Source organism: Variovorax sp. OAS795 (genome assembly GCF_040546685.1).
In the GTDB taxonomy this organism is placed as follows: Bacteria; Pseudomonadota; Gammaproteobacteria; order Burkholderiales; family Burkholderiaceae_C; genus Variovorax.
In genome coordinates this window covers 4,467,835-4,523,458 of record NZ_JBEPOH010000001.1, presented here as the reverse complement: position 1 = coordinate 4,523,458, position 55,624 = coordinate 4,467,835, and the positions used below count along the sequence as shown (strand labels likewise).

At 64.9% G+C, this 55,624-nt stretch carries 52 protein-coding genes and 4 tRNA genes (1 of these 56 cut by a window edge); 32 read left to right on the top strand and 24 right to left on the bottom strand.

Annotation, left to right across the window (positions count from 1 at the left end; all coding sequences use genetic code 11):
- The 3 genes in view from ABID97_RS21855 to ABID97_RS21845 are tightly spaced (at most 37 nt apart) and all read left to right on the top strand, a layout consistent with a single transcriptional unit that may run on beyond the window.
- Positions 1-770 carry the 3' portion of a DUF1365 domain-containing protein gene (locus tag ABID97_RS21855; protein WP_354400703.1) on the top strand. The gene continues 25 nt to the left of window position 1, outside the view, so only the last 770 of its 795 coding nucleotides appear in the window; the start codon falls outside the window, past its left edge; it ends in the stop codon at positions 768-770.
- Positions 767-2,038 carry a class I SAM-dependent methyltransferase gene (locus ABID97_RS21850; RefSeq protein WP_354400702.1) on the top strand — a complete coding sequence of 424 codons (1,272 nt, stop codon included), beginning with the start codon at positions 767-769 and terminating at the stop codon, positions 2,036-2,038. Before ABID97_RS21855 ends, ABID97_RS21850 begins: the two co-directional genes overlap by 4 nt.
- A 37-nt stretch (positions 2,039-2,075) precedes the next feature.
- Positions 2,076-3,329, top strand: coding sequence for an acetate/propionate family kinase (locus ABID97_RS21845; RefSeq protein ID WP_354400700.1), 1,254 nt, complete (start codon positions 2,076-2,078; stop codon positions 3,327-3,329).
- Here the strand turns inward: ABID97_RS21845 and ABID97_RS21840 are convergent.
- The 4 genes from ABID97_RS21840 to ABID97_RS21825 form a co-directional block, all read right to left on the bottom strand.
- A complete protein-coding gene (locus ABID97_RS21840; protein ID WP_354401837.1) occupies positions 3,274-4,203 on the bottom strand; it encodes an SMP-30/gluconolactonase/LRE family protein in 930 nt (309 codons plus the stop codon). The genes ABID97_RS21845 and ABID97_RS21840 overlap by 56 nt on opposite strands.
- Positions 4,204-4,233: 30 nt before the next feature.
- Positions 4,234-7,236, bottom strand: coding sequence for a transglycosylase domain-containing protein (locus tag ABID97_RS21835; protein ID WP_354400698.1), 3,003 nt, complete (start codon positions 7,234-7,236; stop codon positions 4,234-4,236).
- 178 nt (positions 7,237-7,414) lie between these two features.
- Positions 7,415-8,380, bottom strand: a complete 966-nt coding sequence (locus ABID97_RS21830; protein ID WP_354400697.1) for a bifunctional enoyl-CoA hydratase/phosphate acetyltransferase — start codon at positions 8,378-8,380, stop codon at positions 7,415-7,417.
- 30 nt (positions 8,381-8,410) lie between these two features.
- Complete coding sequence (locus ABID97_RS21825) at positions 8,411-8,719, bottom strand: helix-turn-helix domain-containing protein (RefSeq protein ID WP_354400696.1); 309 nt, start codon at positions 8,717-8,719, stop codon at positions 8,411-8,413.
- A 468-nt stretch (positions 8,720-9,187) separates the two neighbouring features.
- Here ABID97_RS21825 and dcm point away from each other — a divergent pair, with 468 nt between their 5' ends.
- The 4 genes from dcm (at position 9,188) to ABID97_RS21805 (ending at position 14,643) form a co-directional block, all read left to right on the top strand.
- Entirely contained in the window at positions 9,188-10,435 is a 1,248-nt protein-coding gene (gene dcm / locus ABID97_RS21820) for a DNA (cytosine-5-)-methyltransferase (protein WP_354400694.1), read from the top strand.
- A gap of 1 nt (position 10,436) precedes the next feature.
- Positions 10,437-10,928: a very short patch repair endonuclease gene (locus ABID97_RS21815; protein WP_354400692.1), complete on the top strand. Its 492-nt coding sequence runs from the start codon at positions 10,437-10,439 to the stop codon at positions 10,926-10,928.
- 3 nt (positions 10,929-10,931) lie between these two features.
- A complete protein-coding gene (locus ABID97_RS21810; protein ID WP_354400690.1) occupies positions 10,932-12,320 on the top strand; it encodes a type II restriction endonuclease in 1,389 nt (462 codons plus the stop codon).
- Positions 12,321-12,528: 208 nt separating this feature from the next.
- The gene (locus tag ABID97_RS21805) at positions 12,529-14,643 is read left to right on the top strand and encodes an AIPR family protein (protein ID WP_354400689.1); all 2,115 of its coding nucleotides are present in this window, start codon (positions 12,529-12,531) and stop codon (positions 14,641-14,643) included.
- Between the two features lie 22 nt (positions 14,644-14,665).
- Here the strand turns inward: ABID97_RS21805 and ABID97_RS21800 are convergent, their stop codons facing one another.
- The 11 genes from ABID97_RS21800 to ABID97_RS21750 all read right to left on the bottom strand — a co-directional run bounded on the left by ABID97_RS21800 (position 14,666) and on the right by ABID97_RS21750 (position 27,659).
- A complete protein-coding gene (locus ABID97_RS21800; protein WP_354400688.1) occupies positions 14,666-15,106 on the bottom strand; it encodes an EcoRII N-terminal effector-binding domain-containing protein in 441 nt (146 codons plus the stop codon).
- Entirely contained in the window at positions 15,103-16,926 is a 1,824-nt protein-coding gene (locus ABID97_RS21795) for a DEAD/DEAH box helicase (protein WP_354400687.1), read from the bottom strand. Before ABID97_RS21795 ends, ABID97_RS21800 begins: the two co-directional genes overlap by 4 nt.
- On the bottom strand, positions 16,919-17,743 hold the full coding sequence (locus ABID97_RS21790) for an HNH endonuclease (protein WP_354400685.1): 825 nt from the start codon (positions 17,741-17,743) through the stop codon (positions 16,919-16,921). The genes ABID97_RS21795 and ABID97_RS21790 overlap by 8 nt, the downstream gene beginning before the upstream one ends.
- A 1-nt stretch (position 17,744) precedes the next feature.
- Positions 17,745-19,370 (bottom strand): ATP-binding protein, encoded by a 1,626-nt coding sequence (locus ABID97_RS21785; RefSeq protein ID WP_354400683.1) that lies wholly within the window; start codon positions 19,368-19,370, stop codon positions 17,745-17,747.
- A 393-nt stretch (positions 19,371-19,763) separates the two neighbouring features.
- Positions 19,764-19,839: transfer RNA gene (locus tag ABID97_RS21780), tRNA-Thr, on the bottom strand.
- 25 nt (positions 19,840-19,864) lie between these two features.
- Entirely contained in the window at positions 19,865-20,881 is a 1,017-nt protein-coding gene (locus ABID97_RS21775) for a class 1 fructose-bisphosphatase (RefSeq protein ID WP_354400680.1), read from the bottom strand.
- A 20-nt stretch (positions 20,882-20,901) separates the two neighbouring features.
- Complete coding sequence (gene pepN / locus ABID97_RS21770) at positions 20,902-23,610, bottom strand: aminopeptidase N (protein WP_354400679.1); 2,709 nt, start codon at positions 23,608-23,610, stop codon at positions 20,902-20,904.
- Entirely contained in the window at positions 23,594-24,283 is a 690-nt protein-coding gene (locus tag ABID97_RS21765) for an HAD family hydrolase (protein WP_354400677.1), read from the bottom strand. Before ABID97_RS21765 ends, pepN begins: the two co-directional genes overlap by 17 nt.
- A 3-nt stretch (positions 24,284-24,286) precedes the next feature.
- A protein-coding gene (gene prfB / locus ABID97_RS21760; protein ID WP_354400675.1) for a peptide chain release factor 2 occupies positions 24,287-25,391 on the bottom strand; the annotation gives its coding sequence in 2 pieces (ribosomal slippage) (positions 24,287-25,309 and positions 25,311-25,391; 1,104 coding nt in all).
- 135 nt (positions 25,392-25,526) lie between these two features.
- Positions 25,527-26,714 carry a Fic family protein gene (locus ABID97_RS21755; RefSeq protein ID WP_354400674.1) on the bottom strand — a complete coding sequence of 396 codons (1,188 nt, stop codon included), beginning with the start codon at positions 26,712-26,714 and terminating at the stop codon, positions 25,527-25,529.
- A 123-nt stretch (positions 26,715-26,837) separates the two neighbouring features.
- A complete protein-coding gene (locus ABID97_RS21750; RefSeq protein WP_354400672.1) occupies positions 26,838-27,659 on the bottom strand; it encodes a MetQ/NlpA family ABC transporter substrate-binding protein in 822 nt (273 codons plus the stop codon).
- Positions 27,660-27,899: 240 nt separating this feature from the next.
- Between ABID97_RS21750 and ABID97_RS21745 the strand changes: the two genes are divergently transcribed.
- From ABID97_RS21745 to ABID97_RS21735, 3 genes are read left to right on the top strand one after another with little or no spacing between them, the layout of a single operon-like run.
- Positions 27,900-28,775 (top strand): methionine ABC transporter ATP-binding protein, encoded by an 876-nt coding sequence (locus tag ABID97_RS21745; RefSeq protein ID WP_354400670.1) that lies wholly within the window; start codon positions 27,900-27,902, stop codon positions 28,773-28,775.
- Complete coding sequence (locus tag ABID97_RS21740) at positions 28,768-29,430, top strand: methionine ABC transporter permease (RefSeq protein ID WP_354400668.1); 663 nt, start codon at positions 28,768-28,770, stop codon at positions 29,428-29,430. The genes ABID97_RS21745 and ABID97_RS21740 overlap by 8 nt, the downstream gene beginning before the upstream one ends.
- 27 nt (positions 29,431-29,457) lie before the next feature.
- Positions 29,458-30,279 (top strand): MetQ/NlpA family ABC transporter substrate-binding protein, encoded by an 822-nt coding sequence (locus ABID97_RS21735; protein ID WP_354400666.1) that lies wholly within the window; start codon positions 29,458-29,460, stop codon positions 30,277-30,279.
- A 35-nt stretch (positions 30,280-30,314) separates the two neighbouring features.
- On the opposite strand, the gene ABID97_RS21730 is transcribed toward ABID97_RS21735, so the two are convergent.
- Positions 30,315-31,214, bottom strand: a complete 900-nt coding sequence (locus tag ABID97_RS21730; RefSeq protein ID WP_354400665.1) for a LysR substrate-binding domain-containing protein — start codon at positions 31,212-31,214, stop codon at positions 30,315-30,317.
- Positions 31,215-31,342: 128 nt separating this feature from the next.
- On the opposite strand from ABID97_RS21730, the gene ABID97_RS21725 reads away from it, so the two are divergent.
- Positions 31,343-32,356 (top strand): aldo/keto reductase, encoded by a 1,014-nt coding sequence (locus ABID97_RS21725; RefSeq protein ID WP_354400663.1) that lies wholly within the window; start codon positions 31,343-31,345, stop codon positions 32,354-32,356.
- 44 nt (positions 32,357-32,400) lie between these two features.
- Complete coding sequence (locus ABID97_RS21720) at positions 32,401-33,108, top strand: aspartate/glutamate racemase family protein (protein WP_354400661.1); 708 nt, start codon at positions 32,401-32,403, stop codon at positions 33,106-33,108.
- Positions 33,109-33,124: 16 nt separating this feature from the next.
- Here the strand turns inward: ABID97_RS21720 and ABID97_RS21715 are convergent, their stop codons facing one another.
- Positions 33,125-34,054 carry an alpha/beta fold hydrolase gene (locus ABID97_RS21715; protein WP_354400660.1) on the bottom strand — a complete coding sequence of 310 codons (930 nt, stop codon included), beginning with the start codon at positions 34,052-34,054 and terminating at the stop codon, positions 33,125-33,127.
- Positions 34,055-34,170: 116 nt separating this feature from the next.
- On the opposite strand from ABID97_RS21715, the gene ABID97_RS21710 reads away from it, so the two are divergent.
- From ABID97_RS21710 to ABID97_RS21695, 4 genes are read left to right on the top strand one after another with little or no spacing between them, the layout of a single operon-like run.
- Complete coding sequence (locus ABID97_RS21710) at positions 34,171-35,232, top strand: aldo/keto reductase (RefSeq protein ID WP_354400658.1); 1,062 nt, start codon at positions 34,171-34,173, stop codon at positions 35,230-35,232.
- On the top strand, positions 35,229-35,720 hold the full coding sequence (locus tag ABID97_RS21705; RefSeq protein WP_354400656.1) for an aminoacyl-tRNA deacylase: 492 nt from the start codon (positions 35,229-35,231) through the stop codon (positions 35,718-35,720). The genes ABID97_RS21710 and ABID97_RS21705 overlap by 4 nt, the downstream gene beginning before the upstream one ends.
- Before the next feature lie 55 nt (positions 35,721-35,775).
- A complete protein-coding gene (gene plsY / locus ABID97_RS21700) occupies positions 35,776-36,411 on the top strand; it encodes a glycerol-3-phosphate 1-O-acyltransferase PlsY (protein WP_354400654.1) in 636 nt (211 codons plus the stop codon).
- A gap of 5 nt (positions 36,412-36,416) precedes the next feature.
- A complete protein-coding gene (locus ABID97_RS21695) occupies positions 36,417-36,770 on the top strand; it encodes a RidA family protein (RefSeq protein ID WP_354400652.1) in 354 nt (117 codons plus the stop codon).
- 9 nt (positions 36,771-36,779) lie between these two features.
- Here the strand turns inward: ABID97_RS21695 and ABID97_RS21690 are convergent, their stop codons facing one another.
- Both ABID97_RS21690 and ABID97_RS21685 read right to left on the bottom strand, forming a co-directional pair.
- Positions 36,780-37,421: a retropepsin-like aspartic protease family protein gene (locus tag ABID97_RS21690; protein WP_354400650.1), complete on the bottom strand. Its 642-nt coding sequence runs from the start codon at positions 37,419-37,421 to the stop codon at positions 36,780-36,782.
- A 7-nt stretch (positions 37,422-37,428) separates the two neighbouring features.
- Positions 37,429-37,914, bottom strand: coding sequence for a YajQ family cyclic di-GMP-binding protein (locus ABID97_RS21685; RefSeq protein WP_028259207.1), 486 nt, complete (start codon positions 37,912-37,914; stop codon positions 37,429-37,431).
- Between the two features lie 44 nt (positions 37,915-37,958).
- Between ABID97_RS21685 and murB the strand changes: the two genes are divergently transcribed.
- Positions 37,959-39,011, top strand: a complete 1,053-nt coding sequence (gene murB, locus ABID97_RS21680; protein ID WP_354400648.1) for a UDP-N-acetylmuramate dehydrogenase — start codon at positions 37,959-37,961, stop codon at positions 39,009-39,011.
- Complete coding sequence (locus ABID97_RS21675) at positions 39,011-39,850, top strand: glycine-rich domain-containing protein (protein ID WP_354400647.1); 840 nt, start codon at positions 39,011-39,013, stop codon at positions 39,848-39,850. Before murB ends, ABID97_RS21675 begins: the two co-directional genes overlap by 1 nt.
- 74 nt (positions 39,851-39,924) lie before the next feature.
- Here the strand turns inward: ABID97_RS21675 and argG are convergent, their stop codons facing one another.
- From argG to ABID97_RS21655, 4 genes are all read right to left on the bottom strand, one after another.
- Positions 39,925-41,265, bottom strand: a complete 1,341-nt coding sequence (gene argG, locus ABID97_RS21670) for an argininosuccinate synthase (protein WP_354400645.1) — start codon at positions 41,263-41,265, stop codon at positions 39,925-39,927.
- Positions 41,266-41,285: 20 nt separating this feature from the next.
- On the bottom strand, positions 41,286-41,612 hold the full coding sequence (gene ppnP / locus ABID97_RS21665) for a pyrimidine/purine nucleoside phosphorylase (protein WP_354400643.1): 327 nt from the start codon (positions 41,610-41,612) through the stop codon (positions 41,286-41,288).
- A gap of 132 nt (positions 41,613-41,744) precedes the next feature.
- Positions 41,745-42,365, bottom strand: a complete 621-nt coding sequence (locus ABID97_RS21660; RefSeq protein ID WP_354400641.1) for a hypothetical protein — start codon at positions 42,363-42,365, stop codon at positions 41,745-41,747.
- A gap of 58 nt (positions 42,366-42,423) precedes the next feature.
- A complete protein-coding gene (locus ABID97_RS21655; RefSeq protein WP_354400640.1) occupies positions 42,424-42,783 on the bottom strand; it encodes an ArsC family reductase in 360 nt (119 codons plus the stop codon).
- Positions 42,784-42,840: 57 nt separating this feature from the next.
- Here ABID97_RS21655 and folC point away from each other — a divergent pair, with 57 nt between their 5' ends.
- From folC to ABID97_RS21595, 12 genes are all read left to right on the top strand, one after another.
- Entirely contained in the window at positions 42,841-44,148 is a 1,308-nt protein-coding gene (gene folC, locus ABID97_RS21650; RefSeq protein ID WP_354400638.1) for a bifunctional tetrahydrofolate synthase/dihydrofolate synthase, read from the top strand.
- Positions 44,149-44,209: 61 nt separating this feature from the next.
- Positions 44,210-45,085: an SPOR domain-containing protein gene (locus ABID97_RS21645; RefSeq protein WP_354400637.1), complete on the top strand. Its 876-nt coding sequence runs from the start codon at positions 44,210-44,212 to the stop codon at positions 45,083-45,085.
- An 18-nt stretch (positions 45,086-45,103) separates the two neighbouring features.
- Positions 45,104-45,589, top strand: a complete 486-nt coding sequence (locus ABID97_RS21640) for a CvpA family protein (protein ID WP_354400635.1) — start codon at positions 45,104-45,106, stop codon at positions 45,587-45,589.
- Positions 45,590-45,601: 12 nt separating this feature from the next.
- On the top strand, positions 45,602-47,104 hold the full coding sequence (gene purF / locus ABID97_RS21635; RefSeq protein WP_354400633.1) for an amidophosphoribosyltransferase: 1,503 nt from the start codon (positions 45,602-45,604) through the stop codon (positions 47,102-47,104).
- An 8-nt stretch (positions 47,105-47,112) separates the two neighbouring features.
- Positions 47,113-48,342, top strand: a complete 1,230-nt coding sequence (locus ABID97_RS21630; RefSeq protein ID WP_354400631.1) for an O-succinylhomoserine sulfhydrylase — start codon at positions 47,113-47,115, stop codon at positions 48,340-48,342.
- An 8-nt stretch (positions 48,343-48,350) separates the two neighbouring features.
- The gene (gene gltX, locus ABID97_RS21625; RefSeq protein ID WP_354400629.1) at positions 48,351-49,739 is read left to right on the top strand and encodes a glutamate--tRNA ligase; all 1,389 of its coding nucleotides are present in this window, start codon (positions 48,351-48,353) and stop codon (positions 49,737-49,739) included.
- A gap of 36 nt (positions 49,740-49,775) precedes the next feature.
- Positions 49,776-49,851 (top strand) — tRNA-Ala (locus ABID97_RS21620).
- Between the two features lie 51 nt (positions 49,852-49,902).
- A tRNA-Glu gene (locus ABID97_RS21615) sits at positions 49,903-49,978 on the top strand.
- Positions 49,979-50,047: 69 nt separating this feature from the next.
- Positions 50,048-50,124: transfer RNA gene (locus ABID97_RS21610), tRNA-Asp, on the top strand.
- A gap of 179 nt (positions 50,125-50,303) precedes the next feature.
- The gene (locus ABID97_RS21605) at positions 50,304-50,636 is read left to right on the top strand and encodes an ArsR/SmtB family transcription factor (protein WP_354400628.1); all 333 of its coding nucleotides are present in this window, start codon (positions 50,304-50,306) and stop codon (positions 50,634-50,636) included.
- Positions 50,633-51,097, top strand: a complete 465-nt coding sequence (locus ABID97_RS21600) for an SRPBCC family protein (RefSeq protein WP_354400626.1) — start codon at positions 50,633-50,635, stop codon at positions 51,095-51,097. The genes ABID97_RS21605 and ABID97_RS21600 overlap by 4 nt, the downstream gene beginning before the upstream one ends.
- A 43-nt stretch (positions 51,098-51,140) precedes the next feature.
- Positions 51,141-51,569 (top strand): GFA family protein, encoded by a 429-nt coding sequence (locus tag ABID97_RS21595; RefSeq protein ID WP_354400625.1) that lies wholly within the window; start codon positions 51,141-51,143, stop codon positions 51,567-51,569.
- 27 nt (positions 51,570-51,596) lie between these two features.
- Here the strand turns inward: ABID97_RS21595 and ABID97_RS21590 are convergent, their stop codons facing one another.
- Positions 51,597-53,009 (bottom strand): aminotransferase-like domain-containing protein, encoded by a 1,413-nt coding sequence (locus tag ABID97_RS21590; protein ID WP_354400623.1) that lies wholly within the window; start codon positions 53,007-53,009, stop codon positions 51,597-51,599.
- A 160-nt stretch (positions 53,010-53,169) separates the two neighbouring features.
- Between ABID97_RS21590 and gabT the strand changes: the two genes are divergently transcribed.
- Together gabT and ABID97_RS21580 are read left to right on the top strand one after the other, a co-directional pair.
- Positions 53,170-54,462 (top strand): 4-aminobutyrate--2-oxoglutarate transaminase, encoded by a 1,293-nt coding sequence (gabT, locus tag ABID97_RS21585; RefSeq protein ID WP_354400621.1) that lies wholly within the window; start codon positions 53,170-53,172, stop codon positions 54,460-54,462.
- A gap of 26 nt (positions 54,463-54,488) precedes the next feature.
- A complete protein-coding gene (locus tag ABID97_RS21580) occupies positions 54,489-55,583 on the top strand; it encodes an ABC transporter ATP-binding protein (protein ID WP_354400619.1) in 1,095 nt (364 codons plus the stop codon).
- The last annotated feature ends 41 nt before the right edge of the window (positions 55,584-55,624 follow it).

Below are 55,624 nucleotides of genomic sequence, written 5' to 3'. Positions count from 1 at the left end.
TCGGGCGCGTCATGCACCAGCGGCTGCGCCCGGCGCGCCACCGCCTGAGCTACCGCGTGTTCTCGATGCTGGTGGACGTCGACGAGCTGCCGGCGCTGTCGCAGAAGCTGCGGCTCTTCTCCTTCAACCGCTTCAACCTGTTCAGCCTGCACGAGAGCGACTATGGCGCCGGCGATGGGCTGGGCCTGCGCCCGCACGTGGAGCAACAGCTGCATGCGGCGGGCCTGCGCACCGGTGGCACCATCCGGCTGCTGAGCATGCCGCGCATCCTCGGCTACGCCTTCAATCCGCTGAGCGTCTATTTTTGCGACCGGCCCGAAGGCGGGCTCGAGGCCGTGCTCTACGAGGTCAGCAACACCTTCGGCCAGCGCCACAGCTACCTCATTGCAGTGGACGAGGCTGGGCGCCACGCCCAACGCATCGAGCAGCATTGCGCCAAGCACTTCCACGTCTCGCCCTTTCTCGACCTCGACATGCGCTATGCCTTCCGCGTCGAGCTGCCCGACGCGGACCGCCAGGGGCTCGGCATCGGCATCACCGCTTCGGATGCGCAGGGGCCGGTGCTCGCCGCGCGCTTCGATGCACGGCGCCGGCCGCTCGGCGATGCGGCGCTGGCGCTGGTCTTCTTTTCGCATCCGCTGCTGACCCTCAAGGTGGTGGCCGCCATTCACTGGGAAGCGCTGCGCCTGTGGGCCAAGGGCGCGCGCTTTCGCCCGTGTCCGCCCGCGCCCGCGCAACCGGTGAGCATCGTTGGAACCAAGGACTCATGAGCACTTCACCTTCTTCTCCGTCGAACGGCCTCGAGGCCGATGCCCTGTGTCCCTCCACGGCGTTCGCTCCCGCGGCCTGGACCCGCCGGCCGCTGCGGCGGCTGCTGGTGCGCCTTTTGCGCGGCGTGCGCTGCGGCACCATCGCGGTGGAACTGCCCAATGGCGAGCGGGTGGAAGGGCGCGGCGCGACGGAAGGCCCGCACGCGGCCATCAGCCTGCACCGCTGGCGGCCGCTCGCGCGCATGCTGCTGCGCGGCGACATCGGCCTGGCGGAGTCGTACCGCGACGGTGACTGGTCGAGCCCGGACCTGCCGGCCCTGCTCGAGTTCGGCATTCGCAACGAGTCCGGCTGGGGCCGCGTCTTCGAGGCCTCGCTGCCTGCCAGGTTGTTCGGCCGCGCGGTGCACCGCCTGCGCGCCAACACGCGCCGCGGCAGCCGGCAGAACATTTCGTTCCACTACGACATGGGCAACGCGTTCTATGCCCGGTGGCTGGATCCCGAGATGATCTATTCGAGCGCGCTGTACGCCACCGGGGACGAATCGCTCGAAGAGGCGCAGGCCGCCAAGATCGCACGCGTGGCCGAATTGCTCGCGCCCGCACCCGAGGCCAAGGTGCTCGAGATCGGATGCGGCTGGGGCGCACTCGCGCTGGCGCTGGCACGCCGGCACGGCGCGCATGTGACCGGCCTCACGCTCTCCACCGAGCAGCTCGGGCATGCGCGCCGGCGGGTCGAGGAAGAGGGAATGTCGGCCCGCGTCGACCTGCGCCTGCAGGACTACCGCGACGTCGAAGGGCGCTATGACCGCATCGTGTCGATCGAGATGCTCGAAGCCGTGGGCGAGCGCTACTGGCCGGTGTACTTCGACACGCTGCGCGAGCGCCTGGCGCCGGGCGGCATCGCCGTGGTGCAGGTGATCACCATCGCCGATGCGCATTTCGATCACTACCGCCGCAGCCCCGACTTCATCCAGCGCTTCATCTTCCCGGGCGGCATGCTGCCTTCGGTGGGGGCGCTCGAAGCGCAGGCCGCGCGCGCCGGCCTTACGCTGGAGCGCGCCGAATCGTTCGGCGCCAGCTACGCGGCCACGCTGGCCGAATGGCGGCACCGGTTCCTCGCAGCCTGGCCGGCCATCGAGCCACTGGGGTTCGACGCCGCGTTCAAGCGGCTGTGGGAGTATTACCTCAGCTACTGCGAGGCGGGCTTCCTGTCGGAGCGCGTCGATGTCGGGCTCTTCACGCTGAGGCACGCGCCGGCCGCCGCCTGAGCATGGCCGTGCGGGCGGCGGCGGATTAAAGTAGGCCATGGCCAGTTCACTGCTGCTCACACTCAACGCCGGGTCGTCGTCGATCAAGGTGGCGCTGTTCGAGGTGGACGCCAGCGCCGGTGCGCTGCCTGCCGCCAGATGGTCGGGCCAGGCCGACGGGTTGGGCACGGGCCTGGAAGGGCGGCTGCGCGTGCGCGATGCACAAGGGCGCATGCTGCACGACGCAGCGCTGCAAGGCGACGGCCGCTCGCACCAGGGCGCGCTCGCCGCGCTGCTCGGCTGGCATGCGAGGCAGGGCGGCGGCGGGCGCATCGATGCGGTCGGGCATCGCATCGTGCATGGCGGCGTGAACTTCGTGGCGCCGGTGCGCGCCGACGACGCGGTGCTGCACGAGCTGGCCGCGCTCGAGCCGCTCGCGCCCTTGCACCAGCCGCACAACCTGGCGGGGGTGCGCGCCGCCATGCAGGCCTTCGGCGGGGTGCCGCAGGTGCTGTGCTTCGACACCGCCTTTCATGCGGCGCAGCCCGATGTGAACCGGCGCTTCGCGTTGCCGCGCGCGCTGCACGATGCCGGCGTGCGGCGCTACGGCTTTCACGGCCTGTCCTACGAATCGATCGCGGCGCAGTTCGCGCAACTGGCGCCGCCGCCCGCGCAGCAGCGCGTGATCGTCGCGCACCTTGGCAACGGTGCTTCGATGTGCGCCATGGCCGGGGGGCGCTCGGTCGCGACGACCATGAGCTTCTCGCCGCTCGACGGGCTCACCATGGGCACGCGCTGCGGCCACCTGGACGCGGCCGTGGTGCTGTACCTGATGCGCTCGCAAGGCATGTCGGCCGACGAGGTGGAGACGCTGCTGTTCCGCGAGTCGGGCCTTCTGGGGCTTTCGGGCGTGTCGAGCGACATGCGCGCGCTCGAAGCCTCGCAGCTGCCCGCCGCGGCCGAGGCGATCACGCATTTCGTCGAGCAGGTGGTGCAGCACATGGGCAGCCTGGCCGCGGCGCTGCGCGGGGTCGATGCCATCGTGTTCACCGGAGGCATCGGCGAGAACGCCGCCGCGCTGCGCGCGCACATTCTCCGGGAGTGCAGCTGGCTGGGCATCGAAGCGGATGCAAACGCCGGCGGCGCCGCGCGGCTGACCACCGCCCAGAGCCGCGTCAGCGCCTGGGTGTTCAGGACCGACGAAGAAGCGGTGATCGCGCGGCACACCGCGCGCGTGCTCGCAGCCCACGGCCGGGTCAGGCCTGGAAGTTCAACCGCAGCCCCGGCGTCGGCCAATCGTCGATGGCAATGAGCCTTCCGCTGCCCGACAGCGTGACGTAGGCCGTGCGCATGTCGCGCCCGCCAAAGCAGATGTTGGTGGTGTAGCGGTCGGGCAGCGGCAGGTGCTCGCAGCTGCTGCCGTCGGGCGCGACGACGGTGATGCCGCCGTGCAGCAGCGTGGCCACGCACAGGTTGCCCAGCGCATCGGCCGCCATCGAGTCGAAGCGCTGGTAGTGCCCGCCCGGCGACGCGCAGAGCATGCGGCCGCCGTGCGGCGAGGGCCAGCCGTCCTTGCGCACGCGGCCCGGCGCCGTGATGTCGAAGGCCCAGAGCCGCGCGCCCTCGGTCTCGGCGTAGTAGAGCGTGCGGCCGTCGGGCGACAGCGCGATGCCGTTGGGCGTCATCACCGGCCGTGCGATGGCATGCGCGCCGCTGCCGCCGCCATGGCCGTAGAACACGCCGCCGCGGTCCATGTCGCACTCGCGCGTCTTGCCCAGGTCGGTGAAGTAGAAGCCACCCTGCGCGTCGAACACGATGTCGTTGGGCCCGCGCAGCGCGCCACCGTCGGCCGTGTCGTAGAGCCGCTCGGCGCGGCCTGTGGCCAGGTCCACGCGCTCGATGCGCCCGCCCGAATAGTCGTCGGCCTGGCCGATCGGGCGGTGACAGCCGTCGGCCTCGGTGTGCCAGCGAAAGCCGCCGTTGTTGCACACGTACACCGCGCCGTCGGGCCCGAGGGCCGCGCCATTCGGTCCGCCGCCCAGGTCGGCCACCACCTGCACGAGGCCGTCGTGCCGCACGCGCGTGAGCGTGCCGCGGGCAATCTCGACCAGCAGCACGGAGCCGTCGTCCATGGCGACGGGCCCTTCGGGAAACTGCAGGCCGGTGGCGAGTTCGCGGATCCGCATCGGTGGCATCGGTGGAATCGGTCGCATCGGTCAGTCGCCCCCGCAGCCGCTGCGCTCCAGCACCGGCAGCAGTTGCGGCCCGAGCGACTTCAGCAGCTGGGTCGGCAGCGCGCTGGTGAAGCGGTAGCGCGCGGCGTGGGGTTCGGGCACGTAGGCCATGATGGTGCCGAAGTAACGGTCGCCGATCATGAAGACGAACGTGGCCGATCGGCTGATGGTGCGCTCCGCATTCCGCCCGCCGCGGCCGTTGTGCCCGTAGCGGTGGTCGCCGGTGCCGGTCTTGCCGCCGATCTCGATCACGCGGCCGTTCGCATCCACGAGTGCGCCCTTGAGCCGCCGTGCGGTGCCGTCTTGCACGACCTCGAAGAGCGCGCGGCGCGCCGAGGCTGCCACCTCGGCGGGCAGCACCCGCTCGGCGCTGGCGTTGCGCTGCTCCAGCCGCGTTTCGTACGGCGTTTCGCGCGCGAAGTGCAGTGCGCCGACACGCTGTATCGGCCGCCGCACGCCGTCGCTGGCGATGATGCCCATCAGCTCCGCGAGGGCCGCGGGCCGGTCGCCCGATGCGCCGATGGCGCTCGCATACGACGGCGTCAGCGATTCGAACGGATAGCCCAGCCGCTGCCACGAGCGGTGGATCTGCGCGAAGGCGTCGATCTCCACCAGCTCGCGCAGGCGCTTGTCCTGCGCGCTCTTGTGGCGCGTCTTGAAGAGCCAGGCATAGACCTCCTGGCGCTCGCTGGCGCTGGCATTCAGCACGTCGGTCAGCGTGGCGCCGGGGTTGCGCTTGATGTAGCCGACCAGCCACAGCTCCAGCGGATGCACGCGCGACACGTAGCCGCGATCGGCCAGCGACAGGCCCGCGTAGGTGGTGCGCAGCGCCTGCAACGCGCGCGGGGAGGGCGCCTCCCGGCCCAGCCGCTGCGTGAGCAGTTCGTCGAGCCGGTCGTCGGTGGCCTGGGGCTCGATGGTGAACAGCACGCTCGCCAGCCGCGGCGCCGAGGGCCGGACGCCGCGCAGCAGCCGTGCCTCCGCCTTGTCGGCCGGCAGGCCCTGGTACTTGCGATAGAAGCGGATGAGGTAGGCCGAGCCTTCGCGGTCGGCAAAGCGCGCGAGCAGCTCGCGCCGGCGCGGGTCGGCGGGGTCTTGCAGCATGGCCTCGGCGTCGGATGCGCCGCCGAACATGCGGTGCCGCACCAGGTCGCGCATCAGGCGGATGAACACCAGGTTGACCGAGTGCTTGAAGCCTTCTCGCACGGTCATGAATTCGCTGTTGCGCGAGCGCTCGAAGTTCTCGAACTGGTGCAGCCCGCCGCCGGTGAAGAAGGCCTCGCCCGGGTTGGCCGAATACTTGCGCTCCATGGCCGCCTCGAGCATGGGCGCGAGCCGGCGATCCTTGGCGCGCAGCAGGTATTGCTGCGCCCACGCGCCCAGCGGGTCGCGCAGGCTCGGCTTCATCGCCTTGAGCTGGGCCGGGCCCAGCTCGCTCCAGCGGCCGTGCAGTTCGGCCACCAGTTCCAGGTAGCTCACCAGCGTGCGCAGCTTGGCGGTGGACCCAAGGTCCAGCCGCGCGCCCTGGTTCACGTCGAAAGGCTGGTCGATGTTGTCGGCCTGCACGCGCAGCAGGTTGGCCTGGGGGCCGCGCTCGAACAGCGTGAAGCTGTAGATCAGCGGGGCCGGGTTGGCGCCCGCATCGAGCAGGTGCGGGCCGTACAGCCCCGCCGCCTTGGCCGCGGCGGGCGCCCGCAGGCTGGTGAGCACCTGCGTCGCCACCGCCTGCGCATTCGCGTCCAGCGTGGTCTCGGCCTCCATGTCGATGCGCTCCAGGTCGTAGGCGCGCGGCACGTCCAGCAGCGTGGAGATGTGGGTGCGCAGCGCGGTCGCGGCCTTGCGCTGCACAAAGTCGGGCCGGGGCGTGGCCGGCAGCGCGGGCCGCAGGTTCAGGGGCACGGTCAGCGCCGCATCGCGCAGCATGGGCGGGATCAGGCCCGCCTCGGTCATCAGCCGCAGGTAGCTGTCGGTGAGCCGCGCCAGGCCCGCGCCGTCGCCCAGCAGGTGCTGCGACGGGCGGCGCTGCGCGATCATCAGCGACAGCGCCTGCTTGAAGGCCTCCGCCTGCCGCTGGAGCATCTCCGGCGTGGGCGCTGCCGCGCCCTCGGCGTTGTCGGCCAGGAGCCGGTTCACCTCGCGAAAGTCGCGGCCGTACCAGGTCCACAGCCCGTCGCCCAGGCCGTGCACCTCGCCCATGCCGGGGCGCGCGGCCAGCGGCACCGTGTCGAGGTAGTCGACCACGATCTGGCGGCGCCGCGCCAGCGTGTCGTCGCCGTCCTGGTAGGCGCGCACCGAGGCCGACGCCATCTGGCGCAGCTTTTCGCGCACCGACACCGTGCGGCCGTGCGGCGAATGGCGGTACTTCTCGATCTGCGTGGCCAGCGTGCTGCCACCCGTGGCCGACTGGCCCGGGCTGAACACCCGCAGCGCCTGTTCCACCGCCGCCTTGGCAAAGCGCTCCGGGTCCAGCGCCGGGTTGCGCTGTGCCGGCTGCGCATCGAGCAGGTGGCGGTCTTCGACGAACAGCAGGGCGCTGACCAGCAGCGGCGGCACGTCTTCGAAGCGCTCGTAAGCCCGCCGGGGCAGGCGCGTGTGCAGGAGCGCGTCGTTGCGGCAGTCGCGCACCGTCAGGCCGGCCTGGTTCTTCTCGCGGTAGGGAACGAAAAGCCCCTGCTCCTGCAGCTCGACCAGGCGCGGCGACATGCGCGCCTGCCGGGTGACCACGTAGCCTTCGGGCTGCAGGCGCTGGATGAAATCGGGCAGGTCGTGGTAGCCCATGCGCTGGTCGTAGGGCCCGGCCTGGGGAAAGCGGATCGCGTCGCTCGCACCCGCATCGACCGTGTAGCCGGCACCGCTGGCAAAGTCGCGCCACAGCGCCGATTGCCATCGGGAAGTCTTCAGCTCGTCGACCACCGCGTACGCCGCAAGCGCACCCAGCACGGCGAGTCCACCGCCGATCCAGAAGACCTTCTTGAACCTTGTCATGCTGCCTCGCACAGTCTTGAACCGGGGGTTCGTCCATCGCGATGATGCGCTTTCCGCGGCCGATTGGCGCGTGCGCTTCGCAATCTTCTGTGTCGGAGGAACTACCTATGGCGGACGTCCGCCGCCTTGGCATACAACCCGTTGTTCCCCGGGTTCGGGCGGTGCAAAGCGGAAACGCTCAGCCCACCGCCTTGATCAGCCGCTCGCGCCCCGCCTTGGCCAGCATCGAGGCCACCGCGCACGAGGCCAGCCGCGCCGGTTCCGAATCGGCCCGGCTCGTGAGGATCACCGGCACCCGGGTGCCCAGCACGATGCCCGCCGCATAGGCGCCGCCAAGAAAGGCCAGGCTCTTCGCCAGCATGTTGCCCGCGTCCAGGCTGGGCACGATCAGCACGTTGGCGCGGCCCGCCACCGGCGAGACGATGCCCTTGACGCGCGCCGCCTCGGGGTCGATGGCGTTGTCCATTGCCAACGGTCCGTCCAGCTCAGCGCCCGTGATCTGCCCGCGGTCCGCCATCTTGCACAGCACGGCCGCGTCCAGCGTCGAAGGCACCTTGCTGTTCACCGTTTCCGTGGCCGAGAGAATCGCCACCCGCACCGCCGGCATCTGCAGCGCATGCGCGAGGTCGATCGCGTTCTGCACGATGTCGACCTTCTCGTCGAGCGTCGGCGCGATGTTGATGGCCGCGTCCGAAATGATCAGCGGCTGCGAGTGCCCCGGAATGTCCATCACGAAGCAATGACTGATGCGCCGCGACGTGCGCAGCCCGCCCTCGCGCCGCACCACCGCGCCCATCAACTCATCCGTGTGCAGGCTGCCCTTCATCAACGCATCGACCTCGCCGCGCAGCGCCATGGCGACGGCCGCGTCGGCTGCGGCATGGCTGTGCGGCGCGTCGACGATGGGGATGTTGGAGAGGTCCACGCCGGCCTCGCGTGCCGCGGCTTCGATCTTTGCGCGCGGGCCGATGAGGGTGGGGGCGATGAGGCCGAGGGCGGCTGAGGCGAGGGCTGCTTCGAGGGAGACGGCGTTGGCGGGGTGGACGACCGCGACGCGCAGGGGAGGGAGGGCGCGGGCTGCGGTGATTAGGCGGTCGTAGTGGGGGTGGGTGGGGGCGGGGGATGAGGGCAATGAAGACGGCATGCAGGCTCCGGAGGACGGGCAGTTCTTAGGTCACGACATGGCCCGGACCGCCTCGAGCGCGCGGCCGCGCGCATCGGGCGCGAGCGCATAGAACGCGAGCAGCAGTTCTGCCGCATCGTCGTCCGTGGCGTAGAAGTAGGCGACCGGGACATCGAGCACGGCAGCCAGTCGTTCGACGGTCAGCCAATCCGGCGCATGTTTGCCCCGTTCATACTGGTTCATCCGGGCGCTCGAAGACATCTCGTCGATGCCCGCCATGATTCCCAACTTCTCCTGAGACAACCCGGCTCGAAGCCGAGCCGCTTTCAGGCGCTTTGCAAGTACCGACAAAAAAAGCACCCCTAACAAATTCGATCAGGGATGCTCAAAGTTTCTGGTGCTCGCTACACTAAGGAATACTTAGTAAAAGCGGGAGCCCACCTTGGACGCATCAGACATTCTTGAGAACAAGTTGTCCCAATTGCAATCGCTGTTGAGTTGCTGCTATGGGGATGGGAGTGAGTGGTTCGACGTGATCGGGGCTAGGCATCGGGACAACATCATGTGGATTGCGGCGGATCTGGCGGCCGAGGCTGCCAATTTGCTACAGATCGAAATGAAGACCGCTTGGCCCCCAGACTTGCCATACGCGTGACGTCAAGTGCATGCAGTCGCTTGTCGGTTTGAAAAAGCTTGTCTGGCTCTTCATCGTTAGTGTGGAGCAGAGCTCCTGGATAGTTCCTGCGGCCCGAAATACTGGAAAAAAATACAGTAGGACGTAAAAAAGACATCCTGTCTGCTATTCTTCCCAGATATTGGAGCATACACATGGGCAACTCGAACGACTTCCTCGATATCCTGCGCGACGCGCTGACGCGATTTAACAAGAAGGAGCTCGCCGAACTCCTCGATCTCGATCCCAAAACAATCGGTCGCTGGGAACGACAAGAGACGCATCCTTCTGCGCTAGAGATGCCTGCCATCCGTAACATCCTGGCCGCCGAGAAACGTAAGGCGGCCAGCCCTGCTGCAGACTTCACGTTCATCGATCTATTCGCAGGCATCGGTGGCAATCGCAAGGCTTTCGAGATGGCAGGCGGGCAATGCGTTTTCACGAGCGAATGGAATCCTTTCGCCGTGAAGACCTACAAGGCGAATTTTTCACACGATCACCACTTTGAAGGTGACATCACCAAGGTCGATGAGCACAGCATTCCCGATCACGATGTGTTGCTGGCAGGCTTTCCTTGCCAAGCGTTCTCGATTGCTGGGGTTTCCAAGAAGAACTCTCTTGGTCGCGATCACGGTTTCAAGGACAAGACGCAGGGCACGCTTTTCTTCGATGTGGCGCGCATCCTGGCGGCTAAACGGCCTAAAGCGTTTCTACTGGAAAACGTCAAGAACCTTATCGGTCACGACAAAGGAAATACCTTCCGCATCATCCGGGAGACGCTTGAAAAGGAGCTCGGCTATCACATTGAATACCGTGTGGTTGATGGCCAGCATTTCGTGCCACAGCATCGCGAACGCATCCTGATCGCTGGCTTCCGCCGTGACGCAGGTTTCCGCTGGAGCGATGTTCATCTGCCTGAGCACGGCCCTCGCTTGAAATCGATCCTGCATCCGCAAGATGGCAGCGAAGAAGCTGAGGAGCCTTACACGACAGGACCCAAAGGTAAGGTGGCTGAGCGCTACACGTTGACAGACAACCTCTGGACCTATCTTCAAGCCTATGCAGCCAAGCACAAGGCAGCTGGCAACGGCTTCGGCTTTGGTCTGGTCGACGGACGTTCCGTGACACGGACGCTGTCCGCGCGGTATCACAAAGACGGTTCCGAAATTCTCGTTTCGCAGGGAAGCAGGAAAAACCCGCGCCGACTGACGCCGCGTGAATGCGCCCGTCTCATGGGCTTTCCAAAAGACTTCATCATTCCCGTGAGCGACACGCAGGCATATCGGCAGTTCGGCAATTCAGTGGTGATGCCGGTCATGGCGGCAGCCGCGGCGGCTATGAAGCCAGCTATCGTGACTCTCATCGAAGAACAGAAGAACGCGGCCCAGCTCACGCTGGCTTGAAGTGGATATCGTCGACCGTGCCACGCGCAGCCGGATGATGTCGGGCATCCGGGGACGCGACACGAAGATCGAACTGGTGGTGCGTAAGGCGCTGCATGCACGGGGTCTGCGCTATCGGCTGCACAACCGCATGTTGCCCGGCAGGCCAGACATGGCTTTCAGCGGGGCAAAGGCAGTCATCTTCATGAATGGCTGCTTCTGGCATGGCCATGACTGCCCGTTCTTTCGCTTGCCTGCTTCGAACACTGAGTTCTGGCAGGCGAAGATCGAAGCTAACCGGGTGCGCGACGTCAGGTCCCTTGAGGCGCTACACGCGCTAGGGTGGCGCACCGCGGTCGTCTGGGAGTGTTCGATTCGCAACCGGCCAATGGAAGGCTTTGTTGATCTGCTCGACCAGCTTGAGGAATGGATACGCAAAGGTTCCGGTAATCTGGATCTCAGGGGGCCTCTGTCCGATGTGCTCTCGGCGAACCCCGTGCGCAAGGAGATTTAGCGAATGACTCGCAATTTGTTGAGGGATGGCCTGCGCGCCGTAGAGCCAGAAGCGCTCATCGATGACCTTGTTGACGTTCTTCAAGGGGCGGAGCTGGTCTACCTCAAAAAGCTTTCACTCAATGACTGGCAATGGAGCGAGAACCCGCTGGCACGCCAAGGTGGTGTCTACATTCCGCGTGAGGACCGTGACAGCGGATTTTTTCCCCCACTCGGAATGAAGGACCGGCCAGGCGGCGAGCCGCCGATTCGCGAAATATGGTTTGACCTTGAATGGCCCCAAGTCGCCGAGACGAAGACAGCACGTCTTGTTCACTACACCAGCAAAGGACAGGAGACACACCTTACCAATGTGGTTAAAGATCCGTTCCTAGGTGTTAGTCCGGCATCGTTTCTCGTCATTGCGCGCAAGCGGCTGCGGACGGGTGAGTTCCGGTTCACTGCGCTCGTTGCGGACTCGGGTGGTGCCGGCGTTGACTATCTGCGCGATCTCTTCCGTTTCGGATCGGACTTCATTTCCGGATCCTTCATCCCTGAAGTCGCGGCGAAGAATTCCGAGGACCGCGTGCTGGGTTATGTTGAGCAGGCCGTTCTCGCATGGCGCGCAGGGACGTTGGATGCGTTCGCTCAGTTCCATGCAGTTATTCCAGGAACCGGTCAGATGGCGGCGATGGCGCAACGGGAGTATCTTGAAGCCAACAAACTGCAGTCACTGGATCCCTTTGCGCTGGGTGCCCCGGGCGACGCAGTCATGCACATCAGCCGCGATATCGAGTACAGACTGTTCAGAGACTTTGAACTCAAGGCGAGATCGATGGAGCTGATACGCATTGTGCTCGGTATGAACAACGCGAGCATGTCTGTGGAACGGAGCCTGCGGGCCCTGATTACCGAGTTCCCACGTATCGACAAGGTTCTACTGTCTGCTGCTCAGCAGCGCAAGTCTCGGGCGGGCAAATCCTTCGAACTCCACATCGAACGGCTATTGAAGGACGGGGGTATCCCTTACGAGGCTCAGGTGGTGATCGAGTCGAAGAAGCGGCCGGACTTCGTACTTCCTGACATCCGTCTGTACGCCGATGCAACTCGCATGCGGGAAGAGGCTTTGGTGCTCAGCGCAAAGACGACGCTACGTGAGCGCTGGAAGCAGGTTCACGCTGAGATTCGCGACTGCGAGCTCTATCTCGCAACGGTTGACGAAAACGTTGCTGCAAGCGCTATTGGCGAAATGGGCGAAGCAGGCATCACTCTTGTCGTGCCCGAGTCGTTAAAGGTTTCGGATGCTGCTGTGTATCGACAACAGGCCAATGTGATTGCATTCGGAGAGTTCTTTCGGACACGGGTCCGCAAGGAGCGTTACCCCTTGTGGCGATCCCGAGGGCTGATCATCTGATTCGAAGCTGCATGCCATGTTGCGGCGCGATAGGTCTTGGGTGTCTTTCGCGGCAAGGGCTATCCAACATTCGAAGTGCTGTCAAGTTGAGGTGTCCCGAGTAGGTCCCGCCTGAGCAGGACCGGAAGGGTTGGTCAGGCTTTGCAACTCTGAAGTGCCGTTGCAGAATACAACTTCTTTGTACATCCTGATGCATCTGGAGGCGGACTTGAGCACCATCGCGGAATTTGGCGAAGCACTCCAAGAGGCCGTTTCGCGGGAGGTCGCAGACAGCGGTATTGAACCTGCAGAGGTCTTCTTCGAGCACATGGCCGCGCGACTTGAGTCAGCCGGAGAGATCGAGATGGTTGAAAGGGCCGGTTTTGAAGGAACGAGCGGCGTCAAGACAATCCGTGTAGATGGGAGCGGAGGAGATCCGCGGGATTCGGACGGCGTGCTGAGCGTCATAATCTGCGACTTCCACGGCGCAGGAGAGCTGGTCACAGTGAACGCCGCGGATACGAAGCGGCTTTTCGGTCACCTCGTTAATTTTCTGGTTTGTTGTCGCCAAGAAGATTTTCGTGGCTCACTTCGAAGCGGCAGCCCGGTGTCAGGCCTCGCAGAAACGATTGCACTGACATGGACCACAATTTCTAAGGTCAAGCTGATCCTCGTTACGAATGCCGTGTACAGCGCGAGGACCGACGCAGTACACGCAGGTCTCCTGAATGGAGTAGCAGTGACGTACAACGTCTGGGATCTTTCGAGGTTCCACCGCTATGAGTTGTCCGGGCAGGCGCATGAAGGGCTGGTGATCGACTTCAGTAGTGACTATGGCGGCGCGGTTCCGGCGCTCGCGGCCTCCCGACACGACAATGAATTAGAGAGCTATCTGATGGTTATTCCAGGCACGCAGTTAGCGGAGATTTACGACAAATGGGGCGCACGTCTTCTTGAGTCGAATGTTCGTAGCTTTCTGCAGGCCAGAGGCAAGGTTAATCAGGGGATTCGGGACACGATCAAGAATGAGCCCGGGATGTTTTTCTCCTATAACAACGGCCTTTCCGCAACAGCAGAAGAGGTTACGACGGAAAAATCCCAAGAGGGGCTACGCATCGTATCGGCCAAAAACCTGCAGATCGTGAATGGCGGCCAGACTACTGCATCACTTCACGCCGCCAAAAGACTGTCACCTGTCAGCCTGAAGAATCTTCATGTGCAGATGAAGTTGACGGTAGTGCCCCCTTCTCGGTCCGAAGAAATAGTCCCCAGAATCTCTCAAAACGCGAATAGCCAGAACAAAGTGAGTGCAGCGGATTTTTTCTCGAATCATCCGTTCCATGTGCGCATAGAGGAGTATTCCCGAAAAGTGCTTGCCCCTGCACTGGAAGGCTCGAATCGGGAAACACACTGGTTTTATGAGCGAGCACGTGGGCAGTATCTGGTCGAGCGGTCAAAGTGTTCGGACGCAGAGAAGCGTCAGTTTGATATAAGTTTCCCCAAAGAGCAGTTTTTTGCGAAAACAGATCTCGCCAAAGTGGAATACTCTTTCCGCTGCAAGCCGGAAACGGTGAGCAAGGGAGCGCAGAAGAACTTCGCGGAATTTGCTAAGGATACGGGTGAAGCGTGGACGAAAAGCAATGCGCGCTTCGATGAGACTTGGTATCGTAGGCTCATTGCGAAGCTGATCGTATTTCGTTACCTTGAGAAGGCTGTTCCCAAGCAGAGCTGGTATCCTGGGGGCTACCGCGCGAACATCGTCACTTATGCGATCGCGAAACTCGCGGCGGATGCCGAAGCAACTGGCTGCATCATGGATCTTGACGCTGTCTGGAAGATTCAAACCGTTGCCGAGTCCCTCGGAGCCTCGCTCCTGAAAGCTGCCGAGGCTGCTTCTATTGTCCTTACCGAACCTATTCTTGGGATCAAGAACACCACAGAATGGGCGAAGAAGCAAGCATGTTGGGAACGGCTCCGACAACAGCAAATCGAGTACGGCCCATTACTGCGCGAGTGCCTTGTTGAAGCTGAGGACGCACGCGCGGCGGTTAGGGAGGGGCGGCGAGAAGCTGCATTCATCTCTGGCATCGAAGCACAGTCAAAGGTCGTATCAGCGGGACATGATTTTTGGACGCGCCTGCGCGCATGGGGTGAAGGAAACGGCTCGTTCTCGTCGCGAGAGATCAGCATCATTCGAGCGTGCTCGGCCGCAAACGGGCGGATCCCCTCCGAACGGCAATCCATTGCCGCGCTGCAGATTTTGGGGCAGGCGCGAGGTAATGGTTACCGGGATGAAAACGAGGCGCCGAGGGTCAGAATTGGAGGGTGGAATCGCGTCCACTAAAGATTCCGGAACGCGTCATCGATCAGTGCACGCGCTGCCAAGTAGATGAAATCTTGATGCGGACTCTGTCTTCCTCGGACTTTGCGGGTGGTACGACTTGCTGCTTGACTACCCTTATTGAGTAGCGAACTTGACCTTTGCCGCGGGAAATCTCGAACGTGTCGCCCGTACGCGCACCGCATTCGCGGAAGTAGCGAGTCATGTAGGTAATGCGATATTCGTTGCGAGTTCCATTCTCCCCGTGCAGCGAATTGTTGTAGTAGACGAACCTGAACCGTCGGGGCTTGCTAATCTCATCAATGCAATCGATCCAAGCGTCAGGATTCTTGATGGTCGGCTCGAGCTCCGGCAGGAACGCGAGCAGTTCAAGATTGGTTTTGGGGATGAGAACTCCGCCTTGGTGCCCGCCGGTTGCACCTACATCGTTGGCGCTTAGTGTTTTACGGAAAGTGATGACAGTCATGGCTTTCCTGGTTCGATTTCGAGAGCTCGTCTGAAGTCGCCGGCGTCTCTCGTAGAGACAGGTACGCTTTCATTCGCCAGCTCGGTCTTCCAGAGCGAGCGGTCGATCATGACTTCTTCCACCGTGTCCTTATAAAAAAGGCGGAAGACCGTGACCGGCTTGATTTGTCCTCGGCGGTGCGCGCGCGCACTTGCTTGCGCCTCGATCGCAGGATTCCAGACGGGGGTGAAATGAACCACGATCGTGGCCGCAGTGATATTCAGTCCTGTACCCGCTGCTTTGGGATTTAGGACCAGGCAGGCAGGTCCTTCATGCGCGGTAAACCGGTCAACGATAAGTTGGCGCTCCTCTTGAGGCGTGGACCCGTTGATTGCGTCCCAGTGGATCAGGGAACTGGCCGGCATCGCTTCGCGAACGAGTTCACCAATACGGTTGAAAAGTGCAAAGACGATCACTTTTTGCTGATTGAGAAAAGCCTCACCAAGGATAGCGAGTAAACGCTCCATTTTTGGGGTTATGAGGGGATAGGCAGGCACGCGTACGAGGTTGGCGTTCTCCGCCAACGGGTCTGTGTCCTGATCCGAGTTACGTAGCCAAGGATGAGCGCAGACAAGCTGCAGCTGCAGCGTAGCGACTAACGCCCCAGCGGTAGGGTACTTGGCCATAGTGGCCCTCCTCACGCTGCGGTAGTGCTCTGCAAGATCACTGTCCAACTCTAGTGGCACGTCGATATCGATGCGCTCGGGGAGATCGCTGGCAACATCGGCGACCTTCCGCTTGAGCACGATCGGATCAGTGACGACTGCCAGCGCTTGCGCAGATTCAATGCTGTCGGGGTAGTTAGCTTCGAAATCGTGACGTGAACCGAGAAGTCCGGGAATACAGAAATCTGTCAGTGACCAGAGATCCAAGAGGCTGTTCTCGACGGGAGTGCCCGTCATTGGAATGGACCTGCGGCGTGGTATTCGACTGATTGCACCTCGACGGTTCGAATCGGGATTCTTGATTGCCTGTGCTTCATCGCAAATTAGCCATGACCATTCAAAGGACGAGAAGATGGAAATGTCGTTCACCATCGTGTCGTAGGTTGTGACCACGACATTCGCTATCTGGAGGTCTCGGTAAATTCCAGCCCTGTTTGCGCCTCGGTGCACCATTACACTGAGCGTTGGAGCGAATCGGGCGATTTCGCGGACCCAGTTTGCGATTAGGCTCGTCGGGCACACGATCAATGCAGGTGCCAAGATGAGCGGGGGCTCCAACTGGAGAAGGGCGATAATCTGCAGGGTTTTGCCGAGACCCATTTCATCAGCAAGTATCAGTCCGCCCATACGGCCGATGGTCTCCCGCATCCAGAGCACGCCGCGTGCTTGATAGGGAAACAGCGTCGCATTCAGGCCCGGCACCGAAATCGTTCCGGCATACCGCTCTGCTGCAATTCGTCCAGGTTCAAGGAGGCTCTCTCGGATCTCCGCCGCAATACCAACTGATACCTGCTGCACGAGCCGCAAGGACTCACCATAGGAAAGGCTGTCCGGATTTGCGCCCTGCAACATGCTTGAGAACTGGGCAGCCGAATCACGCGGCAAAGGACGGATAGTCGTGCCGTCTGCAACCCATGTATGGCGGTTGCTGGGCGCAACGTGGACTTGGCGCTCGCCTCGGACAACCCGAATACCCGCAAGGCTGGCAACGATGGTGTCTCCGCGCCTGTCGATAGAAATCACTGGATCGAGCAGACGCTCGGAAAGTGAAAAACCCTCTGGAAGACTGAGGCGCAGCTCCTCAAACGAATGCGGAAAGATAGACAGGTCAACCATCGGGCGACTCCACCAGCACCTTTAACTCTTCAAGCGAGAGAGGCACCGGTCGTCTGGTGTGAAGAGCTCTGTGGCAGCTTGGGCACACAGGCACCAGATCGATTCGCGGGTCGTAAGGTCTTGGGGTTGTCGTCAATGCGAGAGGCTCAAGGTGATGAACTTCGATGATGTCCCCCGCGCTCCCGTAGATTCGTTGCGGCTCGATATCGCAGACTGCGCATCTCTCGCCGTGAATGCGGATGCAAAGTAGTCTGTTCCGAGGATTTCGCTCCCTGCGATTTACCACCGATTGGAGGATCGCTCCTTCGATCGCCGGTGACTCGTCTTGTGTGGACTCAGCTATCACGTCGTATCCGATGAGTTCCGCCATTGCGGCCATGATCGGAACGATCACGTCGTTGCAGGTCTTGACTAGCGCAACGTCTTCGCTCGACTGATCCTTGAGGCGGATAGTGGCGATCATCCTGAAGGCGCCGTGGTCGACCGTCCAATGGGAGAGTTCCTGATTCGGAATCTGGACTTCAACATCGCTGCGGATAGACTCCACCAATGCTCTGGCAAGTTGCACGTCTTCTGGGGAAGCGCTGCGAATCTTGTCGATCACCGGTCGCGAGTAGCCTCCGAAGGTGAGTTCGACACGATAGCCGGCTAATCCGTACGGACGCAACTCAGCCACCGGCCCATGCTTTTCGTCCAGATCTCCGAACCAGATCCTGATCCCAGTGCGCAGTCCTCCATGCGTTAGAGCCGCGTCGATTGCAGCGCCGGTTCCCTGCTGGAGGGCTTGGATGATCAGATCCTTCTTGCCGAGAAGCATTTCATTCCTCGTCGGCAGCAGCCAAGTCCCCGGGCTCCAAATCTGGGATATTGCGCAGCAGCTTTCTCAGATTGTTCGAGATTTCGGCCCGGATGTCTTCGAATATTGGCTCCATCTCTGCGTTGGTATTGTTCTGCTCGGCAACGGCAAATGCCCAGAGCAATAAATCCATTCCTTCGACGGCAAAGCCATTCGCAGCAGCTCGCTGGTAAATCTTTTGGTAAAAGTCGTGATGCTTGTTGAGCAATACCGCCGGTACGTGTCCTACTTCTCCGGAACTGCGCATTGCCGGCTGCCAGAGTTCCCCTGTGGTGATGCTATCAACCGCATCCACATGTATGGTTTCGGGGCTCACATTGTTTTGGACAGCAAGCTTGAGCTTGATCTTGGCACCCAGATTGTTGGAGACCACTGCAGATTGGGTCACACTGTCTACAGACGTGACTTGCGGCTTGTCGGCATTCGCTGTATCGGCGATGTTCTTGTTCGCGCTGGTGTGATCAATTTGCTGCGTATTTTTGTCGCGCGTCTGTCGCCGGTAGCGCTTTCCCGCTTCTCGGTAGACGGGTTGCAGAAGTTCGCGCAGGCCGTCTTCGAGGTCAGGGTGAAAGAGAATGCGTGACTTCTTGACGTCAATGCGAAACGCATCGTCTAGAGCATGGCCAAAATCGAACTCGATCCGCAACAACGAGGTGTGTGGCTCCGGCGCGCCAAACACGTCCATCCAGCTTCCATCTTGAATGAGCCGGCCTTCGCGATAGACATAAAAGCCTTGTGCTTTATTGGAAATGCGTGCGTATAGCTGCTCCTCGGCTTTGCTCATTTCGCTCCGGTGAGGGAGTATCCAGGCACAGATTTTCGCGACCTGTTCCGAGCCATCCGGCATCTCCACCACCAAGTTTTGCTTTTTCTCCGGAAGGACTTGCTCTGCTCGTTCGGGATAGAACGGATTCCATGGCGTAACTATAAGCTGATTAACAAAAATCTCGATATTCCGCTCGCGCGCGTCTTTCTTGTCAAGGAAGCGGTGATAAACAAGAGCAAGGTGTTTGCTCAGTGTCTCTCCAAGACGTTTGATTGCCGCCTGCTCTCTTGTCCCTCCCGCGTCGTAATCTTTGGAGAGTATTCGATCGCATTTTTCCCAGACAACTAATGTCCCATGGTCCCCACAGGACTCTTCAAATGCCTCAAGTTCATCGGGAGTTACTGGCTCTCGCAGCATTTCCCATCGTCTTTGCTTGGCAACATGATCCAGGTCCCAAGCAAGCTTCTCCAACTGGTGGTTAGCTGACTTTCTTGAAATAATAGTGAATTTGAGACATATTGAACTCGATGCTGTCTTCAGGCCCAAACCAAACTTTCCAAGACTCTCTGGATTGTCACGCTCGGGGGCACCATAGCGCATTGCACGGTAAATTCCGTCTGCATCCATACCTTCGCCGTTGTCGCCGAAGTAGACAATCTTCCGCCCGTCAGATCGCAGAATGATTTCGACGTTAATGCGATCGGCTTTCGCCGCAATCGAGTTATCGATGATGTCTGCAGCGGCAGTGCGTACGTTGTAGCCCGTGTCGCGCAAGCCGAAGATCAGTCTCGATGGATCCGGTTCGTTTATGAGATCGGCCATGCTGTGTTGTTCCATCTTCTCCAAGCTCCACTGAATATTCGAAACGTCTTCTGTTCGCGCGCCAATGAGGCTGATTCCGGGGATCCCAGTTCTGAAACTTCCGGGCAGATGTGCGCAACGGTCGGAAACAACATCTTACATTCACTTTCAGAATGTGGCGTAACGTAGCTTACCTCTTAGGGACGTCCCTAGGACAAGTGCAAAAAAAGGGGGGAGCTCAAGAGTGCCAACGGAAGTTCACGAAAGCTCCGGATAAAGGATGCGAAGAACTTCCCGAACTGCGTGCCCTAATAAGCGGGGGCTACAAGGCTTTCGGAGCAACAACAGTGGTCGCCGAGTGCGAGGACGCAAACGAAAAAGCCCCGCCAGTGATAGCGGGGCTTTTTAACTTTTTGGTGCCGGAGAGATGAATCGAACACCCGACCTTCTCATTACGAATGAGCTGCTCTACCGACTGAGCTACACCGGCTAAGCCTGCGATTATAGCAAGAGCTTCAGGCCTTCTCGGCGTGGTACCTGGTCAAACGCTCGACTTCGTTACGCGAACCCAACATCACGCTCACACGCTCGTGCAGCTTGGTGGGCTTGAGGTCGAGGATGCGCTGCTTGCCGTTGGTGGCGGCGCCGCCGGCCTGTTCGACGAGCCAGCTCATGGGGTTGGCCTCGTACATGAGGCGCAGCTTGCCGGCCTTTTCGGGCTCGCGCTTGTCCCACGGGTACATGAAGACGCCGCCGCGCATGAGGATGCGGTGCACGTCGGCCACCATGCTGGCGATCCAGCGCATGTTGAAGTCCTTGCCGCGCGGGCCTTCCTTGCCGGCCAGGCACTCTTCGATGTAGCGCTTCATGGGCTCGTCCCAGTGGCGCATGTTGCTCATGTTGATGGCAAATTCCTTGGTGTCGGCCGGAATCTGGATGTCTTCCTGCGTGAGCACAAAGCTGCCTTGCTCGCGGTCGAGGGTGAACATGGCCACGCCGTTGCCCACGGTGAGCACCAGGGTGGTCTGCGGGCCGTAGATGCAGTAGCCGGCGGCCACCTGCTGGGTGCCGGGCTGCAGAAAGTCGGCTTCCTGCACGCCGGGGGTGTCGTCGGGCTTCTTCAGCACGCTGAAGATGGTGCCGATGCTCACGTTCACGTCGATGTTGCTGCTGCCGTCGAGCGGGTCGAACATGAGCAGGTATTCGCCCTGCGGGTAGCGGTTGGGCACCACGTAGATGCTGTCCATCTCTTCGCTGGCCATGGCCGCCAGGTGGCCGCCCCATTCGTTGGCCTCGATCAGCACTTCGTTGGCGATGATGTCCAGCTTCTTCTGGATTTCGCCCTGCACGTTCTCGCTTTCGGCGGTGCCGAGCACGCCGCCCAGCGCGCCCTTGTTGACGGCCTGGCTGATGCTCTTGCAGGCGCGGGCGACCACTTCGAGCAAGAGGCGCAGCTGGCCCGGAATGAGGCCGTCGGCGCGCTGCTGTTCAACGAGGTAGCGGGTGAGGGAGATCTTCTGTTGTTGAGCCATGTGCTTGGTAGGTTCCTTGGTTAGTTTCCGGCCAGGGCGCGGGTCACGACTTCATGCGTGTCCTTGCTCAGGTCGGGCTTGGCGGCCACGCGGGCAATGGCTTCGCGCGCGGCGCTGCGGTAGGGCTCGGCCAGCTTGCTCCAGCGGTCGAGCGAGCGGGCGAGGCGGGCGGCCACCTGGGGGTTGATGGCGTCCAGCTCGATGACGCGCTCGCTCCAGAACACGTAGCCGGCCGCGTCCGGGCGGTGGAATGCGCCGGGGTTGGCGCTGCAATAGCTGAAGATCACGCTGCGGGCGCGGTTCGGGTTCTTGATGGAGAAGTCCGGGTGCTTCATCAGCTGCTTGACCAGCGGCAAGACGTCGCCGCCGCGGTCGGGCGCGCCGGCCTGCAGCGAGAACCACTTGTCGATGACCAGCGCCTCATTCTTGAAGAGGGCGTGGAAGCGTGCGAGCGCCTGCGCGGCCAGCGTGTGGCCCGACGACACCAGCGCGTTGAGCGCGTTGAAGCGGTCGGTCATGTTGCCGGCGTCCTTGAAGCGCTGCAGCGTCTTGCCGGGCCACACGGTGTCGCCCGAAGCGCGCGCCGCCAGGCACAGAAAGTTGAGCGCCATGCCGGCCAGCGCGCGGCGGCCCGACGAGGTCGGGTCGGGCGTGTAGGCGCCGGTGTCGTGGTTCTCTTCGTAGACCTGCTGCCAGTCCTGGAAGAGGGCGGCGGCCAGCTGCGCGCGCATGGCTTCGCGCACCAGGTGCACGCGCTGCGGATCGACCACGTCGAGCTGCTCGGCAATGTAGGTTTCAGAAGGCAGCGTGAGCACCAGCTCTTTGAACGCAGCATCGAGCCTCGGGTTGCGCAGCACGCTGCGCATGGCGTCGATGTAGGCGTCGTTCAGCACCGGGGTGGTGTCGGTCGCCTGCGCGGCAATGCCTTGCACCGCAGCACGCAGGCCCAGGCGCTGGCCGGCTTCCCAGCGGTTGAACGGATCGGGGTCGTTGGCCAGGAGGGTGAGCAGCTGGGCGTCGCTGTAGGCAAAGTCCAGGATCACCGGCGCGCTGAAGCCGCGCAAGATCGACGGCACGGGCTCGGCTTCCAGGCCCACGAAGGTGATCTGCTCGCCGGCGCGCGAAAGCACCAGCGTGCGCGTGCCGTGCGTGATGTGCTCTTCGCCTTCGATCTGCATCGGCAGCTCGCGCCCGCTGGCATCGAGCAGGCCGATGTTCAGGGGGATGACGAAGGGTTCCTTGCCCGGCTGGCCGGGGGTGGGCGGGCAGCTTTGCACCACGCTGAGCGTGTAGCTGCGGTTCTGCGCGTCGTACACGCCGTGGGCGGCCAGGCGCGGCGTGCCGGCCTGGCTGTACCAGCGCTTGAACTGCGGCAGCAGGCGGGCCAGTTCCGAATCGGGGTTGGCGTCGGCAATGGCCTGCGCAAAATCGTCGCAGGTCACGGCCTGGCCGTCGTGGCGTTCGAAGTAGAGCGTCATGCCCTTCTCGAAGCCCTTGCGCCCGACCAGCGTCTGCATCATGCGCACCACCTCGGCACCCTTTTCATAGATGGTGACGGTGTAGAAATTGCTGATCTCGATGTAGCTGTCGGGCCGCACCGGGTGGGCCATGGGGCCGGCGTCTTCAGGGAACTGGGCGGTGCGCAGCACGCGCACGTCCTCGATGCGCTTCACGGCGCGCGCCGAAGCATCGGCGCACAGGTCCTGGCTGAACTCCTGGTCGCGGAAGACGGTGAGGCCTTCCTTCAGCGAGAGCTGGAACCAGTCGCGGCAGGTCACGCGGTCCCCGCTCCAGTTGTGAAAGTACTCGTGGCCGACCACGCTCTCGATGTTGCTGTAGTCGGCGTCGGTGGCGGTGGCCTGGTTGGCCAGAACGTACTTCGTGTTGAAGATGTTCAGGCCCTTGTTCTCCATGGCGCCCATGTTGAAGTCGCTGGTCGCAACAATCATGAAGCGGTCCAGGTCCAGCGGCAGGCCAAAGCGCACTTCGTCCCACAGCACGGAGTTGACCAGCGAGTTCATCGCATGCTCGGTCTTGTCGAGGTCGCCGGCGCGCACGTACACCTGCAGCAAGTGCTCCTTGCCATTGCGCGCGGTAATGCGCTGCTCGCGCGCCACCAGCTTGCCGGCCACCAGCGCGAACAGGTAGCAGGGCTTCCTGAAGGGGTCGACCCACTTGGCAAAGTGGCGGCCTTCGGGCAGCTCGCCCTGCTCGACCAGGTTGCCGTTCGACAGCAGCACCGGATACGCGGCCTTGCTCGCGCGCAAGGTCACGGTGTACATCGCCATCACGTCCGGGCGGTCCAGGAAGTACGTGATGCGGCGGAAGCCTTCGGCCTCGCACTGCGTGAAGAAGGTGTCTTCGCTCACGAACAGGCCCATCAGCTTGGTGTTCTTGATGGGGCAGCAGGTGGTGAAGATCTCGAGCTCGAAGGCCCCTTCTTCAGCGGACGGCAGGCCGTCCAGCACCAGCTGCTCGCCTTCCATGCGGAACGATGCGCCCTGGCCGTTGACCAGCACGCGCGCCAGGTTCAGCTCGTCGCCGTCCAGGCGCAGCGGCTGGGCCGGCGCGTCGGGGTTGCGGCGCAGTTGCATGCGGTTGAGCACGCGGGTCTTGGCGGGGTCCAGGTCGAAGGTCAGGTCGACGGTGTCGATCCAGAATGCCGGAGGGGCATAGTCTTCGCGGCGAATGGCAATCGGTTGCCCTTGTGCGTCACGCTGCAGCAGCATCGAGTGTCTCCAGAAAGTTGGAATGGGCGAGTTCGTCGTAGTCGCGAACCGCGGCAATCACATGGGGGCCGCCAAGCTCGGCGGCGGTATGGGTGCTGCACACGGCCACGGCACGCATGCCGCCGCGGCGTGCGGCCTCGATGCCGAAGGGCGCATCTTCAAACACGATGCAGCGCGCAGGCGCCACGCCGATGCGGCGCGCGGCCTCCAAAAAAATCTCGGGCGTGGGCTTGCCGGCAAAGCCTTCGTCGCCACCCACAATGGCCAAGGGCAGCGGGTCCATCTTCAGGCGCGACATCGCAAACTCGATGTTGTGCCGGTCGCCCGCCGTGCCCACGGCCACCTTCAGGCCGCGCGCCACGGCGGCCTTGGCAAAGGCCGTGAAGCCGGCCACCTCGGTGAAGTTGTCGCTGAACATGGCACGGTAGATTTCTTCTTTCTCGTGCACCAGCGCCTGGCATTCGGCGTCTGAAAGATCGCGCTCGAACAGCTCGCGCATGCACTCGGCGCCGGTGCGGCCCGTGGTGCGCGCGAGGATGTCGGTCACGTCCAGCGTGAGCCCGTGGCGCGCCACAAACTCCACCCATGAGCGCGCATGCCAGGGCATGGAGTCGATCATGGTGCCGTCCATGTCGAAGATCAGGGCTTCCACCTTGTCGTGCATGAGGCTCATCGATCAGACGCCCTGCTTCAGCGAGGCTTCGATGAACACGTCCAGGTCGCCGTCGAGCACCTTCTGCGTGGCCGACACTTCGACGTTGGTGCGCAGGTCCTTGATGCGGCTGTTGTCCAGCACGTAGCTGCGGATCTGGTGGCCCCAGCCCACGTCGGTCTTGCTGTCCTCGAGCTTCTGCTGCTCTTCCTGGCGCTTGCGCATCTCGTGGTCGTACAGGCGCGAGCGCAGGCGCTTCCACGCCACGTCGCGGTTGCTGTGCTGGCTGCGGCCGTCCTGGCATTGCACCACGATGCCTGTCGGAATGTGCGTCAGGCGCACGGCCGAGTCGGTCTTGTTGATGTGCTGGCCGCCCGCGCCCGATGCGCGGAAGGTGTCGGTGCGCACGTCCGAAGGGTTGATCTCGATCTCGATGGAGTCGTCGATTTCGGGGTAGACGAAGATCGAGGCAAAGCTGGTGTGCCGCCCGCCCGACGAGTCGAACGGCGACTTGCGCACCAGGCGGTGCACGCCGGTCTCGGTGCGCAGGAGGCCGAAGGCATAGTCGCCTTCGACCTTGATGGTCGCGCCCTTGATGCCCGCGGTGTCGCCCGGGGTTTCGTCCTCGATCTGCGTCTTGAAGCCCTTGCGCTCGGCGTACTTCAGGTACTGGCGCAGCAGCATGCTGGCCCAGTCGCAGGCCTCGGTGCCGCCCGCGCCGGCCTGGATGTCGACAAAGGCGTTGAGCGGGTCGGCCGGGTTGTTGAACATCCGGCGGAATTCGAGCTGCTTGATGTCGGCTTCGAGCGCCGCGGCGTCATCGGCAATGGACTGCAAGCCGTCCATGTCGCCGTCTTCCTTCGACATCTCGTACAGCTCGGTGTTGTCCGACAGGCCGCTGGTGAGCCGGTCGAGCGTCACGACCACGTCGTCGAGCGATTTCTTCTCGCGGCCCAGCTCCTGGGCCTTCTTAGGGTCGTTCCAGACGTTGGGATCTTCAAGCGATGCGTTGACCGTCCTCAGGCGTTCGGATTTGGCATCGTAGTCAAAGATACCTCCGTAAATCGGCCGTCCGGGCGCTCAGGTCCGCGAGGGTTGCGCCGATTTGGTTGATTTGTTCTGCGTCCATGGGGTGTCCTGACTGTGTTCGGGGGAAACCGGACATTTTCTCATGGACCGATGACCCGCCTTGGAACACCCCTGTATTGCTCCTTCCCCCTCTGGGGGAAGGCTGGGATGGGGGCGGTTCCCGAAATGGCGCGGCTCATTCCAGAACCGCAGTTCCCGCTTCAGGGTACAGGTTGGGAAAGAGAATGCCGAGTGACTCGAGCGGAAAAGCAATGCTCACCTCCGAGCGGTGGCTGTCGCTTTTCAGGAGCCCATCCTTGATGAAGCGCGAGATCACTTTTCGTGCGGTTCGCTCTTCCAGCCCGGTCATCCGGATGAACTCGCCGCGCGAAACCGCCCCGACGGCAGCAGTGGTATGCAGTGGAAGCAGCGCTTCCTCGCGGTATTCGTTCATGCCGCTCGTGGCGCCGCGGACCAGCAGATAGGCACGCATCCGGTCCTTGAGCTTTGACAGGTCGAGCATGGACGACATGAAATCGACCTGGTCTTCGCACAGTCCCAGGAAATACCGGCACCATTCCCAGAGCATTTTTTCGCTCAGGTTGCCGCGGCCGTCGAGATCTCCCTGTCTCGGACTGTCTGCGTTGTCGAGCATCTGGTAGTAGCGCTCGCGATCGCGAGCGAGCCCGCGATTGGCAGACCAGAGACCGCCGCTGATCAAGTGCAATGCGCAATGGGTCTGGAGCCGGACCGCGCGCCCGTTGCCGTCTTCGAACGGATGCGTCCAGCCCATGCGCTGATGAGCGGCTGCCACGGTGTAGATCACCGCATCGACGCCCTTGAGGCGGCCGTAGACCTCGTCCATCCTTTTCAGGAACCGCGGGATCGACTGCCATGCCGGCGGCTGATGGCGGCCCACTGAAACGTCGTGCGTGCGCAGGGCCCCTGGAGCGATGAGCCGGCCGTCGTCGGTCAGGCGGTCCGCCTCGGGAAGCCGGCCGTAGAGGCTTGCGTGCGCCTTCTTGAGAAAGCCGCTGCTCAGCGTTTCTGCTTCGGCGTCCACCGACGCTTCGAGCTCCCGCTCTGCCTCGATATGCGCCAACGCTACACGCTGATGCTTGGCGACATCCGGCTGGTCCGAAAAGTCGCGCCGGAGCGCCCGTTCGATGTTCATGGGATGCGTGCTTTGTCCCTCGATGCGGTTCGAGTAGTACGAGTTCATCGATCGCACGATCTCGCGCAGCGCCGCACGGGCTTGCGGACTCGCGGAGCCTTTCAGTTGCGATGACTTGTCGAATATCCGGCGCGTTGTTTCGCCCAGTTCGGCGAGTTTTTGCGTCGGCAGCAGCGGTTCGAACTGATGGGGTTGGTCGTAGACCAGCAAAGGCTTCGGGGAGAGTGGCATCAGTTCCGGTTGAAATTCTCCTTAGAGTATCGCAATAAGCCTTATTTATCAAATACTTAATGGTGCGTAGTGGCAGTTATACTTCCGGTATGCATGCCGCATTCAGAACGCCGGAACCAGCGACCCCTTGAACTGGTTCTCGATGAAGCTCTTCACCTCCGGCGACTGGTACGCCGCCACCAGGCGCCTGGCCCAGGGCTTGTCCTTGTCGGCGCGGCGCACGGCAATCAGGTTGGCGTAGGGGCTTTTGGCCGATTCCTTGATGACGGCATCCTTGTTCAGCGAGAGGCCGGCCTTCTCGGCGTAGTCGTTGTTGATGGCGGCAATGGCCAGGTCGTCGAGCGAGCGGGGCAGTTGGGCGGCGTCGAGCGGCACGAGCTTGAGCTTCCTGGGGTTGCTCACCACGTCGAGCGGCGTGGCGGTGTTGTTCCTCACGGCCTCGGGCTTCAGGGTGATGAGGCCGGAGGACTGCAACAGCAGCAGCGCGCGGTTGCCGTTCGACGGATCGTTCTGGATGCCGACCGAAGCGCCGTCGGGCAGCTGGTCGATGGACTTGATCTTGCGCGAGTAGAAGCCCAGCGGCGCGGTGATGGTCAAGCCCACGGGCACGATGTCGAAGCCGCGCGCCTTGTTCTGGTTGTCCAGGAACGGCTGGTGCTGGAAAGCGTTGGCGTCCAGGTCGCCGGAGGCCAGCGCCGCGTTGGGCAGCTGGTAGTCGTTGAACACCACCAGCTGGATGGTCAGGCCGTCTTTTTCGGCCACCTTCTTCACCACGTCGAACACCTGCTCGGCGCTGCCGACCGAGATGCCGACCTTGACGGTGTTCTTGTTGTTGTCCTGCTGCGCGAAAGCGGCGCTGCCCGAGAAAAGCGCGGCGGCCAGGGTGGCAAGAAGAAGGCTGCGGCGGCGAAGAAAGTTCTGCATAAAAAATCCGTGCGATCACAAGAAAAAGGAAGGCGCGAATGTGGCACCGCCGGGCCCGATCCGGAACGAACGAATGCGCATATCGATATGGCATCTGCCGGCCACGCACCGCCCGCCTTATGCCGTTCAACGAATAAGCATGAGCCGATTTGTTCGTTCCCTCGGGGCGCACTTGTTTTCATACTCGGCCCCTTTTGCAAACCTTCGCGGTCGGCGCCATGCCGGCCCGCAGCCTTTTTCATGAGCAACCCTTCGTCCGATGCGGCCCGCGGCAATGCCGAGCCCGTGATCCGTCTTCAATCGGTGCAGAAATCTTTCGCACTGCCCAGCGGCGAGGTGTTCGACGCTGTCGAGTCGCTCTCCCTCGATATCCATCACGGCGACGTGTTCGGCCTGATCGGCAAGAGCGGCGCCGGCAAGTCGACCCTGCTGCGCCTCATCAACCTGCTGGAGCGGCCTGATGCGGGCAAGGTCTTCGTCGGCGGGCGCGACCTCACCACGCTCTCGCGCCGCGAGCTGCGCGACACGCGCCAGCACATCGGCATGATCTTCCAGCAGTTCAACCTGCTGCAGAACGCCACGGTGTTCGACAACGTGGCGTTCCCGCTGAAGATCCACGGCCGCCATTCGCGCGCCGAGATCGATGCGCGGGTGCGCGAATGCCTGGCACTCGTGGGCCTGGCGGAGAAGATCGACACCTACCCGGCGCAACTGTCGGGCGGGCAGAAGCAGCGCGTGGCCATTGCGCGCGCGCTGGCGCCGCGGCCGCAGGTGCTGCTGTGCGACGAGCCCACTTCCGCGCTCGACACCGAGACTACGCGCGCGCTGCTCGAAACGCTGCGCGACATCAACCAGAAGATCGGCGTGACGATCGTGATCGTGACGCACGAGCTCTCGGTGGTGGAGGTGCTGTGCCGCAACGTTGCCATCCTGGAGAAGGGGCGGCTGGTCGAGCAGTTCGCGGTGCTCGACGCACCAAGCGAAGCGCGCAAGACTGCGCTGGGCCGCGAGATCGATGCGCTGGTGCGCCGCCGCGAACGCGATGCGCGCGAAGAAGCCATCGACGTCCGCGCGCCGTCGTTGCAGCGCAATCCGGAAGAGGTGGCCTATGTTTGAGAACATCGCCCCCATCCTCCCCGAGCTGTGGGTGGCCACGGGCCAGACCTTCCTGATGCTGGCGATCGGCCTTTCGGCCGCGGTGCTCATCGGCGGGCCGCTGGGCATCCTGCTGTTCCTGCTGGGGCCGGGCCAGTCGCTCGACAACAGGCCGGCGTTCCTGGTGCTCAACTGGATCGTGAACACCGTGCGCTCGTTCCCCTTCATCATCCTGCTGGTGGCGCTGGTGCCGTTCACGCGCGTGATCGCGGGAACTTCCATCGGGCCGCTGGCGGCTGCGGTGCCGCTGTCTTTCGCGGCCATTCCGTACTTTGCGCGGCTGGTCGACCAGTGCCTGCGCGAAGTGCCGCGCGGCGTGATCGAGGCGGCGCACGCCATGGGCGCCTCGGAGCTGCAGATCGTGTGGCGCGTGCTGGTGGTCGAGGCGCGCGCGGGCCTGGTGCTGGCGCTCACGGTGCTGGCGGTGAGCTTTCTTTCCTACTCGGCCATTGCCGGCGTGGTGGGTGGCGGCGGCATCGGCGACCTGGCCATCCGCTACGGCTACTACCGTTTCCAGACCGACGTGATGGTGCTCACCGTGGCGCTGCTCGTGGTGCTGGTGCAGATCCTGCAGTTCGTGGGCAACACCACGGCGCGCAGGCTGGACAAGCGTTGATTTTTTTCCTCTTCCTTTTCTGATCCCATGAAAACCGCATTGCTTCGCCGTTCCGTCCTCGCCCTGTCCCTGGTGGCACTCTCTTTCGGCGGGCTCTCGCTCGCCCAGGCGCAGGAGGCCAGGAAGAACCTCGTGATCGGCGGCACCGCCGGCTCCAACATCGACCAGCTGAAGGCCGGCATCGTGCCCATCCTCGAGAAGAAGGGCTACAAGGTGAAGCTGGTCGAGTTCAACGACTACGTGCAGCCCAACCTTGCGCTCGCACAGGGTTCGCTCGATGCCAATTTCTTCCAGCATCAGGTCTACCTGAAGAAGTTCTCGGCCGACCAGAAGCTGGACCTCGCGGAGCTGGTGCAAGGCCCCATCGCGCCGCTGGGCGTGTACTCCACCAAGCGCAAGACGCTGGCCGAAGTGAAGGAGGGCGATCGCTTCACGCTGCCCAACGACCCGAGCAACCTGGCCCGCGCACTGGTGCTGCTGGAGCAGAACAAGCTCATCACCATCAAGCCCGGCGTCGATCCGCTGCGCGCGTCTGAAAAAGACGTGGCAGAGAACCCGAAGAAGCTGAAGTTCATTCCGCTGGAAGCGGCGCAACTGCCGCGCTCGCTGGGCGATACCGAGTACGCCATCGTCAACGGCAACTTCGCGATCTCGTCGGGGCTCAAGCTCACAGAAGCCGTGGTGCTGGAGAAGACGCCCGACCACTACCTGAACGTGGTGGCCGTGAAGAGCGCGGACAAGAATGCGCCATGGGCCAAGGACATCGCCGAGGCCTACCGCTCGAAGGAGTTCAAGGCCGTGGTCGACAGCAAGTTCCAGGGCTACGCCAAGCCAGCCTTCCTGCAGTAGTTGCATCCACGCGTGGCGGGCACGCGCCGCCCGGCTCAGGCCTTCGCCTCGGCCTTCAGAAAGTCGACGAACGCGCGCAGCGGCGCCGGCATGTGCGTGCGGCTCGGGTAGTAGAGAAACGGGCCCGAGAAGCTCTGCCACCATTCCTCGAGCACCGGCACCAGCGCGCCGCGGTCGATGGACGGGCGCAGGTACTCGTCGAAGGTGTAGATGAGGCCGAGGCCCGCTTCGGCCCCGTGCAGCTCCAGATCGATCATCGACGCCACCAGCGGGCCGCTGGGCGTGATGCGCACGGTCTTGCCCTTGCGCACGAAGCCCCATGCCGCGAGCACGCCGCTTTGAAAGCGATGGCCGATGCACGCGTGCTGCAGCAGGTCGGTCGGGTGCCGGGGCGTGCCGTGCGCCGCCAGGTAGGCCGGCGAAGCGGCCGCCACGAAGCGCTGCACGCGCGGGCCGAGCGGCACCGCGATCATGTCGCGCGCAATGCTTTCGTCGTAGCGGATGCCGGCATCGAAACCGGCCGCGAGCACGTCGATGAAGGTGTCGTTGGTCGTCACCTCCAGCGTGATGCCGGGGTGCGCGGCCAGGAAGCGGGCGGCCAGCGGCGGCAGCACGCGCTGCGTCACGATGGTCGGCACGTTGAGCCGCAGCGTGCCGGTGGGGCTGTCGCGAAAGCTGTTGAGGGTGTCGAGCGCACCCGAGATGTCGTCGAGCGCCGGCGCAATGCGTTCCAGCAGCCGCTGGCCGGCTTCCGTGGGCGTGACGCTTCGCGTGGTGCGGTTCAACAGCCGCACGCCCAGCTGCGCCTCGAGCCGGCGCATGGCTTCGCTGAGGGAAGAGGGCGACACGCCGCGCAGCGCCGCGGCGCCGCGGAAGCTGCGCGCCCGCGTCACCGCCATGAAGGCGCCGAGGTCCGAGAGGTCGGGATCGGTCATGGGGCTGATTGTGCGGTTTATTGCACAGCTCGTGCAGCGCTGGACGGATTATCGAACGGGCCTCCTGCTTCCAAACTACAGCCATGCCGCTTGCAACCGCCAGCGGCCTTCAACGAAAGGAAGCTGCAATGAACACACGCCAACTCGGGGCCACCGGTCCCAGAGTCTCCGCCCTCGGCCTCGGCTGCATGGGCATGTCGGCCCTGTACGGCCCCTCGGACCGGGGCGAAAGCATCGCCACCATCCACGCCGCCATGGATGCGGGCATCACGCTGCTCGACACCGGCGACTTCTACGGCAGCGGCCACAACGAAATGCTGATCGGCGAGGCGCTAAGGGGCCTGAAGGGCTCGCAGCGCGACGCCGCACTGGTGAGCGTGAAGTTCGGCGCGCTGCGCGATCCGGCGGGCGGCTGGAGCGGCTACGACGCGCGGCCCGAGGCGGTGAAGAACTTCCTGGTCTATTCGCTGCAGCGGCTCGGCGTGGACTACATCGACATCTACCGCCCCGCGCGGCTCGACCCGAACGTGCCGATCGAAGACACCGTAGGTGCCATTGCCGACATGGTGAAGGCCGGCTACGTGCGGCACATCGGGCTCTCGGAAATGGGCTCGCACACCATCCGCAAGGCGGCGGCGGTGCACCCCATTGCGGACCTGCAGATCGAGTATTCGCTGATTTCGCGCGGCATCGAGGACGACATTCTTGCGACTTGCAGGGAGCTCGGCATCGGCATCACGGCTTATGGCGTGCTGTCGCGCGGCCTGATCAGCGGACACTGGAAGAAAGAGGGCGCGGGCGCCACGGATTTCCGCACGCACAGCCCGCGCTTCCAGGGCGAGAACGTGGATCGCAACCTGGCGCTGGTCGATGCGCTGCGCAAGATCGCGGAGGCCAAGGGCGTGACCGTGGCGCAGATCGCCATCGCATGGGTGGCGGCGCAGGGCGACGACATCGTGCCGCTGGTGGGTGCACGGCAGCGCAACCGCCTGCGAGAGGCGCTGGGCTCGCTCGACGTGTCGCTGGGCGCGGACGATCTTGCGGCGATCGAGCGCGCAGTACCCAAGGGCGCCGCGGCCGGTGAGCGCTACGCCGCGTCCCAGATGGCGCATCTGGACAGCGAGGCGGCAGGCCACGCCTGAGCGCCGGGGTGGGCGTGGCGGCGCTCTTTTTTGTAGGATGCGCCATGACCCAGCACATCGGAATCGTCGGATGCTCCGCCGAAGGCGCGGCGCTCTGCTACCAGACCATCTGCGTGGAGGGCGCCCAGCTGCTGGGCCCGCATGCGCACCCCGAAGTCTCGATGCACACGCCCTCGCTCGCCGACTACATGGCGCACATCTACCGCGATGACTGGCGCGGCGTGGGCGAGGTGATGCTGGCATCGGCCAACAAGCTCGCGAAGATCGGCGCGAGCTTCCTCGTCTGCCCCGACAACACCATTCACCAGGCGCTGCCCTTCATCGAGTCACGCTCGCCGCTGCCGTGGCTGCACATCGCGGAATGCGTGGCCGAAGAGGCCGCGCAGCGCGGTTTCAAGCGCCTGGCCATCACGGGCACGCGTTGGCTGGTCGAGAGCGAGGTCTATCCCGAGAAGCTCTCGGCCAAGGGGCTCGCCTACGTTCGGCCTGCGGCGCAAGAGCGCGAAGAGATCAACCGCATCATCATGGAAGAGCTGGTCTGCGGTGTCTTCACGCCCGACGCCGTAACGGCCTTTCGCCGCGTCATCCAGCGCATGAAGGACGAGGACGGCTGCGATGCGGTGGTGCTCGGCTGCACCGAGATTCCGCTCATCATGAACGACGTGAACTCGCCGCTGCCGACACTCGATTCGACGCGCCTCCTGGCGCGCGCGGCGCTGCAGCGCACGGTGCAGGGCCGCGCCTCGGGCTGAGGCCGCGGCAGGCGGCTCAACCGGCCAGGAACGCTTCGATCAGCCCGGCCACGCGCTGCGGCTGGTCGTGGTGCAGCATGTGGCCTGCGTCGTCGAGCCGCTCGATGCGCACCGAAGGCACGGACGCGAGCCGCTGGTGGAACTCCTCGAGCGTGTAGCGGTTCTTCCACCAGCCTTGCAGGCTGTCGTCCGCCGCTTCGATCATCAGCGTGGGCGCCGAGATCCGCGCATAGAGCGCGAGCGTCTCGTCGACGCGGAAGATGTTGGCGTTGATGATCTTGTGCCCCGGGTCGCCGAGGATCTCCCAGCGCTCGCTGCCGTCGGCCTGCGGGCGCAGCGCCGACCAGTGGCCGGCGAGCCACTTGGCCTTGTCGGCCGTGAGGCGCGGGTTGGTCTTCATGAGCCGCCGCGCCACGCCCTCGACCGCCGAGTAGCCGGCCAGCGCCATCTCGCCGCGGTGCAGCCGCTTGAGCTCGTCGATCCATTGGCCGTAGCGCGCGGGCGCTTCCTCGGGCTTGCGCGACGGCATGCCGAAGCCTTCGAGGTTGACGAGGCGGCGGATGCGCGCGGGCCTTGCGCCCGCGTAGTGCATGGCCACGTTGCCGCCCATGCTGTGGCCGACCAGGTCGACCGGCCGCGCCGCCTCGCCTTCGCCCGCATAGTGGTCGAGCAGCCATTCGAGGTCGGCCATGTAGTCGGGCAGCCAATAGTTGTCCACGCCGCCGCCGTCGGTGAGGCCGAAGCCGCGCCAGTCGGGTGCGACGATGAAGCGATCTTCGGCCAGCGCATCGACCACGAACTGCCAGGAGGCGGCCACGTCCATCCAGCCGTGCAGCAGCACCAGCGGCGGCCGCGCGGCCGAGGGCTCGCCCCAGAGGCGCACGTGGTAGCTGAGGTTGCGCACGGGAACGAATTCGGTGCGCGAGGGACGGAGGGCTTGGTACATGGGCGCCGATGATACGGAGGCCGGCGCCGGCGCGCAGTCCGGCACAGGACAGCCCTCCGCCCGGTTTTTTTGCCCTGGGCCAGCGCATTGCGGGGGAGGGCGGTAGCATCCCGCGCATGAAAAAAATCCAACTCGGCCAGAGCGACCTGCACGTCACCCCGATCTGCCTGGGCACCATGACCTTCGGCGAACAGGTGGACGAACCCACTTCCCACGCCATCTTGAGCCATTCGCTCGCGCGCGGCGTCGATTTCATCGACACGGCCGAGATGTATTCGGTGCCGACGCGCAAGGAGACTTTCAGCGTCACCGAAACCATCATCGGCAACTGGTTTGCGGCCAATCCCGGTGCGCGCCAGAAGATCACGCTCGCCACCAAGGTGGCGGGGCCATCGCGCGGCATGCCCTGGGTGCGCGAGGGCAGCGGCATGACGCCCGAGGACATCGAGGCTTCGTGCAATGCCAGCCTCAAGCGCCTGAAGACCGAGGTCATCGACCTGTACCAGATCCACTGGCCCGAACGCCACGTGCCGGCCTTCGGCAGCATCTACTACGACCCCGCCAAGGAAAGTTCCAGGACGCCGATCCGCGAGCAGCTCGAAGCGCTGGGCAAGCTGGTGAAGGCCGGCAAGGTGCGCGCCATCGGCCTCTCGAACGAGACGCCCTACGGCGTGCACGAGTTCGTGCGGCTGGCCGAGCAGCATGGCCTGCCGCGCGTGGCCACGGTGCAGAACGTCTACAACCTGGCGAGCCGCGGCCTGGAGAACGGGCTGGACGAAACGATGCACCGGCTGGATGTGTCGCTGCTGGCGTATTCGCCGCTGGCTTTCGGCTTGTTGACCGGCAAGTACGACAAGAGCGGCATCGAGGGGCCCGACGCGCCCAAGGGCGCGCGCATTTCGAGCTACGAGTCGGTGCGCAAGCAGCGCTGGGGCCGTCCCGACGCGCTGAAGGCGGCGCGCCTGTACAACCAGCTCGCGCGCGACAACGGCCTGACGCCGGTGCAGCTGGCCCTCGGCTTCTGCTATACCAAGTGGCAGGTGGCCAGCACGATCATCGGCGTGACCACGTTGGCGCAGCTCGACGAAGACATCGATGCCTACGGCACCACGCTCTCGCCCGAGGTGCTGGCCGAGATCGACAGGATCCGGTGGGAGATCCGGGACCCGGCCGCGTGATCAAGAAGACCCACGTTTCTGAAACCCCTGCCACGCAGCTGCTGCGCGCGAACAAGGTCGCCTTCACCGAGCATCCCTACGAGTACCTGGAGCACGGCGGCGCGCAGCACAGCGCCGAGGTGCTTGGCTTCGACCCCTTCACCGTCGTGAAAACGCTGGTGATGCAGGACCAGGACGCCAGGCCGCTCATCGCGCTGATGCACGGCAACCGCACCGTGTCGACCAAGAACCTGGCGCGGCAGATCGGCGCCAAGTCGGTCGAGCCCTGCAAGCCCGAGGTCGCGCAGCGCCACAGCGGCTACCTGGTGGGCGGCACCTCGCCCTTCGGCACGCGGCGCCAGATGCCGGTCTATATCGAGTCGAGCATCCTGGAACTGCCGAAGATCGCGATCAACGGCGGACGGCGCGGCTACCTGGTGGGCATCGACCCGCAGGTGTGCGTGTCCTTGCTGGGCGCCACGCCGGTGGAGTGCGCGCTGGCAGAATAGCCGGCCCGGCTGTCGGGACCGAATAAGAACATCCATCCTTCGTGGAGCGCCGCCCTTGAGCTTTCACCTGCCTTCCCTCCTGGCCATCGTGGCTTCCTACCTGATCGGCTCGCTGTCCTTCGCGGTCATCGTGAGCAAATCGCTCGGCATGGCCGACCCGCGCAGCTATGGCAGCGGCAACCCGGGCGCCACCAACGTGCTGCGCTCGGGCAAGAAGGGCGCGGCGCTCGCCACCCTGCTGCTCGATGCGCTCAAGGGCTGGCTGCCGGTGTTCCTGATTCGCCACTTCGGCGCGCAATGGGGCCTGGGCGAAGGCGTGGCCGGGCTGGCCGGCCTTGCGGCCTTCCTGGGCCACCTGTACCCGGTATTCTTCGGATTCCAGGGCGGCAAGGGCGTGGCCACCGCGGCCGGCGTGCTGATGGGCATTGCGCCCTGGCTCGGGCTGGCCACCGGCGCCACCTGGCTGATCATCGCGGTGTTCTTCCGCTATTCGTCGCTGGCGGCGCTGGCGGCGGCCTTCTTTGCGCCGGCCTACTACCTGCTGGGCGGAAACATTGCGTGGCCGCTTGACCGCACGGTGCTGATTGCGATCATCATCATGAGCTTGCTGCTGGTCTGGCGGCACCGCGAAAACATCCGCCGGCTCGCGGCCGGCACGGAGTCGAAACTCGGCTCGAAGAAAAAGGCTTGAACACCATGGCATCCATCACCCGCCACCACGTCGGTCCGCGCCTCTCGGAAACGGCCGTGCACAACGGCACCGTCTACCTGGCGGGCCAGGTGCCCGACGACACCTCGCAGGACATCCGCGGCCAGGCCACGCAGGTGCTGGCCATGGTCGAGCGCCTGCTGGCCGAGGCGGGCAGCGACAAGTCGCGCATCCTCATGGCGCAGATCTTCCTGGCGGACATCACCGACATCACGGCCATGAACGAGGTCTGGGATGCGTGGATTCCCGCCGGCAACACCCCGCCGCGCGCGACGGTGCAGGCCAAGATGGCCAATGCGGCCTACAAGATCGAGATCGTGGTCACGGCCGCGCAGCCCTGACGCCAGCGCTCAATAGCGTTTCTCGAGGACCATCTGGTCCGCGTCGCGGCGCATCGAAAAGCGATTGATGAAGCTGTTGCCCAGCAGCACGAAAGGCATGGGCTGCGGCGAGACGATGGCGTCGATGTCATACACCTCCACGTCGCCCACGCGCACCGACTGCAGCCGCAGCTTGTAGCCGCTCGCCACGCCGTTGGCGGTGCTCATCTGCACGCGCTGGCCCTTGCTGTAGTCCAGCCCGATGCGCTGCGCGTCGGCGGCCGACATCGCGACCGAGGTGGCGCCGGTGTCGAGCATGAAGGTGACGGGGCGGCCGTTGATGGCGCCCTGCGTCATGAAGTGGCCGCGGCTGTCGGCCGGCAGCACGATGCGGCTGCCGGTGCCCGTGCCGCCCCCGCCGCCGATGCTCACGGGCGTGTCCATGCGCAGGTTGAGGCGCTTGCCCTCGAGCTCGACCACCGCCAGCTCGGCCTGCAAGGACACGAGCTTGACGCCCTGGAAGGTTTCCCCGACGGCCACGGTCTTGGGCGGCGCGCCGTCCACGATCAGGATGGCCCGGCTGCCGATGGTGCCGGTCAGCATGACCGAGCTCGCTGCATGCGCGCCCGCAGCGGCAGCCAGCAGCTGCACCGCGACGACGAGGGATTTCATCCGCGGCTCAGTCGCGGAAGTTGTTGAAGGACAGCGGCATGTCGGGCACGTCCTTCTTGATGAGCGCCATGGCGGCCTGAAGGTCGTCGCGCTTGGCGCCGGTGATGCGCACCGCGTCGCCCTGGATGGCGGCCTGCACCTTGAGCTTGCTGTCCTTGATGATGCGGGTGATTTTCTTGGCCTGCTCGGTCTCGATGCCGCTCTTGACCTTGATGACCTGCTTGACCTTGTCGCCGCCGATCTTCTGGACGTCGCCCTTGTCGAGAAAACGCACGTCGACGCTGCGCTTGGTGAGCTTGGCCCGCAGGATGTCTTCCACCTGCACAAGCTGGAACTCGGCGTCGCCGATCATGGTGATTTCCTTGTCCTTGAGCTCGACGGCGGCGGCCGTGCCCTTGAAATCGAAGCGCGTTGCGATTTCCTTGGCGGTGTTTTCGACCGCGTTCTTCACTTCGGGCAGATTCGGTTCGCAGACGGTATCGAAAGACGGCATGGACTCCTCCTGGATTCACGGGTGCTGGATGCGACAATTCTCCCATGATCGTGGAGAACAACGTCCCGCTGCAGCCGTACAACAGCTTCGGCATCGTCGCGCGCGCGCAGAACCTGGTGCGCATCGCCAGCGAGGAAGACGTGGCCGCGCTGCGGGCCGATGCCCGCTGGCGCGACGCACCCCGTTTCGTCCTGGGCGGGGGCAGCAACATCGTGCTCACGGGCGACGTGAAGCCCCTGGTGCTGAAGGTCGAGATCAAAGGGCTGCGGCTGGTCGAGGAGACGCCGCGCGCCTGGATCGTGGAGGCCGGCGCAGGCGAGGTCTGGCACGACGCCATCCAGTGGATGCTCGCCCATGGCTACCCGGGGCTCGAGAACCTGGCGCTCATCCCGGGCACGGTGGGCGGCGCGCCGGTGCAGAACATCGGCGCCTACGGCGTCGAACTGCAAGACCGCTTCGATTCGCTCGACGCCATCGACCTGGACACCGGGCGCAGCTTCACGCTCGATGCCCTGCAGTGCGCCTTCGGCTACCGCGACTCGGTGTTCAAGCACGTGCGCAGCGGGCCGAACGATTTCGGGCTCTCGGGCCGGGCGCTGATCACCCGCGTGCGTTTTCGCCTGCCCAAGCCGTGGAAGGCCGTGGTGGGCTACCTCGACCTGGAACGCAAGATGGAGGAGAACGGCAACTTCACGCCAAGCCCCACCGACGTGTTCGACTGGGTCTGCGCCATCCGCCGCGCCAAGCTGCCTGACTGGCGCGTGCTGGGCAATGCCGGCAGCTTCTTCAAGAACCCGACCGTCACGCCCGAGCAGTGCGCCGACATCATCGCGCGCGACCCGAAGATCGTGCACTACCCCATGGACGACGGCAGCATCAAGCTCGCGGCCGGCTGGCTCATTGACGCCTGCGGCTGGAAGGGCAAGTCGGTCGGCAATGCCGGCGTCTACGAAAAGCAGGCGCTGGTGCTGGTGAACCGCGGCGGCCTGGAAAACCCGGTTACTGGCGGCGAGGTGATGACGCTGGCCAAGGCCATCCAGACGAGCGTGTACGAGCGCTTCGGCATCCGGCTGGAACCGGAGCCGGTGGTCGTCTGATGGAGCTCGACTTCCTGCACCTGAACTACCGGCGGCGCATCGCCGCGCTGATCTGGGCCCGCCGGGCGATCGTGCTGGGCGCGCTGGTCGCGGTGTTCTTCACCTTCAAAAGCGGCGGCCGGGTGGTGCTGGTGCCCCTGGTGCTGGGTGGATGGCTTCTTGCCGCCACGCTGGGCTACATGGAATCGAGCATGCGCCGCCAGTTCATCCGCGAAGCGCGCATGCCGCCGTTTCTCATCGGCAAGCTGCGCGCGGCGCACCCCGGGCTCAGTATTCGCGATGCCGAACTGGTGCTGCGCGGGCTGCGCCAGTTCTTCATGGCCCACCTGCGCAGCGGCCGCAAGTTCGTCGCCATGCCGTCCAAGGTGGTCGACACGGCGTGGCACGAGTTCATCCTGCACACGCAGGGCTACCAGAACTGGTGCCACGCGGCCTTCGGCGGCATGCTGCACCACAGCCCGGCCGAGGTGCTGGGCAAGGACCCGAAGCGCAACGACGGCCTGCGCCGCAGCTGGTACTGGGCCTGCAAGGAAGAGAGCATCGACCCGCGCAAGCCCGCGCGCCTGCCGCTCCTGTTTGCGCTCGACGTGAAGTTCGGCATTCCGGGCGGCTTCGACTACGTGCCCGACTGCAAGGCGGTCGACCGGCACAACGGCTCCGACGCCCATTGCGGCACCAGCTTCGGTGAATCGTCCTCCTCGGACGGCGGTAGCGCGGGCGATGCCAACGGTTTCGGCGGCAGCGAAGCGAGCAGCGGCGGCGATGGCGGGGGAGGGGACTCCTCGGGCGGCGACGGCGGCGGTTGCGGCGGTGGGTGCGGAGGAGGCGGCGGCGACTGACGGCACGCACGCCTCGCGCACCACGCAAAACGGGCCCCGAGGGGCCCGTTGGTCATTGCAGGCAGCGCGTCGGCCTACTTGGTCTCGTCGTCGTTCGAAAGCCGCGGCACCGAGGTGCCCTGGCCCGGCGACAGCAGCCCGGTGCGGGTGTAGATGGCGAGCTTCTCGCGCGTGTCGACGATGTCGAGGTTGCGCATCGTGAGCTGGCCGATGCGGTCCAGCGGCGTGAACGCGCCGGCCACTTTTTCCATGCTCAGGCGTTCGGGCTGGTAGGTGAGGTTGGGCGACACGGTGTTGAGAATCGAGTAGTCGTTGCCGCGGCGCAGCTCGACGGTCACTTCGCCCGTGATGGCGCGCGCCACCCAGCGCTGGGCCGTCTCGCGCAGCATGATGGCCTGCGGGTCGAACCAGCGGCCCTGATAGAGCAGGCGGCCGAGCTTGCGGCCGTTGTCGCGGTACTGCTCGATCGTGTCTTCGTTGTGGATGCCGGTCACCAGGCGCTCATAGGCGATGAACAGCAGCGCGAGGCCGGGCGCCTCGTAGATGCCGCGGCTCTTGGCCTCGATGATGCGGTTCTCGATCTGGTCGCTCATGCCCAGGCCGTGGCGACCGCCGATGCGGTTGGCTTCCAAAATCAGGTCGACGAGGTTGGCGTGCTCCACGCCGTTGAGCGCGACCGGGCGGCCTTCCTCGAAGCGCACGCTGACGGTCTCGCGCTTGACCTCGACTTCGTCCTTCCAGAACGCGACGCCCATGATCGGCTGCACGATCTGCATGCCGCTGTCCAGGTGCTCCAGGTCCTTGGCCTCGTGCGTGGCGCCGAGCATGTTGGAGTCGGTGCTGTAGGCCTTCTCGGCCGACATCTTGTAGCCGAAGCCGGCCTGGGTCATGAACGCCGACATCTCGGCGCGGCCGCCGAGCTCGTCGATGAACAGCTGGTCGAGCCAGGGCTTGTAGATCTTGAGCGCGGGGTTGGTGAGCAGGCCGTAGCGGTAGAAGCGCTCGATGTCGTTGCCCTTGTAGGTGCTGCCGTCGCCCCAGATGTGGACGTCGTCTTCCTTCATGGCCGACACCAGCATGGTGCCGGTCACCGCGCGGCCGAGCGGCGTGGTGTTGAAGTAGGTGACGCCCGCGGTCGTGACATGGAAGGCGCCGGCCTGCAGCGCGGCGATGCCTTCGTTGGCAAGCTGAGCGCGGCAATCGATCAGGCGCGCGTTCTGGGCGCCGTAGAGCATCGCCTTGCGCGGGATCTCGTCGTAGTCGGGCTCGTCGGGCTGGCCGAGGTTGGCGGTGTAGGCGTAGGGGATCGCGCCCTTCAGCTTCATCCAGTGCAGCGCCGCGCTGGTGTCCAGGCCGCCTGAAAAGGCAATGCCGACCTTCTGGCCGGCGGGAACGTTTTGGAGAATGGTCGACATGGGGGTGTCCGGTTCGCGGTTCAGCCGAAATGGCAGATGTAGCTGTAGGGCTCGCCCGATACACGGATCTGGAAGCTCGAATTGCCCGGCACATTGAATTTCTGGCCAGGGCCCGCGGCGACCCATTCGGCGCTGCCTTCGAGCAGGTATTCGCAGCTGCCGGAGGTGCCTTCCATGATCTCGGGCGCGCCGGTCTTGAAGGTCAGCGTGGACGGAAGGATCACGCCCACCGATTTTTTCGTGCCGTCGGCCAGCGTGAGGCTGTGGCTCACGCACTTGCCGTCGAAATACACATTGGCCTTGGTTGCCACTGCGGCGCTGTTGAGAGTGTCGGTAGTCGTCGTCATTGGATGGCGCCGGCGCATGCGCGGCCGGCTTGTCGGGAACGCGCCACCGCGGCGGCGCACCCCCCGGGGTGGAAAAGTCCCCGATTTTAGGGCTTGGCCGCTACCGAACGTCCCGCCCCGGCCCCGGGCGACTCAACGCCAGTGGCGATAACCCCATCCGCCGCGGTAGCCGCCCCAGCCGCGCGAGTAGCCGAGGTTCAGCGAAATGCCGACCGGCGGGTACACGTAGGGCTGCGGATAGACGTAGCTCGGCTGCACGTAGACGGGGGCCGGGTACACCGGCGCCGGCTGCGCATAGACCGGGGCCGGCGCATTGGAGACCACCACGCCCGGCTCGGGTATCACGCTGTCCCAGGCCGACCCGCCAGGCTGCGCGTATTGCGGCGGCTGCTGGTATTGGGGCGGTTGCTGGTATTGGTATTGCTGCTGTGGCTGGCCCTGGCCGTAGGCCTCGACGGGGTAGGGCTGCAACTGGGGCTGGGGTGACACGGGGGCCGTCGTCACGCCGTAGGACCCGACCTCGACCGGGATCGTGGCGCCCGGACGGCTGGTGGTGCGGGTGGTGTACTGGCGCCCGTTGACCTCGTAGGTGACGTTGTAGCTGACGTCGCTGCCAGTGGTCTCGCGCACGGGGGTGGCCGAGATCACGCGGGCCTGGACCACCTGCTGGGCCTGTGCGACGCCGGCGGCACCTGCCGTCAGCAGGCCGGCCACCGAAAGACCGGCGAGGGTGCGAAAAACGTGTCTGTTCATGGTGTTCTCTCCTGCAGATCGAAGTTGGAGGCCGGCCGGCGCGAAGGGGTTCCGGGGTTTACAAGGCGTTCACAGCAGCAGTCCACGCTTCGGCGTCGAACCCTGTCGTAACGCCGGTTTCGGCGCCCCAGTTGACCACCGGCCGCTTGATGAGGCTGGGGTTGGCCAGCAGCACGGCGCGCGCGGACGGGGCGTCGACCACTGCGTTGCGCGTGGCCTCGTCGAGCTTGCGCCAGGTGGTGCCGCGGCGGTTCACCAGGGCTTCCCAGCCGGGCTCCTGGAGCCAGCGGTCGAGTTCGGCCTCGGGCACGCCCTGTTTCTTGAAATCATGGAAGGCGTAGGCGACGCCGTGATCGCCCAGCCACGCGCGGGCGCGCTTGACGGTGTCGCAATTGGGGATTCCGTAGAGGGTTGTCATGGTCGCCAATGATGCCGATAAAACGCGTGGCGCCGGGCCCTTCCCGGGTCGGCGACAATGCCGGCCTCCATGGAAACCCTTAACGACTGGCTCGCGCGCGCCGAGCAACTCCATCCGAAGAACATCGAGCTCGGCCTCGAGCGTGCCAAAGAGATGGCCGTCCGGATGAACCTGCGCTTCGATTGCCCGGTCATCACCGTGGCCGGCACCAACGGCAAGGGCTCGACCTGCGCCATGCTCGAATCGATCCTCCGGCATGCGGGCTACCGCACGGCGGTTTTCACCTCGCCGCACCTGGTGCGCTTCGAGGAGCGGCTGCGGCTTTCGGGCGAAGCGGTCGATGCTTCCAAACTGATAGCAAACTTCGAGGCGGTGGAAGTGGCGCGGGGCGACATGCCCCTGACGTACTTCGAGTTCACCACCCTTGGCATCCTGCGCTGCATGACCGAGGAGAAGCCCGACGTGGCGATCCTCGAAGTGGGCCTGGGCGGCCGGCTCGACGCGGTGAACATCATCGACACCGATTGCGCGGTCATCACCAGCATCGACCTTGACCACATGGACTATCTCGGACCCGACCGTGAAAGCATCGGATTCGAGAAGGCCGGCATCCTGCGTCCCGGCAAGCCCGCCATCGTGAGCGACCCGATGCCGCCGCAAAGCGTGATCGACCACGCGGCCGCCATTGGCGCCGACCTCTGGCGCTTCGGCCACGACTTCAACGTGTCGGGCGACAAGCAGCAGTGGGGCTGGTCGGGCCGCGGCCGGCGCTACAGCGGCCTGGCCTACCCGGCGCTGCGCGGCGCCAACCAGCTGCTCAATGCCGCGGGCGTGCTCGCGGCGCTCGAAGCGCTGCGGCCGCAACTGCCGATCACCGCGCAGGCGGTGCGCACCGGGCTTGCGATGGTCGAGCTGCCGGGCCGCTTCCAGATCGTTCCGGGCGAACCCGCGCTGGTGCTCGACGTGGCGCACAACGCGCATGCCGTCGCGGCGCTGGCCGAGAACCTCGACGCGATGGGTTTCTATCCCACCACGCATGGCGTCTTCGGGGTCATGGCCGACAAGGACCTGGCCCCGATCCTCGCGCGCATCGGCCCGATGATCGACCGCTGGTACTTCACCGACCTGCCGACGCCGCGCGCCGCCAGGGCGAGCGATCTGCTCGCGAGCTGGCAGGCGCAGAACACGCGCGCGGATGCCTCCGGCAGCGTGCATGCGGGACCGATGGAAGCGCTCCGCGCGGCCATCGAGCACGCGGACCCCGCTGATAGAATCGTGGTCTTCGGATCGTTCTTCACCGTGGGTGGCGTGCTGGAGCACGGCACTCCCCGGCTGCAAGCCAAACACCTGCTGCCCGGCGGCTGATCGCCGGACTGTCCGCACCACCTGGCACCACCTCGCTGCACTCCTTCAGGGATCGAACTTCATGGCGTTTTTCAAGTTCCGCACGCGCGGCCCGCAAGGCAACGAAGGACGCAGCGCACCGGCTGCCGTCCCGGCGGAAAGTGTCGAAACCATGCGTCGCCGCGCGCGGCACCGGCTGGTGGGCGCGGCCGTCCTGGTGCTGCTTGGCGTGATCGGATTTCCGCTTCTGTTCGACACCCAGCCGCGTCCCGTCTCGGTCGACATCCCGATCGAGATTCCCGACCGCAACAAGGTCAAGCCATTGCCCGTGCCCGCAGCGCCGGCACCCGCAGCGCCCACCACCGGCGCGGCCGACAGCGGCACGCGCGTGGCCGCGGCACCCCCGTCCACATCGAGCGGCGGCATGATCACCGAAACCGCCGACGGCACCGAGATCACGCCCGGCAAGCCGGCCGCCGCCACGCCACCGGCCGAGACCCGGCCCACCGCACAAGCCAAACCGGAGCCCAAGCCCGAACGCAAACCCGAGCCGAAGCCGGAACCCAAGCCCGAGCCCAAGCCGAAGCCCGAGGCCAAGCCGGAGCCCAAGCCTGAACCCAAGCCCGCGACAGCCAAGCCGGCCTCGGCCGAGGACGGCAACCGTGCGCGCGCGCTGCTCGAAGGCAAGCCGTCCAACACCAGCACCAAGCCCGCCGCCGCCGAAGACGGCGGCCGCTTCGTGGTGCAGGTCGGCGCCTTTGCCGATGCCGACAAGGCGCGCGAAGTGCGGCAGAAACTCGAGAAGGCGGGGCTCAAGACCTATGTGAACGTGGCCAAGACGGCCGACGGCGAGCGCACGCGTGTGCGTGTGGGCCCGTTCGGCTCGCGCGCCGAGGCGGACAAGGCCGCCGAGAAGGTCAAGGGCTTGTCTTTGTCGGCCGCCATCCTCACGTTGTAGTAGCCATCGCACGCCGCCGTGGCCTTGCTCGACTGGATTGCCGTCACGCTCATCGTCGTGTCGATGCTGTTCGGCCTCTGGCGGGGCCTGGTGTTCGAAGTGATTTCGCTGGCGGGTTGGGTGGCTGCCTTCTTTGCCGCCCAGTGGCTGGCGTCGGGGGTCGCGGCATGGCTGCCCTTCGGTGATCCGCAGGCCACCTGGCGCTATCCGCTGGCCTTTGTGCTGGTGTTCGTGGCGGTGGCGTTCGGCGTGGGCCTGGTGGCCGCGCTGACGCGGAAGTTGATTGCGGCTGTCGGCCTCAGGCCGGTGGACCGGTTGCTGGGTGGGGTCTTCGGCGCGGCGCGGGGTGCGGTTGCCCTGCTCGTGCTGGCGGTCATTGTTCATTTGCTGGCGTTGAGCGGCAGTGCCTGGTGGCACGAATCGCACAGCGCCATTGTTCTCGATGCGGCATTGCAGGGCCTGAAACCCGCGTTGCCTGAAAAGTTGGCAAGCTACCTGCCCTGAGAGGAATCGTTCATGTGTGGAATCGTCGGCGTTGTCAGCAGCGCACCCGTCAACCAGTTGCTCTATGACGCCTTGCTGCTGCTGCAGCATCGCGGCCAGGATGCGGCCGGCATCGTCACCCTGCTCGAACGCAAGTTCTTCATGCACAAGGCCAAGGGCATGGTGCGCGACGTGTTCCGCACCCGCAACATGCGCGGGCTGCCGGGCAGCGTGGGCCTGGGCCAGGTGCGCTATCCAACCGCGGGCAATGCCTACAGCGAGGAAGAGGCGCAGCCCTTCTACGTCAACGCACCCTTCGGCATCGTGCTGGTGCACAACGGCAACCTCACCAACGCCCATGCGCTGCGTGCGGAGCTGTTCTCCACCGACCACCGCCACACCAACACCGAGAGCGACTCCGAAGTGCTGCTCAACGTGCTCGCGCACGAGATCGAAGGCGCATCGCGCGGCGTGCCGCTGAACCCGGCCGAGGTGTTTGCCGCGGTCAAGAACATGCACAAGCGCCTGCGCGGCTCGTATGCCGTGGTGTCGCTCATCGCCGGCCACGGCCTCCTGGCTTTCCGCGACCCCTACGGCATTCGCCCGCTCTGCATGGGCCGCAGCGCCGACGGCACCGTGATGGTGGCCAGTGAATCGGTGGCGCTCGAAGGTTCGGGCCACGTGTTCGAGCGCAACATCGCGCCGGGCGAAGCCGTGTTCATCGACCTCGAGGGCAAGGTGCACTCGATGCAGTGCGCCGAGTCGCCCACGCTGAACCCCTGCATCTTCGAGTTCGTCTACCTCGCGCGTCCCGACTCGGTGCTCGACGGCATCTCGGTGTACCAGGCGCGCCTGAACCTGGGCGAGACGCTGGCCAAGCGCGTGGTGTCCACCGTGCCGCCCAACCAGATAGACGTGATCATCCCGATTCCCGAATCGAGCCGCCCGAGCGCCACCCAGCTCGCGCACCTGCTGGGCGTGCCGTACCGCGAAGGCTTCGTGAAGAACCGCTACGTGGGCCGCACCTTCATCATGCCGGGACAGGGCGTGCGCAAGAAGTCGGTGCGCCAGAAGCTCAACGTGATTGCGAGCGAGTTCAAGGGCCGCAACGTGCTCCTGGTCGACGACTCGATCGTGCGCGGCACCACCAGCCGCGAAATCGTGCAGATGGCGCGCGACGCCGGCGCACGCAAGGTCTACCTGGCCAGCGCCGCGCCGCCGGTGCGCTACCCGAACGTCTACGGCATCGACATGCCGACCAAGGACGAACTGGTGGCGCACGACCGCACCGTCGAGCAGATCCGCGAGCTGATCGGCTGCGACGCGCTGATCTACCAGGACGTGGACGCCATGAAGCGCGCCATCGGTTCGCTCAACGCCAAGCTCGACGGCTTCGACGCCTCCTGCTTCGACGGCGTGTACGTGACGGGCGACATCGACACCGAAGCCATCTCGCGCATGAACGGCAACCGTCCGCGCATCGAGGAGACCGAAGAAGATTCTTCGCGCCTGGCACTTCCCAATCACAGCGAGTGAGGGCTCAATTGACTGACGAACGCACCCTGCCGCCCGGCCTGCACCGCGACACGCTCGCGCTGCGCACCGGCCTGGCGCCGAGCCAGCACGGCGAACACTCCGAAGCGCTGTTCCTGACCAGCGGGTTCGTACAGCCCGACGCCGAGACGTCGGCGCGCCGCTTTGCGGGCACCGAAGCGGGCTTTACCTACACGCGCACTTCCAACCCCACGGTCACCAGCTTCGAGCAGCGGCTCGCGGCCATGGAAGGCACGGAAGCCGCCATCGGCGCTTCCACCGGCATGGGCGCGATCCTCATGATGTGCATGGGCCTGCTCAAGGCCGGCGACCACGTCGTGTGCTCGCGCTCGGTGTTCGGCTCCACGCTGAACCTGTTCGGCAAGGAGTTCGCCAAGTTCGGCGTCGAGACCACGTTCGTCTCGCAGACCGACGTGGCCGAATGGCGTGCGGCCCTCAAGCCCAACACACGGCTGCTGTTTGCCGAGACGCCGACCAATCCGCTGACGGAGGTGTGCGACATCCGCGCGCTGGCCGACCTTGCGCACGGCGCGGGGGCGCTGCTCGCGGTCGACAACTGCTTCTGCACGCCCGTGCTCCAGCGGCCGACCGAACTGGGCGCCGATCTCGTCATCCATTCCGGCACCAAGTACCTGGACGGCCAGGGCCGCGTGATGGCCGGCGCGATCTGCGGTCCGTCGAAGCTCATCGTCGACGTGTTCGGCCCGGTGGTGCGCACCGCCGGCATGGCGCTGTCGCCGTTCAACGCATGGGTGGTGCTCAAGGGCCTGGAAACGCTGGGCATCCGCATGCAGGCGCAGTGCGCCAATGCGCTCGCCGTGGCCCAGTGGCTCGAAGCGCAGCCCGGCGTTGCGCGCGTCTACTACCCGGGCCTGGCCTCGCACGCGCAGCACGACCTGGCCATGCGCCAGCAGTCGGGGCAGGGCGGCGCGGTGGTGTCGTTCGACGTGGTGGGCGACAACCCCGAAACCGCGCGCGCCAACGCATTCCACGTGATCAACAGCACGCGCGTGGTGAGCATTGCCACCAACCTGGGCGACACCAAGACCATCGTCACGCACCCCGGCACCACGTCGCACGGCCGCCTCACCGAAGCGCAGCGCCAGGCCGCCGGCATCAGCCAGGGGCTGATCCGCGTCGCGGTGGGGCTCGAGTACATCGACGACATCAAGGCCGACCTCTCTCGAGGTCTTGGCGGCCTCGGCACCCTGAAATCCTGATCGATCCAATGACCGGCAAAGTTCGCACCCGCATCGCTCCGTCTCCCACCGGTTTTCTTCACCTGGGCACGGCCCGCACCGCGCTCTACTCGTGGGCCTATGCGCGCCACCACGGCGGCGAGTTCGTGCTGCGCATCGAGGACACCGACGTGGCCCGCTCCACGCAGGACTCGACCGACCAGATCCTGGCCTCGATGCACTGGCTCGGCCTGGACTACGACGAGGGCCCGGTCTACCAGATGCAGCGCCTCGAGCGCTACCGCGAAGTCATTGCGCAGATGCTCGCGGCCGGCACCGCGTACCACTGCTACTGCACGCCTGCCGAGCTCGACGAGATGCGCGAGGCGCAACGCGCGCGCGGCGAAAAGACGCTGTACGACCGCCGCTGGCGTCCCGAGCCGGGCAAGGTGCTGCCGCCCGTGCCCGAAGGCGTGCCGCCGGTGGTGCGCTTTTGCAACCCGCCCGAAGGCGACGTGACCTGGAACGACCTCGTCAAGGGCGAGATCACCATCAACAACCGCGAGATCGACGACCTCATCATCCTGCGGCCCGACGGTGTGCCCACCTACAACTTCGCGGTGGTGGTCGACGACTGGGACATGGCCATCACGCATGTCTTCCGCGGCGACGAGCACATCAACAACACGCCCTGGCAGATCAACATCTTTCGCGCGCTGGGTGCACCGCTGCCTGCGTTCGGCCATGTGCCGGTGATCCTCGGCGACGACGGGCAGAAGCTCTCCAAGCGGCGCGGCGCGGTGAGCGTCACCGCCTACGAAGAGAACGGCTACCTGCCCGAAGCCATGCTCAACTATCTTGCGCGCCTGGGCTGGAGCCATGGCGACGACGAGCTCTTCACGCGCGAGCAGATGGTGAGCTGGTTCGACGGTTCGCACCTGTCGAAGAGTCCTGCGCAGTGGGACGCCGCCAAGCTGTCGTGGGTCAATGCGCAGTACATCAAGGCCAAGGCCGACGATGAACTCGCACCGCTGGTCGCGGCGCAACTGCAAAAGCGCGGCCTCGTGGCCGACGAACGCTTGCCCGCGATCTGCGCGCTCTTCAAGGACCGCTGCGAAACCACGGTGGCATTGGCCGACTGGGCCGCCGCGTTCTATGCCGACGTGACCGTGAGCGAAGCCGATCGCGCGCAGCACATCACCGATGCGGTGAAGCCCGTCATCGCCACGCTGGCCGAAAAGCTGGCGAGCGTGAGCTGGGAAAAAACTTCGATTGCCGCAGGCATCAAGGAAGTTTTGGCCGCACATTCTGTGAAAATGCCAGTGTTGGCAATGCCGGTTCGCGTCCTCGTGATGGGAACTGCGCAGACACCATCCCTCGATTCAGTGCTCGCAATTTTTTCTCGCGAAAAAGTCATCGAGCGTTTGAAAAGGGCCTGATTTTTCAGGCTATAATTTGAGGCTCGACACCCACACGGGGGTATAGCTCAGCTGGGAGAGCGCTTGCATGGCATGCAAGAGGTCATCGGTTCGATCCCGTTTACCTCCACCATCAAAGTGTCGAGAAGATAAGTGCTGATCTCAGCACGGTTCCTAAGGTTTTGACCCTATCGTCTAGAGGCCTAGGACACCACCCTTTCACGGTGGCTACCGGGGTTCGAATCCCCGTAGGGTCGCCAGTTTCGCGCAAGTGAAGCAGGCACAAGTCGTCAGCACTTGGCTCCGCAAGGAGTGAACGTTGTCTACCAGGAGTGGTAGTTCAGTTGGTTAGAATACCGGCCTGTCACGCCGGGGGTCGCGGGTTCGAGTCCCGTCCACTCCGCCAGTTCCGACAAGGGTTAGCAGATTCGCGTCTGCTAGCCCTTTTGTCTTTTCGGGCCTCCTGTTCTGGGAGGCTGAATTCCTATCGAACAACGCCTCGCTCGCCGCGAGCACCTTATTCAATTCCGATTGCGCAGATAAAGTAGTCTTGACTTATGAATTAGCGGAGACTAATATTTCCCCATGACTTCTGCCGCCCCCTTGGACACCGTGATGCGCACGCTCGCCGATCCCACGCGGCGCGCCGTGTTCGAGCGGATCGTGCGGTCCTCCGACGAGATCAGCGTTGCGGAGCTCACGCACGGCAGCGGCGTCACGCAGTCGGCCGTCTCGCAGCACCTGCGAGCCTTGAGACAGGCCGGCCTGGTGATCGACCGCGCGCAAGGGCGCAATGTCTTCTACCGCGCCGAGCCAAAGGGGCTCGCTCCCCTGGTCGACTGGATGGGGCACTACGGCGTGTTCTGGCGCGAGCGGTTTGCCGGCCTCCATGAACTTCTGAAAGAGATCGATCCATGAACCAAGTTGCCTCGCGTCCCGGCCTCCGGGACATCGTCGTCGAAGAAACTCTCGCGCACGCACCGGAGATCGTCTGGAAAGCATTGACCACCGGCGCCCTCATCGGGCGCTGGCTCATGGAGCCAAAGGGCTTCGAGCCTGTCGAGGGCAAGGAATTCACCTTCCAGACGACGCCCGCCGGCGAGTGGGACGGCGTCATCCGGTGCCGGGTGCTCCAGGTCGTTCCCAACGAATCGATCGCCTACGCATGGAAGGGCGGGCACCCGGGCAACGTCGGCTACGGCTCGCCGCTGGACACCGTGGTCACCTGGACCTTGGCGAAGACCGAAGGCGGCACGCGGCTGCGCCTGGTGCACGCCGGTTTCGTCACGCCGACGAACGACTCCGCACTCAAGTCGATGGGCGAGGGCTGGAAGAAGGTGGTGCCCGGCATCGGTGCCATCGCCCAGACGCTGCATTGAACGCAAGCCACGACGGCAAGAAACCACGAAAGGAAAACCGACCATGAGCGACGCTTATTCCGGCGGATGTGCCTGCGGCACCATCCGCTTCGAAATCTCCGATACGCCGGTGGGCATGAACGACTGCCAATGCCGCGACTGCCAGCACCGAAGCGGCACGGGCCACGGCTCGTACATGGCCTTCGCGTCGCGCGCCAAGGTCAAGCTGACGGGAGAAGCCCGGGAGTGGGACGTTGCCAGCGACGAAGGCACGGTCAAGCGGCACGCCTTCTGTCCGGTCTGCGGTTCGCCGGTCTACCTGACCTTGCCCGCCGCGCCCGATCTCTTCATCGTGCATGCCGCGAGTCTCGATGACCCGAGCCGCTACAAGCCCGACTTCGTGACGTATGCGGTGCGCGGCCATGCCTGGGATGCCGTGGACCCGGCGTTGCAGCGGTTCGACAGGATGCCGCCGGGCGCCTCTGCGGATTGACGGGTGGCGCCACCCGCGCGGCCTGCCTCACTCGCCCTTGCGTTCGTCGATGCTGCGCGCGAGGAACTGCCAGATCCGCTCGTCCTCGCTGAAGGCCACGTTGAAGCGCAGCCATCCATTCGGGCGAGGGCTCACCAGGAACAACTGTCCGGGGCCGAGCATGATGCCTTCCATGGCCGCGAGCCGCGACAGGTCCGCGGCATCGGTGATGTCCGGATGGCGCGCCCACAGGTACAGGCCCGCCGCGGGCTCGTGGAAAATCTCGAAGCCCTGCGCTTCCAGGCGCCGTGCCACGTTCGAATGCGCCTGCGCGAGCCGGTCGCGCAGCGACTTCAGGTGCTTGCGCCAGCGTCCGTCGGTCACCGCGCCGAAGACCAGCCGCTCCGTGATGTCCGACGAGGTGAGGCCCGACACCATCTTCAGCTGGGCCAGGTCTTCCATCAGCTCGGGCTGCGCCACCACGTAGCCGACCCGCAGGTTCGGTGAGATGGTCTTGGAGAAACTGCCGACATAGACCACCTGCCGCAGCTGGCTGAGGCTTGCGAGCGAGGGCCGCGACGAGGCGTCCATGTCGGCATAGATGTCGTTCTCGACCAGCGCGAACTGGTGTTCCTGCGCCAGCTGCAGCAGCCGCACGAGCTGCGGCATCGACGCCAGGGAGCAGGTCGGGCTTTGCAGACGCGGCTGCGTGAAGAAGGCCTTGGGCCGGTGCACCGCCAGCAGCGCCTCGAGAGCGGGCAGGTCGTAGCCCGTGGGCGTGCGCGGCACGCCGATGATGTGCACGCCGAGAAAGCGCAGCATGAACATCAGGTTGGGATAGCCGGGGTCGTCCACCAGCACCTCGTCGCCCGGCTTGAGCAACTGGCGCGCCACCAGGTCGAGCGCCTGGCTCGAGCCCTGGGTGAGCAGCACCTGGCCGGCCTCGACCGCGATCTGCCGCTCGCAGAGCGAATCGGCCACCGCCATGCGCAGCGCCATATGGCCGAACGGCAGGCCATAGCCGCCTATGTCTGTGCCGCCGGCTGCGAGGCTGCGCAGGCTGCGGCGCATGCCGTCCTCGAACAGCCAGTCGTGCGGCAGCCAGCCGCAGCCCGGCTTGAGCGGCAGGTTGCGGTTCTCGAAGATCTGCCGGAGGTACCAGCGCGCGTCGAAGCGCGGGTCGGATGGGGCCGCCGCGGGTCCGCCGCCGGCCGCGTTGTCGTCGCTGCGCCGCTTGACGAAGAATCCCGCGTTGGCGCGCGACACCAGGAGCCCCTGCGCCACCAGGCGGTCGTAGGCCTCCACCACCGTGAAGACGCTGACGCCATGGGCTGCGGCAAAGGCCCGGATCGAGGGCAGCTTGCTGTCGGCCTTGAGTTTCTGGGCGCCGATCAGCCCGCGCAGTCCCTCCACGATCTGACTCACGAGCGGAGTCGGCTGTTCGGGGTGAAGAATGAGCATCGAGGGTATCCCGGCAGGCCGATCTGCACCATATTGAGGAAAGTATGTACAGGATACAAGACCAGCACAGTCCGCAAAACCATCGCGTCCCCTGTACATGGCCGCAGCCGGACCCGAAACCTAAAGTGCCAGCTTCTTCATCCAGGCACAGGTCTTGTCCATGCAGCGCGAACCCCATCTCAGCAACGCCGCCCTCATGGCCCGCCGCAGCGCGGCCGTGGCGCGCGGCGTCGGCCAGGCCCATGAAATCTTCGTCAGCCGCGCCGTCAATGCCGAGGTGTGGGACGTCGAAGGCCGCCGCTACATCGACTTTGCCGGCGGCATCGCGGTGCTCAACACCGGGCACTGCCATCCGGAGATCAGCGCCGCCGTGAAGGCGCAGGTCGACCTCTATTCGCACACCTGCTTCCAGGTGCTGGCCTACGAACCCTATGTGGAGTTGGCGGAGCGCCTGAATGCGCTGGCGCCCGGCGGTTTCGCCAAGAAGTCGATCTTCCTGAGCACCGGCGCCGAGGCGGTCGAGAACGCGGTGAAGATCGCCCGCGCTTACACCCGCCGGCCGGGCGTCATTGCCTTTACCGGCGGCTATCACGGCCGCACGATGATGACGCTGGGCCTCACCGGCAAGGTGGCACCCTACAAAGTGGGCTTCGGGCCGTTTCCTGGCGAGGTGTTCCATGCGCTCTACCCCAATGCGCTGCACGGCGTGAGCGTGGACGACGCGCTGGCTTCGGTCGAGCTCCTGTTCAAGAACGACATCGAGCCCGAACGCGTGGCAGCCTTCATCCTGGAGCCGGTTCAGGGGGAGGGCGGCTTCTACGTCGCGCCCAACGATTTCGTCGAGGGCCTGCGCGCGCTCGCCGATCGGCACGGCATCCTGGTCATCGCGGACGAAGTGCAGACCGGTGCCGGCCGCACCGGCACCTGGTTCGCCAGCGAGCAATGGACCGTGGCGCCCGACCTGATCACCACCGCCAAGTCGATGGCGGGCGGATTCCCGATCTCGGGCGTGGTGGGCCGTGCCGAGGTGATGGACGCCCCGGCCCCCGGCGGGCTCGGCGGCACCTATGCCGGCAGCCCCATCGGCTGCGCCGCCGCACTGGCAGTGCTCAAGGTGTTCGACGACGAGCAACTGTTGGCGCGCAGCCGGGCACTGGGTGAAAGGCTCACGGCGAGCTTGCGCCGCATCGCGGCCGTCGAGCCCGCCATCGGCGACGTGCGGGGGCTCGGCGCCATGGTGGCCATCGAGCTGTTCGAAGAAGGCGACACCGCGCGGCCCGATGCCGCGCTGACCCGAAAAGTGGTAGCGGAAGCGGCGCGGCGCGGGTTAATCCTGCTGTCATGCGGCACCTACGGCAATGTAATTCGCGTGCTGGTGCCGCTGACGGCATCCGACTTGCTTGTGGACGAAGGCCTGGCGCTTCTCGCGGACAGCTTCGCCGCGCTGCGCTGACCGGTCACTTTTTCTTGAGCTCCTCCATGACACAAGAACCCCTGGTGCGCTTCCAGCGCGTCCAGAAAACCTACGACGGCGAACACCTGGTGGTGCGCCAGCTCGACCTGGACATCCACCGCGGCGAGTTCCTGAGCCTGCTCGGGCCTTCGGGCTCGGGCAAGACCACCACGCTGATGATGCTGGCCGGCTTCGAGTCGCCGACCTCGGGCGAGATACTGCTCGAGGGCAAGCCGATCACCGGCACGCCGCCGCACAAGCGCCACTTCGGCATGGTGTTCCAGAACTATGCGCTGTTCCCGCACCTGAGCGTGGGCCAGAACGTGGCCTATCCGCTCACCGTGCGCAAGGTGTCGAAGGACGAGCAGCAGCGCCGCGTGCAGCGCGCACTCGACATGGTGCAGTTGCGCGGCATGACCGACCGGCTGCCCGGCCAGCTCTCGGGCGGCCAGCAGCAGCGCGTGGCATTGGCGCGCGCACTGGTGTTCGAGCCGCAGCTGGTGCTGATGGACGAGCCGCTCGGTGCGCTCGACAAGCAGCTGCGCGAGCACATGCAGATCGAGCTCAAGGACCTGCACCGCCAATTGGGCGTGACCTTCGTCTACGTGACGCACGACCAGGGCGAGGCGCTCACCATGAGCGACCGCGTGGCAGTGTTCAACGAAGGCGTGATCCAGCAGCTGGACACCGTCGGCCGGCTCTACGAGACGCCGTCCAACCGCTTCGTGGCGGGCTTCGTCGGCGACAACACCGTGCTCAAGGGCCAGCTGAGCCGCGGCGGCGAGCAGGCCGAGATGAAGCTGCCCGACGGCCGCGTGCTGCACGGCCTCAACGTCAGCGGCGCGGCCGCGGGCACGGCCGTGGAGGCCTGCATCCGCCCCGAGCGCGTGGTGCTGCACCGCAAGCCCGATGCGCAGGGCGCCAACATGCTCGAAGCCGTGGTGGCGCGTGTCATCTACTTCGGCGACCACCTGCGGCTGCTCTGCAGCGTGGGCGGCGGCCAGGCCGAGGCCACCGTGAAGCTGCCGCTGACCGGCGTGGGCGGCATTGCCACGCCGCAGGCCGGCGAATCGGTGGCGCTCGAATTTCCCGTTGCGCATGCGCGCATGTATGCGCTCTGACGCCGGCGCTGTTTCCCGTTTCCGTCCATCACCCAGGAAGA

What these genes read in the sequence shown, in the direction of transcription:
- ABID97_RS21675 (WP_354400647.1), top strand. Translation starts at nt 39,011, where the DNA reads ATGGAGCTCGACTTCCTGCACCTGAACTACCGGCGGCGCATCGCCGCG.
- ABID97_RS21745 (WP_354400670.1), top strand. Translation starts at nt 27,900, where the DNA reads ATGAGCAACCCTTCGTCCGATGCGGCCCGCGGCAATGCCGAGCCCGTG.
- ABID97_RS21725 (WP_354400663.1), top strand. Translation starts at nt 31,343, where the DNA reads ATGAACACACGCCAACTCGGGGCCACCGGTCCCAGAGTCTCCGCCCTC.
- gabT (WP_354400621.1), top strand. Translation starts at nt 53,170, where the DNA reads ATGCAGCGCGAACCCCATCTCAGCAACGCCGCCCTCATGGCCCGCCGC.
- ABID97_RS21810 (WP_354400690.1), top strand. Translation starts at nt 10,932, where the DNA reads ATGACTCGCAATTTGTTGAGGGATGGCCTGCGCGCCGTAGAGCCAGAA.
- ABID97_RS21605 (WP_354400628.1), top strand. Translation starts at nt 50,304, where the DNA reads ATGACTTCTGCCGCCCCCTTGGACACCGTGATGCGCACGCTCGCCGAT.
- ABID97_RS21695 (WP_354400652.1), top strand. Translation starts at nt 36,417, where the DNA reads ATGGCATCCATCACCCGCCACCACGTCGGTCCGCGCCTCTCGGAAACG.
- ABID97_RS21580 (WP_354400619.1), top strand. Translation starts at nt 54,489, where the DNA reads ATGACACAAGAACCCCTGGTGCGCTTCCAGCGCGTCCAGAAAACCTAC.
- ABID97_RS21730 (WP_354400665.1), bottom strand. Translation starts at nt 31,214, where the DNA reads ATGACCGATCCCGACCTCTCGGACCTCGGCGCCTTCATGGCGGTGACG.
- ABID97_RS21595 (WP_354400625.1), top strand. Translation starts at nt 51,141, where the DNA reads ATGAGCGACGCTTATTCCGGCGGATGTGCCTGCGGCACCATCCGCTTC.
- ABID97_RS21655 (WP_354400640.1), bottom strand. Translation starts at nt 42,783, where the DNA reads ATGACAACCCTCTACGGAATCCCCAATTGCGACACCGTCAAGCGCGCC.
- ABID97_RS21735 (WP_354400666.1), top strand. Translation starts at nt 29,458, where the DNA reads ATGAAAACCGCATTGCTTCGCCGTTCCGTCCTCGCCCTGTCCCTGGTG.
- ABID97_RS21850 (WP_354400702.1), top strand. Translation starts at nt 767, where the DNA reads ATGAGCACTTCACCTTCTTCTCCGTCGAACGGCCTCGAGGCCGATGCC.
- ABID97_RS21750 (WP_354400672.1), bottom strand. Translation starts at nt 27,659, where the DNA reads ATGCAGAACTTTCTTCGCCGCCGCAGCCTTCTTCTTGCCACCCTGGCC.
- ABID97_RS21845 (WP_354400700.1), top strand. Translation starts at nt 2,076, where the DNA reads ATGGCCAGTTCACTGCTGCTCACACTCAACGCCGGGTCGTCGTCGATC.
- ABID97_RS21710 (WP_354400658.1), top strand. Translation starts at nt 34,171, where the DNA reads ATGAAAAAAATCCAACTCGGCCAGAGCGACCTGCACGTCACCCCGATC.
- folC (WP_354400638.1), top strand. Translation starts at nt 42,841, where the DNA reads ATGCCGGCCTCCATGGAAACCCTTAACGACTGGCTCGCGCGCGCCGAG.
- ABID97_RS21785 (WP_354400683.1), bottom strand. Translation starts at nt 19,370, where the DNA reads ATGGCCGATCTCATAAACGAACCGGATCCATCGAGACTGATCTTCGGC.
- argG (WP_354400645.1), bottom strand. Translation starts at nt 41,265, where the DNA reads ATGTCGACCATTCTCCAAAACGTTCCCGCCGGCCAGAAGGTCGGCATT.
- purF (WP_354400633.1), top strand. Translation starts at nt 45,602, where the DNA reads ATGTGTGGAATCGTCGGCGTTGTCAGCAGCGCACCCGTCAACCAGTTG.
- ABID97_RS21660 (WP_354400641.1), bottom strand. Translation starts at nt 42,365, where the DNA reads ATGAACAGACACGTTTTTCGCACCCTCGCCGGTCTTTCGGTGGCCGGC.
- ABID97_RS21590 (WP_354400623.1), bottom strand. Translation starts at nt 53,009, where the DNA reads ATGCTCATTCTTCACCCCGAACAGCCGACTCCGCTCGTGAGTCAGATC.
- pepN (WP_354400679.1), bottom strand. Translation starts at nt 23,610, where the DNA reads ATGCTGCTGCAGCGTGACGCACAAGGGCAACCGATTGCCATTCGCCGC.
- ppnP (WP_354400643.1), bottom strand. Translation starts at nt 41,612, where the DNA reads ATGACGACGACTACCGACACTCTCAACAGCGCCGCAGTGGCAACCAAG.
- ABID97_RS21790 (WP_354400685.1), bottom strand. Translation starts at nt 17,743, where the DNA reads ATGCTTCTCGGCAAGAAGGATCTGATCATCCAAGCCCTCCAGCAGGGA.
- ABID97_RS21685 (WP_028259207.1), bottom strand. Translation starts at nt 37,914, where the DNA reads ATGCCGTCTTTCGATACCGTCTGCGAACCGAATCTGCCCGAAGTGAAG.
- ABID97_RS21835 (WP_354400698.1), bottom strand. Translation starts at nt 7,236, where the DNA reads ATGACAAGGTTCAAGAAGGTCTTCTGGATCGGCGGTGGACTCGCCGTG.
- ABID97_RS21600 (WP_354400626.1), top strand. Translation starts at nt 50,633, where the DNA reads ATGAACCAAGTTGCCTCGCGTCCCGGCCTCCGGGACATCGTCGTCGAA.
- ABID97_RS21720 (WP_354400661.1), top strand. Translation starts at nt 32,401, where the DNA reads ATGACCCAGCACATCGGAATCGTCGGATGCTCCGCCGAAGGCGCGGCG.
- ABID97_RS21830 (WP_354400697.1), bottom strand. Translation starts at nt 8,380, where the DNA reads ATGCCGTCTTCATTGCCCTCATCCCCCGCCCCCACCCACCCCCACTAC.
- ABID97_RS21765 (WP_354400677.1), bottom strand. Translation starts at nt 24,283, where the DNA reads ATGAGCCTCATGCACGACAAGGTGGAAGCCCTGATCTTCGACATGGAC.
- ABID97_RS21715 (WP_354400660.1), bottom strand. Translation starts at nt 34,054, where the DNA reads ATGTACCAAGCCCTCCGTCCCTCGCGCACCGAATTCGTTCCCGTGCGC.
- gltX (WP_354400629.1), top strand. Translation starts at nt 48,351, where the DNA reads ATGACCGGCAAAGTTCGCACCCGCATCGCTCCGTCTCCCACCGGTTTT.
- ABID97_RS21795 (WP_354400687.1), bottom strand. Translation starts at nt 16,926, where the DNA reads ATGGTTGACCTGTCTATCTTTCCGCATTCGTTTGAGGAGCTGCGCCTC.
- ABID97_RS21690 (WP_354400650.1), bottom strand. Translation starts at nt 37,421, where the DNA reads ATGAAATCCCTCGTCGTCGCGGTGCAGCTGCTGGCTGCCGCTGCGGGC.
- ABID97_RS21645 (WP_354400637.1), top strand. Translation starts at nt 44,210, where the DNA reads ATGGCGTTTTTCAAGTTCCGCACGCGCGGCCCGCAAGGCAACGAAGGA.
- ABID97_RS21740 (WP_354400668.1), top strand. Translation starts at nt 28,768, where the DNA reads ATGTTTGAGAACATCGCCCCCATCCTCCCCGAGCTGTGGGTGGCCACG.
- murB (WP_354400648.1), top strand. Translation starts at nt 37,959, where the DNA reads ATGATCGTGGAGAACAACGTCCCGCTGCAGCCGTACAACAGCTTCGGC.
- dcm (WP_354400694.1), top strand. Translation starts at nt 9,188, where the DNA reads ATGGGCAACTCGAACGACTTCCTCGATATCCTGCGCGACGCGCTGACG.
- ABID97_RS21840 (WP_354401837.1), bottom strand. Translation starts at nt 4,203, where the DNA reads ATGCGGATCCGCGAACTCGCCACCGGCCTGCAGTTTCCCGAAGGGCCC.
- ABID97_RS21775 (WP_354400680.1), bottom strand. Translation starts at nt 20,881, where the DNA reads ATGGCTCAACAACAGAAGATCTCCCTCACCCGCTACCTCGTTGAACAG.
- ABID97_RS21800 (WP_354400688.1), bottom strand. Translation starts at nt 15,106, where the DNA reads ATGACTGTCATCACTTTCCGTAAAACACTAAGCGCCAACGATGTAGGT.